Consider the following 57671-nt stretch of genomic DNA (forward strand, 5'->3'; position numbering starts at 1 on the left):
GCAAGGGCATTTGCCAATGCCATGGAAAAGGGGCGGGCAATAGTGGCCAGAAGTTCGATATGCGCCGCATCATATCGCTTTCTGCCATGGGCAAAAAATGTCAGTGCCCCCAGCATGGTTACTTCTTTGGTTGCGAGAGGCACCATAAGTGTGGAGCTTTCTTCATGCTTTGCAAGGGGAGCTATCTTTCTATAGATCTCATCTGTATTCATTAATATCGGTTCGGAAAAATTCCTTGATTTGACAATCGGCCAGAGATCCGCAGGGATTGGAATCAATTTGTCATAATATTCTCTTTTATCGGCAGAGGCTTGGGCTATGCATCGTATGGCCCGACGATTTTCGTCACGAGTAGCGAGTTTGAATGCATCCAGCGGGATATGGCGCCGCAAATACTCAAAGGTATTATTAACAGCCAGATCAATGTGAATGCTGCTGCAAACCTTTGTCGTTACGTCCCTGAAAAATACATTCCTGTCGACCATATGTTCTAACCCCCACCTTTTTAGCTCGAATCATCAATAGCGAACAAGTGATCGATGACCAAGCGATAATAAAACGTATTTGCTGGTTGTTTAATTTGTGATCGATTGCCGGGGGCTTAGCACCAATTGCCTAAAACCTATCGGTGACGTGCCAATACCGGAAAGATAATCCGCAGTTTCCAGCCCTCCTTATATTATTAAAATATAACAATAAAATCAACGTATACATGCCGAAATCCGTACTCGAGAGCTATCGAGCAATCAAGCGGCTGATGTTTAACCATATTTGACCAATAGCACTATTTTAATCATATGCCTCAAGCATATTTTACCTATGTGACCATTTTGGCGTCTGCGTAGAGTGATGTGTGATGTAATTGTCTGTTTAAATTGATTTTGTTTTGTTGGCACTGTTTTGGCAAACATCGATGCTCTTGAGTTGTCTCTGTACATAATAGATACGTAACAAATTATAGTTTATATCATATGCATCGCGTAATTAAATATTTAATCATTTAAAATAGTAATAGTTAAAATGATAATTATATTTTGAAAGGAGGGTGTTGTAAACGCTGTACAAGTATTTGTACGCTGTAAACTACTTTGTATAAACATAGTTAGTAGTTTAAAAATTAAGGGGGAAGAGAAGTTATGGGAAAAAATGAAAATATGTATATATCCCGTCGTGGTTTTTTGAAGTCCGGTGGGCTTGCCTTAGGAACGGCGGTTCTTGCCGGAAACACCGCTGCACTTACCGGCTGTTCAGGGAGCACTAGCGGCACTGCCGGCACAAACGGTAACTCAGCCGCCTCGCAGAGCTACTCGGTCTACGAGACCGACATCCTGATCATTGGCGGGGGAATCGGAGCGCTGTCCGCCGGCTTTGAGGCAACCAAGAGCGGCAGGAAGGTTACCATGGTTGACAAGGGACCATTCCGGGCGAGCGGTGCCACCGGCATGAACTGGGACGTCCAATACGGCTTTATGCCGGCCAACGCCGACGGATCCTTGAACCCGGTGCTATACCAGCACGATTCGGTCCTTCAAAACATCGTCAACAAGAAGGCACAACAGAACGCCATGCTTTCGGACCCGAACAGGTCTATCTTCCAGTATTACATGAACAAGGGCGGCGAATGCTTCCCTCACCGCAACGCGGACGGTTCAGATGTCATGGCGGTGGATACGCCGTACTTCAAGATGGGCGCGGGCGGTTTCCCCCGTCACGCCCAGGACGAGATTTCCAAGTCGCCGCTGATGACGGTTCACGACCGTACCATGATCACTGATGTGCTCATGAGCAACGGGCAGTGCATCGGCGCAGTCGGTGTCGCCCTCCCCACCGGCAAATTCGTCGTTTACCGTGCCAATGCGGTCATACTTTCCGCAGGCGGGTGTGGCTGGTTCAATGGCTGGGTTACCGTTGCAGCCAAAAGCATGAACGTTCCGGACAACACCTCCGACGTCGAAATGGCCGCCTACCGCCGCGGGGCGAGGGTGGGAGACGCCGAATACGGCAGCTACGAACTCCACTCCATCCAACCGACCGGCATTGCCTATGGATTCAATGCCGGTATCGGCGCCGAACCGGACGCGTCCGCCTACATCGTCGACGCGAAAAGGGTGCCGTTTCTCATGGCTGACCCGACGGTAGATAAGAGCCGTGTGTTTTGGGACCGTAACTATTTCAAAAAACTTTTGGCCACGCACATGATGGACCCGAGCAACCTTGGTCCCAATGGCGGCCTCTATCTAGATCTCAGCAGTCCCGCGGCTGTCGCAGGACTGCGCATCTCCTACGCACGTTCGATATCCCTGTGGAAGGAAAACTTCGGCATCGACGTCACGAAAGAGCTTGTCGAGTTCAACTTTGAGATGGGCGAGCATGGGGGGGCGCCGGTCATCGATGATACTATGATGACCGATATCCCCGGGCTCTTCTGCAGTCGTGGCGCCGGTGTGTATGGTACGGAGGGCGGAGTCAATGAGTACACAAATCGCCGGATGGGCTCCTACACTCTCCGGAGTGCTTTGAAGTATCTTGAAACCGTTAAGGCCCCGACCACAATAGACTTTACCCAAGCCGAGAACGAGATCGCTCGACTGGTCGAAATCCGCACACGCAGGGTCGCCGGAGGCCTACGACCCCATCTGGTGCGCCAGAGGATTCAAAAGGCCTGCGGCACCTGCATGAGCGCTGTGCGTACAACCGCCAATCTCCAGGCCGCGTCGGCCGAACTAGCCAGAATTCGCAAGGAAGATCTGCCCCATCAGGTACTTACCGACACGTCAACGACCTATAGCACCGAGTGGAAGATGGCGATCGAAAACTACAACTTGATCGACATCGCCGAGATGTCGGTCAACGCCACTCTGACGCGCACGGAGAGCCGGGGCGCTCACATCCGTCCCGAATATCCCACCCAGGACGATGTGAACTGGAAGTGCATGCTCACAGCCAAGCTGGTGAACGGCAAGATGACCTTCAGCAAGTACACCCCTCCTGATACGATCTCTTGGGATAGTGTCACGTGGGAAAATGTCTAACTACATAGATCTGAAAGGAAAAATATATGAATATCAAATTCAGCAAATACGACCGGGCGGTGGACGCCGCGCCATCCCTGGTCACCATCGGCGTACCCTACAAAGACAAGATCACGGTCCTTGAAGCCATGCAGTTTGCACACGAGAGCCAGCCGGTCATTTTCGATTACAGTTGCCATGGGCGCGCCTGCGGCCGCTGTGCCGTGATGTACGACGGCAAGCCTGTGCTCGCCTGCATCACCACGATGACCAATGGGCCTCACACCATCGAACCGATGGCCGGCCAGCCGGTTATACGCGACCTCATTGTCGATAAAAGCGAGGCCCATGCGGATCTCACTCAGCGCTATCGCCGCATCCGGGCCCAGCCGCTCACCGATGCTCAAGCCAACAAGATGGACCTGACCAACAACGCCCAAATCAACGCCATTGAATGGTGCTGCCGTTGCCTGGTCTGCACGGCTGGCTGCCCCGCCCACAAAGCCGATCCTTCGAGTTTTGTCGGCCCCGCGGCGTTACTCGCTATCGCTTATCGGCATTACGACCCCTACGACGAAGGGAACCGCATAGTGGATGCGGTCCAGGCCGGGCTCTGGAACTGCATCATGTGCGGCCAGTGCGACAATCTCTGCCCCCAGAAGGAGATCAAACGCGTCACCCAGATCTGGAAAGAGCTCCGCTCCGCTGCCACGGCCGCAGGTTATCCCAACCCCAACGTCTGACGTACACGATGCTTTGCGGCCGAATGGCTGGATGAGTCGCCCCCGTGCAGGCACGGGGGCGACCAACGCCTTTGGCCTTTGACAGAAGACCGTTTGGTGAACCGGTAGTACGGATTCTTCCGGCGTGAGGAGAGAAAACGCAATGCAGACATTACCACTAATTGGCAAGGAGGGGCGTCTTGAATAGACATGACACGATGGGAACACGCCGCGGGTTTCGCAGCGGCGTGGGCCAGTGCGCAGGAATCATTATGGCCCTTGTGCCGCTTCTGGCAGCGGCACCGGTCCAGTCGGAGGGCCTCGCCGTCTCCGGCGAATCCACCACCATCCTGCGCGCCAGGGAGAGTATGGACAAGAAAGACCTCTACCCGGCTTACGAGTACCTGCGCCTCTCGGCGACGAACCTGGACAAGGAGGGGAGGCTCTCCTTCTATTTCGGCGGTTGGGGCCGCATCGACCTGGGTGACCGGAGCACGGACAAATACCGGGACGGCGACCTCCAGTACGGCTATCTCAGCTATCGCGCCCCCAAGAACAACCTGGTGGTCAACCTGGGGCGCCAGTTCGTGGCCGAAGGAGTGGCCTCGGAGCGGGTGGACGGGGCGTACCTGCGCTCCGACTTCACGGCAGGGTTCGGGGCCGCCGCCTTTATCGGCGCCCCCGTGGTCACCGAGACGAACAGCAAAGGTGGCGACCTGATCTACGGCGGCCGCATCACCCATACCCTGGCCAAATACTACACCCTGGGAGTGAGCGCCCTCAAGGCGAGCCAAAGCGGCGAGCGGTATCGGGAAGAGGAGGGGGTCGACGTCTGGCTCCATCCACTGAAACAGATCGACGCGGTGGGCCGTTCCTCCTACAACTCCATCACCGACGGCTGGATGGAGCACGACTACCGCATCACCTACAATCCCCAGGACAACCTGAGCATCAATGCAAGCTATTCGGACATCAACTATAAGGACTACTTCTTTCACATGACCACCAACGTGTTCAGCCTGATCAGCCCTGCCAACCCCGGCGGGGTGATGGACCCCCGGGAGAAGGTGCAGAGCCTGGGGGGCGGCATCGCCTATACCCCCATCAAAGCACTGACCATTGGGGCCGACTACAAGAACTACGACTATAAAATCGCCGGTGACGGCAACTACTACGGCGGCAAGGCGACGCTCTTGCTGCCCGGCGCCGTAGTGACCGGTTTTGCCATCCACCGTATGGACGGCACCACGGACAAGCTGCGCTACAATGAATACCGCGTCTTTGCCGCGAAGAAATTTCAACGGTTCGACATTACTGCCGATTTCTTCGACGTGAACTACGACAGCCGCATCAACGGGATCAAGAACTCCTACACCGTTGTCGGGGCCGCTTCCTGCGACATCACCCCCAGCCTGAAGATCGGGGCCGATGTGGACTACTCCAAGAACCCGGATTACGACAACGAGGTGGCGGGTCTGGTCAAGCTGACCTATACGTTCGACATCCGGCGCGGCACCGAAGGGAGGGCGAAGTGAAAAGATATAGTATGATACCGATGGTAGTGCTGATCGTAAGTACTCTGTATGCCTGCGCCAATACGGCCAGCATCGTCAAGACCCACCCGGAGAAGGTAACAGGAATGCCTGATTGCCGCGAATGCCATACCGACACCTGGCAGGCGTTCAACCACAAGGCTGCGGACTTCTTCCCCAAACACCGCTTTTACGCCCAGGAACAGCGTCTGGCCTGCGCCGCCTGCCATGAGGAATCGTTCTGCTCCGACTGCCATGCCCATAAGGAAGAGATCAAGCCGAGCGACAAGTTCGCCGACTCTCCCGAGCGGACCCTGCCGCACCGAGGCGACTACCTGAGCCAGCACAAGATCGACGGCCGGATCAACCCGGCGTCCTGCGTCAAGTGCCATGGCAGACAAAACAACGAGAGGTGCGCCACATGTCATCGATAAGACCTTTTATCCTGGGACTATGGCTGCCGGCCCTCGTTGCGTTCGGGCTTGCCGGCTGCGGGGACAGCAATTCCCAGAGCACCTTCTCCGCCGACAGCCACGGGGCACATGTTGTCGCCACCTGGTTGCCGGGGGGCCACAGCGCGGCGGCCACAACCAATATAAGCGCCTGCGCCGAGTGCCACGGCAGCGATTACGCCGGCGGCATCTCCAAGGTGGCCTGCACCCAGTGCCACATGGGAGACCAACAGCACGTCCATCCGCTTTTCTGGGGTGATTATACCTATTCCCACCATGCGGTCTATGTCGCGGAAAGCGGGATCGCCGCCTGCACCAACATCTACTGCCACGGCAAGAGCCTGACCGGCGTCACCGGTAGCGGTCCCTCCTGCTCTAGTTGCCATCTGGGCGGACCGATGCAGATACACCCCGCCAGCATCGCCGTGTGGAAAAACGTCACCAGCAGCAACCAAAGCTCCCATGGGGTCTATGTGCTCACCAACGGCATCACTACCTGCGCCAATGTAGTCTGCCATGGGGCAAACCTGGAAGGCGTGTCGGGGAGTGGCATGAGTTGCCAGTCCTGCCACACTCTGAACTGGCAGTAACAGTAATGAATAAGCAAAGCGCCGCAAACGCTTCAACACACAAAGGATGTGCGGAGGTAACGTGAATGTCTGTTTTCCGGTACTGCAGAATTTGGGATTGGCGAGCCGGGTGTATGGTCACTTCTCGTGTGCGCCGGAGTATGTGGTGGTGGATATGATTACCTGCGAGGTAACTACGATCAACAACTGTGGTCAGCTTCTTCAGTATGGAACCTGCGATCCGATAGATGGGCTTGACGGCCATAAGGTGGATGCACTGGTGGTCGGCGAAATTGGCGGTGCAGTGCTGTGCAAACTCAGCCGTGTCGGTATCCGGGTATTTCAGGCCCGGGAAGGGACCGTTGGCGAGAACCTTGTGTTCTTGGAAGCGAACAGCTTGCCGGAACACCTACCGGTCCAGAATCGGCATGGTCACAGCCATGGCTGCCCCCATTAACCATGCTGCGGCCTCACCCCCCCCATTACGCTGTGAGCATTATAACTTTCAACACGGAAGGAGGTAGCCACATGTTTGGTTTTGGTGTCCCTGAATTACTCATAATTGCATTTATGGTGATTTTGATTTTTGGTGTGGGAAAACTGCCGGAAGTCGGAGGGTCTTTCGGCAAGGCAATCAACAACTTCAGAAAAGCTGCTGCCGACAAGGATCAAATCGAGATCAACCCCAAAGCGGAGAGCTGACTATCGAACGGGGTATCGGTTTTCACATCCGCTGCCGTACGCAGGGGAGGGGCACACGCCCCTCGTTCTGTGTGGTGAGAAGCCCGTGGAGTGAGCCCTCCTTCCTCCATGGGCTTCTTCTGTCCATCGGACCGCATTTGGCAGAGGAGCCCGCATGCCGCCAATCCGCTACGCAAGACCATACAGAAGAGACAACGTCTGTCGGCAGATCTATAGGACGATATATGGAAGTTCAAAATTGCAATCAGCTCAATCGGCAGCTCAAGGGCGTGTGCAATGATTCACCCCCGCTGAAAAGTGGCCGCAAACTCGCCTGTGACAGCCGCTACCGCAATATCATCAGGCAATTGGACGGCATGTTTGAACAACTTCTGCACCAGCCCGATAAGGATCTGAAAGCAGACTTTGATCGGTTGCTGGACAGCGTGATGGAACACATTGGTAGCGAAAATTGTTACATGGGCATGGTGAACTTTCCCCAAGCGGTGCAGCACTGTCTCCACCACCAGTTTATCTGCACCAAAATGGCCGAATTGCATCACCGTTTCAGCAGGCGTTTGGCGGTGTTGCCCGAAGAGTTGGGCTATATCCGCCTGCTCTGGATGGAACACATCCATGTCCACGACCGGGTCTTCGAAGACTTCCTGGCTTCATGAATGATGCCGGCGTACCTATAATCATGACAACTAATGATGAAATCAGAGGCCTGCACCGGCCAGATACATGCTGTTTCGTGGAAGCGCCATTTCCGGAATGTTATTGCTACGCCATATCGAGCAAAACAATTTCCAACATAGTAACCTTCTGCGGTGATGATTTCGAGTCCTGCTCCATATATAGCCAAAGGATCGCATGTGTCTGCTGTACCGGAACATCGTCGGACACAACGGGATGATATGTTTGGCATGTCGCGCACGGCAGGGCGCCAGCCCATGAAACCGTGCATCAGAACCTGCCAATCCGGCATTTATGGAACCGGAAGGAAAAGGCTTATGAATCGGTTTCCCTTTCGCGCCGCTGTTGAAGAAAACACCCTCCGCACTATTATGCCTTGTCGATAAGATTCGGTTGGCTGCCACAGATAACGCCCCTTGAGTCCCCTGAATTCGGGAAAGTTATAATGAATCCGTTACGGCAGCTCTTCTCCTGCGGCAGTAGCCGAAAAGTGTGCCTTCATTGCGGCCCCTGGTTTGGGGGAAGGCGGAGAGCATATCTTCTGGGAGATATCTTTCGTATCTGTGGATGCCGATTAATGTCTTGTTGCGGCGCTGGACTATATTTGCTACTCTATAGCATTTGTTGAAAGGGGATGGAGTGCGATGAAATTCACCAAAATGCAGGGCGCCGGCAATGATTACGTCTATGTGAACTGCTTCGAGGAGACGGTTGCCCATCCTCAGCAGGCGGCCATACAGGTTTCCAACCGCAATTTCGGCATCGGCTCGGACGGGCTCATCCTGATCATGCCCTCGGACAAGGCCGATGTGCGTATGCGGATGTTCAATTCCGACGGTTCCGAGTCCGAGATGTGCGGCAACGGTATCCGTTGCGTGGCAAAATACGCCTATGATCACGGCATCGTTTCGAAGACCGAGATCACCGCCGAGACCGGGGCCGGCATCCTGACCCTGCGACTGGTGCCGGGGGACGACGGCACGATAGAAAAGGTCCGTGTCAATATGGGACCGCCGCGGCTGACCAGGGGCGAGATCCCCATGACCGGCGACGCCGCCGCCAAGGTGATCGCGGAACCGCTCACGGTCCTCGATCGCAGCTTCCAGATCACCTGCGCCTCCATGGGCAACCCCCATTGCGTGATCTTCGTGGACGATGTGGAGAACTTCCCGGTTTCTACCTATGGGCCGTTGATCGAAAACCACGAACTGTTCCCGCGCCGCACCAACGTCGAATTCGTCCAGATATTCTCGCGCAGCGAGGTGCGCCAGCGGACCTGGGAACGGGGCGCCGGAGAGACCTTGGCCTGCGGCACCGGTTCCAGCGCCGTGACCGCGGCATGCGTACTGAACGGCCTGACCGAGAGGAAGATCCTCAATCACCTCCTGGGGGGCGACCTGGAGATGGAGTGGGCCGAGGACGGCAACATCTACATGACCGGCCCGGCGGTAGAGGTTTTCAACGGCGAGATCAAGCTGTAGGGCGTCCCACAAAAACTTCCTTCTCTCCCCGCTTGCCCAAAGGGGAAGGTGATATACACTTATGCCACGTGCTCTTACCATCATAAATGTCCTGCTTGGAATTGTCATCATTGCCCTTTTGGCGGCGATCACGGCCGACGGTCTGGGGCGGCGGCTCACTTCCGCCTTTGTTTCCAAGGGCGTGGGAACCGGCAAAATGACACCTGCGGCCGCGCCGCTCCCCAAGATCGAGGACCTGGCGTTTTATGCCCCGATTCTGGTCAACGGCCTGTTCGGCAAGGCCACCCAGGGGCAGCTCACCCCGCTGGTGAACGCCCCTGCTGCGGCCCAGGCGGCCGCACCGGTGACCGCGCCGGCCGAACTGCTGCTGCTCGGCACGGCGACGGGCTCGTTCCGCGAAACCTTTGCCTTGGTGCGCAACACCGCCAAGCAGGAGGAACGCGTGTTCCGCCTGGGGGACATGGTTTTCGACGCCGGACGCCTGGCCCAAGTGACCAAGGAGCGGGCCTTTATCGTGATTAACGGTAAAAAGGTGGAGATTTTGACCCCCATGAGTCCCCCTCCGGCCGCTCCGGCTCAACCGGGCACTCCCCAGGGAGGCGTGTCGGTCGCCAATATCGGCGGGGGAAATTTCGTGATCGACCAGCGGGCGCTTAACGCCGCCCTGGACAACCCGGCCCAGGCCATGAGCGATGCCCGCCTGCTCCCCAGCCAGAAGGACGGTAAGGTGGAGGGGTTCCGGGCCTCGGAGGTAAAGCCTAACGGTCTGTTCGCCCTGGTTGGCGTCAAGAACGGGGACGTGCTTCTGCGGCTCAACGATTTTCCCATGGACTCGCCGGACAAGGCTCTGCAGTCGTTCATCGCCCTCAAGGGGCAGAGCAAACTCAAACTCGACCTTATCCGGGATGGACAGCCGGCGACATTCAACTACGATATACGGTGAATGGCCCCTCTTCCGGTTCATGCCTGAAAAGGAAAACCGTTTCTGCCGGTCATCAACGATTCCGCTGTTACGAAACAACGTGGAGGCACGCTTGAAACAGTACCTGATACGCACATTCTGCACCCTGCTTCTGGCAGGAATAGTATTCGCTTCGCCGGCTTTTGCCGCCCACGGGGTGGTGTTGAACTTCAACGACGTGGACATCTCCACCATGGTGAAGTTCATCAGCGACCTGACCGGGAAGAACTTCGTGATGGATGATCGGGTCAAGGGTAAGATCTCGGTCTATTCCCCCTCCAAGCTCTCCAATGAAGAGGCCTACAATGTCTTTACCTCGGTGCTGGAACTGAAAGGTTTCACGGTGGTGCAGAGCGGCAAGGTATTAAAGGTCGTCCCCTCGGCGAACGCCAAGACCTCCGGCTTTCCCCTGTTGCCATCGGGCAAGAGGCCGCCGGTCAACGACAGCTACATCGCCCAGGTGATCAAGCTGGAAAACATCTCGGCCCAGGAGGCGATCCCCTTCCTGCAGCCGCTAGTCTCCAAGGATGGCAACATCTCGGCCTTTGGTTCCAGCAACCTGCTGGTGCTGGACGGGGCCATCAACCTGCGCAAGATCCAGGATATTCTGAAGATAATCGACACTGAAAAGACCCGTGAGGGGATCGAGATCATCTACCTGAAAAACGCCGCCGCCGAGAGCGCCGCCAAGACTATCCAGCAATGGCTCTCCGGCAGCGAGAACAAATCCACCGGCCAGCCGGGCGCGGCCACGGCTGCGCCCTCCAGCGGTCAGGCAAGCGTAATGGCCGACCAGCGGCTGAACGCCCTCCTGGTATTCGGCGGCGACGGCGTCAAACAGGCGGTGCGGGAGATGGTGGCCAAGCTGGACGTCCCGTCGCCCGAAGCCAGCAACAAGGTCAACGTCTACTACCTGGAGAACACCGACGCCACCGAGATGGCCAAGGTGCTGGACGGCGTCATCAAGGGGATGAGCAGCGCCGCCGCGACCACTGCAGGACAGGCGGCCGGCACGACGGCGGCGCCCCAGACGTCACCCTTCGACAGCGGCAAGGTTACCATCACCGCGGACAAGGCCTCCAACTCCCTGGTGATCATGGCGTCTCCCGCCGATTACAATAACCTGGTCCAGGTGATCAAGAAGCTGGACCGCCGCAGCAAGCAGGTCTTCGTGCAGGTGTTGATCGCCGAGGTCTCGCTCTCCAAATCGCGGCAAGTAGGCGTGCAGCTCGGCACCCTGGGGGTCAGCAGCATCAGCAGGTATTTTGGCGTCGCCGGATACTACGACCCCTTCAGCGTTCTCTCCACCATTGAAACCGCCACGTCGTCGATTTCGTCCACCAGCGGATTATCCAATTTATCCACGCCGGCGAACATCGGGGCCGTGCTCCAGGCTCTTGACTCCAACGGCCTGGTGAACGTGCTCTCCACGCCCAATATCCTGACCTCGGACAACAAGGAGGCGGAGATCGTCGTGGGTCAGAACGTGCCGTTCCAGGGGTCGTCCACCGTTTCCTCCGGCGTCACGACCACCTCCATCGAACGCAAGGACGTGGGCATCACCCTGAAGATCAAGCCCCAGATCAGCGAGGGAGACTACATCCGCATGGACCTCTCCCAGGAGATCTCCGCCATCGGCTCCACGGTCACGGTCGGCAGCGGCTCCACGGACCGCATCACCACCAAGCGCTCGGCCAAGACCAATGTCGTCGTCAAGGACAATGAGATGATCGTGATCGGCGGCCTGATCCAGGACCAGGATGACGAAACCATAAGCAAGGTCCCGTTTTTTGGCGATATCCCCGGCCTGGGGTGGCTGTTCAAGACCAAGAGCAAGAGCAAGACCAAGACCAACCTGATGATCCTTTTGACTCCCCATATCGTCAAGGACAACTCCGACCTTACCGCGGTCTCCGACACCCAACGTGCAAAATTCGGCGATGCCGCCAAGAAGGTCGAGCCGGTGGATCTGCAGAAGGAGATAAGCGGCAAATGAGTCCGAGCCTGCTCCCGGAAGACCTGGCCACCACCGCCCTGCGGCTTGGTATCGCCTGCCAGCCCGAGATCGCGGTGGCCGAGGTCGATCCTGCCCTGTTGGCCCGGGTGCCGCTGACCTTTGCCCGGGCCCACGCCATCCTGCCCCTGCGGGAACAGGAGGGGCGGATCAGGATCGCCCTCTCCAGCCCCGCGGCCCTCCTGGCCCTGGACGAACTCAGGCTTCTGTTCGGCAAACCGGTGGAGGCGGTCCTGGTGCCGGACGCCACCTTGGGAGACGCCATCAACCACGTCTACGGCAGCCTCTCCGGCACCGCCCAGGAGGTGCTCCAGGAACTGGAGGGGGAAGACCTCTCCACGGTGGCCACCGCGCTCAACGACCCCCAGGACCTGCTGGACCTGGCGGACGAGGCCCCGGTCATCCGGCTGTTGAACTCCATCCTCTCGGAAGCGGTCAAGGAGCGGGTCAGCGACATCCACATCGAACCCTACGAGCGCGACCTGGTGGTGCGCTTCCGCATCGACGGCATCCTCTACGAAAAGCTGACCCCCCCCAAGATCATCCAGGATGCCCTGATATCCCGGGTCAAGATCATGGCCGGCCTCAACATTGCCGAAAAGCGTCTGCCCCAGGACGGCCGCATCCGCGTGCTCGTCGCCGGTCGCGATGTGGACATCCGCGTCTCCATCATCCCCACTTACTACGGGGAACGTGCCGTCCTGCGCCTTCTGGACAAGAAAAAAGGGGTGCTCTCCCTGGAGGACATCGGCCTGGGGGACGAAGGGGTGCGCACCATGGAGCGGGTGCTTGCCCGCACCAGCGGCATCGTCCTGGTGACCGGCCCCACCGGCAGCGGCAAATCCACCACCCTCTACGCAGCCTTGAACCGGCTCAACACCAGCGAAAAGAACATCATCACCATCGAAGACCCGATCGAATACCAGATCAAGGGCATCGGCCAGATCCAGGTCAACGCCAAGATCGACCTGACCTTTGCCGCCGGCCTGCGCTCCATCCTGCGCCAGGACCCGGACATCATCATGGTCGGCGAGATCCGCGACGCCGAAACGGCCGAGATCGCCATCCAGGCCAGCCTCACCGGCCACCTGGTGCTCTCCACTCTGCACACCAACGACGCCCCCACGGCCGTAACGCGTCTAGTGGACATGGGCATCGAACCGTTCATGATCGCCTCGTCCCTGACCGCGGTCATGGCCCAGCGCCTGGTGCGAGTGATCTGCCCCCACTGCCGCGAGGAATACCGGCCGGTGGAACAGTATGCCGGCATCACCCTGCCGGAGAGGCTCTACCGGGGGCGCGGCTGCGACAAATGCTTCGGCCTGGGCACCATGGGACGTAGCGCCATCTATGAGATCATGCCGGTGGACCAGGAGATCTGTTCCATGATCATCAAACGCGCCCATGCCGGGGAGATCAAGGAATACGCCGTATCCCGCGGCATGAAGACCCTGCGGGACGACGGCATGGCCCGGGCGGCGGCAGGCGTCACCACCATCGAAGAAGTACTGCGCGTCACCCAGGAAGACTATGCCGACGTTCCGGTATAAGGCATACACCGGCGCCGGGGCCACCGTCTCCGGCTCTATCGAGGCCGACTCCGAACGTCATGCCCTGGCCGACCTCAAGGGCAAAGGGCTCTTGCCGCGGGAGGTCAGCGAGGAGACGGCCGGGAGCGGCGCGAACCGGGCCTTCTCCTTCAAGCGGGGCATCACTACCGCCGAACTGTCCCTGTTCACCCGACGCTTGGCCACCCTGGTGGCCTCCTCCGTCCCCCTGTTCGAGGCCATGGGGTCGCTGCACGAGCAGGAGGAAAACGGCCCTCTCAAACAGGTGCTGGCGCGGGTGCGGGACCGGATCGCCGAAGGCGCCGCCCTGTCCCGTGCCCTGGCGGCCGAGCCCAAGATCTTCGGCGAGAGCTTCGTCAGCATGGTGTCTGCCGGCGAGGCCAGCGGCGCCCTCGATGCCGTCCTGGACCGGCTGGCCGACTTTCTGGAGGAACAGGAACAGGTAAAGAGCCGGGTCGTTTCCGCCCTGGCCTACCCGATCCTGATGGTGCTGGTGGGGAGCGGGGTCATGCTCTTCCTCCTGACCGTGGTCATCCCCAAGATCGTGGTCATCTTCGAGGAGAGCAAGGCCGCCCTGCCGCTGATCACGGTGATCCTGATCAAACTGTCCCATTTCCTGCGGGGGTGGTGGTGGATCCCGGCCGGCCTGATCATGGGCTCCGTGCCGCTCTACCGCTCCGCCATGCGGCGGGACAACCTGCGCATGAAGCGTGACCAACTGCTGCTCCGAGTGCCGGTAGCCGGCGGCATGCTGCAGCACCTGCTCCTGTCGCGCTTTGCCCGGGTTCTGGGACTGTTGCTCTCCAGCGGCGTGCCCATCATCCGGGCCCTGGAGATCACCTCCGAGGTGCTGGTCAACCGGGTCTACCGCGCCTTTCTCCGCGAGGTGATGGAGGAGGTCTCCCAGGGGGGGAGCCTGTCGGGGAGCCTGAAGAAGAGCCGCCTGTTCCCCCCCATGCTGGTTCATCTTGTCGGCGTGGGCGAACGGGGCGGGACCCTGGAGGAGATGCTGCTCAAGGCCGGCACCGCCTACGAGCGGGAGTTCAGCACGCGGCTGACCCGCCTTATGGGGTTGATGGAACCGCTGTTGGTCCTCGGCATGGGCCTGGCCGTCGGCGTCGTGGTTATGGCCGTTCTGTTGCCCATATTCGAGATGAACCAGCTAATCAAGTAGCTGGTTGTTGAAAAACAGCCAGCTCGCCGCCCTCCTCGAAAGCCCTTTCGTGCGGCGTAGCGCCCGGCCTTCGCAGCCAAAGCTGCTTCGGCGGAGTAGGGCTGCTACGCCTCCTCGGGGCTCTCTCCGGGTGCGACGATCTGACTATTTTTGAACAACCTGGGTTTTCAACAACCCTAGATTAGAGGTGCCGTTATGGACTTTACCAAGATGCTGCACAAATTCACGGTCGTTCCGTCGCTGACCGACGAGTTGGTTGCGCTCCAGCGGGTCGCCTACAACATCTGGTGGTGCTGGGAACCGGACGCCATCAACCTCTTCCGCCGCCTGGACACCGAATTGTGGGAAGCCACGCGTCACAACCCGGTTGAGATGCTGGGCATCCTCCAGCAGACCACCCTGGAGAGCCTGAAGAACGATGAAGGCTTCATGGCCCATCTCGCGATGGTGGACGAGAAGCTTTCCGACTACCTGGCGGAGAAAACCTGGTTCCAGAAGACCTGCAACGGCAGTTCCCAGATGAAGGCGGCCTATTTTTCCATGGAGTTCGGGCTGCATGAGTCGTTGCCGGTCTATTCCGGCGGCCTGGGCATCCTGGCCGGCGACCACCTCAAATCGGCCTCCGACCTGGGGCTGCCCCTGGTGGGCGTGGGGCTGCTCTACCGCCAGGGCTATTTCCGCCAGTATCTCAACAACGAGGGATGGCAGCAGGAGTACTACCCGGAGAACGACTTCTACAACCTGCCGCTGACCCTGGAGCGGGACGCACAGGGAACCCCGCTCAGCATAGAGCTGGACTTCGGCCCCCGCAGGTTCAAGGTGCACATCTGGCGGGTGCAGGTCGGCCGGGTGCCGCTCTACCTGCTGGACACCAATCTGGAGGAGAACAGCCCCGACGACCGCCTGATCACGGCCCAGCTCTACGGCGGCGATCAGGAGATGCGCATCCTGCAGGAGATCCTGCTGGGGATCGGCGGCATTCGCGCCCTGCGCGCCCTGGGGATCATCCCCAACGTGTGCCACATGAACGAAGGGCATGCCGCCTTCCTGGCCCTGGAACGCATCCTGCTCCTGATGGAGAAACGGGGCGTCCGGTTCAACGAGGCCCTGGAGATCGTCAGAGCCGGCAACGTCTTCACCACCCATACCCCGGTGGAGGCGGGCATCGACCATTTCCCCGCCGAGCTGCTGGATCGCTATTTCGGCAAATACTACCGCTCCCTCGGCCTGAGTCGCGACGATTTCCTCGGCCTGGGGCGCCAGAACCCGAAGAACCCCCAGGAGACCTTCTGCATGGCGGTACTGGCCCTCAAGCTGGCCGGCCACGCCAACGGCGTGAGCGAACTGCACGGCGAGGTCTCGCGCAAGATGTGGAAGAACACCTGGCCGGAACTGCCCGAGGAGCAATTGCCGCTCACCTCCATCACCAACGGCGTCCATACCCGCACCTGGATGTCTAACCACATGGCCAGCCTGCTGGTGCGCTACCTGGGGACCCGCTGGCTGGACGACCCGACCGACCACAACGTCTGGCGCCGTGTTTCAAAGATCCCGGACGCCGAACTGTGGCGCACCCGCCAGAGCTGCCGCGAAAAGCTGGTGGATTTTGCCCGCAAGCGTCTCAAGGAACAGCTGGTCAAGGTGGGGGCCACGGTCAAGGAGATCGCCACGGCCGAGGAGGTCCTGGACCCGGAGGTGCTGACCATCGGGTTTGCCCGCCGTTTTGCCACCTATAAACGCGGCACGCTGCTGATGCGTGACCTGGACCGCCTGGCGCGCATCCTCAACAATACGGAGATGCCGGTGCAGATCATCTTCGCCGGCAAGGCCCACCCCCAGGATCAGGAGGGGAAGGAACTGATCCGCCAGATCAATCAGATCTCCGACCTGGAACGTTTCCGCCACCGGATCGTCTTCATCGAGGACTACGATATGGCGGTGGCCCGCCACCTGGTGCAGGGGGTGGATGTGTGGCTCAACACCCCACGGAGACCCCTGGAGGCCAGCGGCACCAGCGGCATGAAGGTGGCCTTCAACGGCGGCCTCAACATGAGCATCCTCGACGGCTGGTGGTGCGAGGGGTACCAGGGCAACAACGGCTGGGCCATCGGCAAGGGCGAGGTCTACGAGGATACGGAGTACCAGAACCAAGTGGAGAGCCGGGCCATCTACGATCTGCTGGAAAAGGAGATCGTTCCCCATTTCTACGACCGGGGCAGCGACGGCATCCCCCGCTCCTGGATCGCCACCATGAAGGCCTCCATGCAGAGCCTCTGTCCGGTATTTTCCACTGACCGTATGGTGCAGGAATACGCCGGCCGCTCCTATACCCCTTCCTATCAGCAGTGGAAACAACTGGTGGACGACAACCTGGCCCTGGCCCTGGACCTGGCACGGTGGAAGGAGCGCACCTTCAAGGTCTGGCCGCTGGTGCGCATCGAGGATGCCTCGGCCCAGGTCGCAGACGCGGTGGCGGTGGGCAGTCTCGTGCCGGTGTCCGCCAAGGTGTTCCTGGGGGATCTTCCGGTGGAGGATGTGGCGGTGGAGGGGTATTTCGGCGTACTGGATTCAACCGGAAACATCCAGGGAGGGGAAACGGTCCCCCTGGAGAGTGTAACGCCGGCCGGCAACGGCCTCTACCTGTTCAGCGGCACCATCGAATGCCGCTTTTGCGGTCGGCACGGTTTCATGCTGCGGGTCATGCCCCGGCACAAGGTGTTGGGGAATGTGTACGAACCGGGGTATCTGCTCTGGGGATGACGAGCAGCCCCCTGCCCGTTTATTTGATTATTAACGTAACATAGGAACGACATGGACTATCTGGTCATACAGGTCGAATCGCAACGTGTTCTGGCGGCCCGCTTCGGGGTTGGGGGCACGTCCCTCTCCTTTTCGGGGGCCGCCGAATTTGAAATAACCGAGGAACAGCCGCTCTCCGCCGTCGCCGGCCGGATCGCAGCCGGTATCGACGGCGCGCCGCGCGTCGTGCTCTGCCTCTCCACGACACTGTTCGCCCAGCGGACACTGGAGTTGCCGCTGGATAACCTGCGCAAGGTGCGTGAGGTGCTGCCGGGGCAAATGCAGGGCGAGATCGCCCTGCCGGTGGAAGAGGTCGTGTTCGATGCCCTCCCGCTCGGAAACGGGCGCTACCTGGCCCTGTGGGCGCGCAAGGCCGATCTCGGCCACGCCATCGACACCTTCCGGGAGGCCGGCTGCGAACCGCAGGTGGTCACATCCGCCCCCTTCGCCTGGAACTTCCTGCCGGAATGCCCCGCCGACGCCGCGGTGTGCGACGGCACCGCCCTGGCGATCATGAGTGAAGACCGGGTGACCTTCGCCCGCGCCCTTGACGCCGCCGAACCGCACCAGGGGATCACCGCCACCCTGGCGGCCCTGGAACTGGGGGAGGCACCGTTTCCTCCCCGGCTGGTCCTCTTCGGCGAACGAGCGGCCGAACTCGCGGCCAGTGGCGACCTTGCCCTGCCAACGGAGCGGCTGGAGATGCCCCATGCTCTGGCCCCCCTGTTCAAAACCGATCAGGCATTCCAGCACCTGGCCGGGCTCCTGGCCGTGGCCCGGGCCTGCCAAGCCGGCGTGCTCCCCGACTTCCGCCGTTTGGAGCTGGCCTGGACGGCCGGTGACGCCGCCCTGCGGAAAAAACTCATTGTAACCGCCTCCCTTTTGGCCGCGGCGGTCATTTTGCTGTTCGTCTCCCAGGGGCTCAAGTACCGGGCCGTGAAGGCCGACCTGACCTCCCTGGACAAATCCATCGCCGCCATCTACCGGGGAATCTTCCCCGGCCGCCCCAAGGCCGTGGATGAAGTGGCCGAGGTCAAGGGGGAGATCAGAAAGCTGGCCGGCCCAGCGGAGGGAAGCTCCTCCCTCGACGTATTCAAGAAACTGGCCGAAGCCAAGGGTACCACCATCAACGGCCTCTACGAGGCCGAGCTTGAGGGGGGGAACCTGCGGGTAAAGGGGGATGCCCGGTCGGCCCAGGCGGTCAACGAATTCAAGGCGGCCCTGGCGCCGTTCATGGCGACCGTGGAATTGGGTGAGGTCAAAAGCCGCCCCGACGGCTCCGTGACCTTCACCTTGGTCGGCACGCTCAAGGAGGCCAGGAAATGATGAACCTGCTGGCAGAACTCCAAGACTTCTGGCGCGACCTGGACCGCCGCACCCGGCTCACGGCCGGGTACTGCCTGATCGCCCTCCTGGCCGTCTTCCTTTTGTGGTCGGCCCTGGCCGGCCGGACCGCGGCCCTGGAACAGAAACGCCATGCGCGGGAGACGGTGCTCAAAGAACTGCTGCCGCTCAGTGTGGCCTACCGCACGGCCAAGCAATCCTCCGACCAGCTAGCCGGGCGCATGGCATCGGTCCGTCCCGACGATTCCGTCGCCAAGGTCATCGACGAGATCGGCATCAAGGGCAAAGGGGTCAAGATCGCCCCGATCAAGGGGGAAGAGCGGGGCGGCATGCTGGAAGATGCCGCCGACGTGAGGATCGACGCTGTGACCACCAATGAGGCCATCAACCTGATCTACCGCCTGGAAAAGGGGGGACGGCCGGTACTGGTGAAAAAGGCCAACCTGCGGGTCCGTTTCGACGACCCCTCCCGCCTCGACCTGGCCCTGATCGTCGCCCTGCTGAAACCGGCCCCCGGACAGCGCAAATGATACCACGGCAACGCCTGCTGCGGGTGGGCGGCCTGCTGGCGGCGGGTATAGCCCTCTTTCTGGCATGCACCTACCTCTTCCTGCCCACGCAACAGGTGAACGAACTGATCGGCCGCCTGCTGGCCGATCAGGGACTTACCCTGACTCCCGGAGCGCACAAAACCCCGCTCCCCGGCCTGGCGTGGCGCCAGCCGGTCCTCTCCTCCGACCAGGGGGCGCTCGCGCGCCTCGACCGGTTGACCGTCCGGCTCCGGCTGCTGCCGCTGGTAACGAGGCACGCCGTGGTCGGCGTAACCGCGGCCCTGGGGGCGGGACACCTGGACCTGGGATACGGCATCAACGGCTCGGACGCCCTGGAACTCGCCGCCGACGGCATACAGCTGTCGGACATCCCGTTTTTCAAGACCGTCCTGGGCGCCACGGCCGGGGGAAGTCTCTGGAGCGAGGGGCGGCTTACCCGCAAATCGGGCAGGGTGTCCGGCGACCTGAAGTTGGAGGTAAAACAGCTGGCATTCACCGGGGTCAAACTGGGGGTCTTTCCGCTGCCCGACGCTGCCAACCTGCGTTGCCAGGGAATGGTGCGGGTCACGAATGGCCAGGCGCGACTGGAGAGCTTCACCCTGCAGGGGGACGGCCTCTACATGCGCCTGTCGGGGGAACTCCCGGGTGGCGCCAATGCCGCGACGCTGCCGCTCAACCTGACCCTTGAGATCATGCCCAAGCCGGAGTTCATGGACAAACAGAAGCTGGTGTTCCTGCTGCTGGCCAAGTTCACGGCCTCGCCCGGCGTGTACAGGGTGCCGATCAGGGGAACCCTGCTCAAGCCGGTCATCATGTAGGCACGACGCCATATTTGAGCGCTACCTGCGTTGGCTCGTCGAAAGCTCCTCGACATAGTTTACACTATGCCTCCGTCGCTTTCTCCTCGCCGCCTTGGTATCATCTCAAATCTGACGCGTGAGAGAATGAAACAGGTGAAAGCAACATGCGAATTGGACTGATGGGGGGCACCTTCAACCCGGTGCACCTTGCCCATCTTCACATAGCGGAGGAGGCGCGGGAGGCCTGCGCCCTCGACCGGGTGGTCTTTATCCCGACCGGTGACCCGCCCCACAAACCGTTGGCGGGGGAGGTACCCTTTGCCCAGCGTAGCCGCATGGTCGCTCTGGCGATCAGCGGCAATCCTTTTTTCGAGCTGTCGCTGGTCGAGGGTGAACGGGCCGGGAAATCCTATTCCATCGACACGATCCGCGTTTTCCGGGAGCGGTTTCCCCAGGATGAGCTCTCCTTTATCATCGGCAGCGATTCGTTCCTGGAGATCGGGCAGTGGTATCGTTTCCGGGAGATCTTCGCCTCCTGCAACCTGATCGTGGTGGAGCGGCCGGGCAAGCGCATCAGCGACCCGGTGGAAGCCCTTCCTGTTGCCATACGGGCAGAGTTCAGCTATACTTCCGGCGCGCGCAGGCTGGACCATACTGCCGGCACCAGCGTCCAATTCCTTTCCGGCTGCCCGCTGGATATTTCGTCCAGCGAAATCCGCGAGTTGGCAGCGGCGGGACGTTCCATCGCCGATTTGGTGCCGCCGCAGGTGGCGGCCTACATTACAGAACAGGGGATCTACAACACATGCCGGTCACAAAAACGACAGTAGCAGAGAAACCGGTGCTTTCCTCCCAGGAGCGGGCATTGAAATGCGCCGAACTGGCCTATGACAAGAAGGCCTTCGACATCCGGGCTCTGGAAATTTCAAAGGTCTCCTCCATCGCCGACTACCTGGTGATCATCTCCGGCAACTCGGACAAGCAGAACCAGGCTATTGCCGACGGTATCCGGACCGGCCTGAAGCAGTACGGCAAGATTCAGGATATCGAGGGGGAGAACGAGGGGAAGTGGATCGTCATGGATTACGGCGACGTGATCGTGCATATCTTCAGCGACCAGCTCCGCCATTACTACAAGCTGGACGAGCTCTGGCACATGGCGCCGGAACTGGACCTGCCGGAAGAGATCAGAAGCGCCCGCAAGGAAGACGATTTTTGACAGGTTGTTGAAAAACAGCCATCTCGCCGTCGTCCTCGAAAGCCGCCTTGTGACTTCGGCCTTTGGCCTCACCCTTCGGGCGCCTTCGCGGTCCAATTTCACAAGTGAAATTGTGCGGCGTAGCGCCCGGCCTTCGCAGCCAAAGCTGCTTCGGCGGAGTAGGCCTGCTACGCCTCCGCGGGGCTTTTCTGCGGTTACGACGATCTGACTATTTTTGAACAACCTGGGTTTTCAACAGCCCGTTAGGCTTACGGAACCCTGAATACGTGACGCCTTCAGGGGAACGGTAGAGGCAATGAAACTCCGCGTCGTATGGGTGGGAAAGAGCAAGGAAGAGTGGGTCAAGGAGGCGCTGGCGGACTATGCCGGGCGCATCCGCCGCTACTGCCCGCTGGATTTGTGCGAGGTGCGGGACGAAAAGGGGGCCGGGGCCGAAGAGATGCGGCGGCGCGAGTGCGAGCGGCTGGAAAAACAGATTCCCCCCGGCGCCACTCTGGTCTTGCTGGACGAGCGGGGCGGGCAGATGGATTCCCCCGGATTGGCCGCTTTCATCGGGACACAGCGGGATGCCGGTATCGGCGAGCTGGTTTTTGCCGTGGGCGGGGCCTACGGTTTTTCCGAAGAATTCCGCAGCCGGGGACGGCTGCTCTCCCTGTCGAAGATGACCTTTACGCACCAGATGGTGCGGGTGTTTTTGCTGGAACAGCTCTACCGGGCGTTCAGCATTCTGAATAACGAACCGTATCATCATTGAACCTAAAGGCAGTTATTCACCACAAAGGCACAAAGAGCACAAAGGGTTCATAGCGTTAGGGGCGAAAGGCATTCACCCGAATGGTGAGTCCAGCCAATTATGAAATTGTCATGTAACTAACTGAAACCATTCTTTGTGTCTTTGTGGTGAACTGCTTTTTATAGGTTGAAGCGAGACAACCGTGGACGCTTCCCGAATTCGGGCATACCTGTATCTGGCGTTGTTTATTCCAATCACCTTTCTCTTTGCCGCCAGCGCGCTTCTCGGCACCCTGCTGGACGGCAGCGGGAGGGTCTATGCCGTTCACGCCCGGCTCTGGGCGCGGCTGGCCCTTGCCATGGCCGGCGTCAGGGTGACGGTGAACGGCAGCGAGCACCTCCCGGCCGGGCCGGTCATATTCATGAGCAACCACCAGAGCAATTTCGACATCCTGGCGCTCCTGGCGGCCATGCCGCGCCAGATTTACTGGATCGCCAAGAAAGAGCTCTTCGATATCCCGGTCTTCGGCCCCTCCATGCGGCGCGGCGGCTACATCCCCCTGGACCGGGGCGACGGCCGCAAGGCGCTGAAGAGTATGGACAACGCCGCAGCGATCATCAGGGAGGGCAAGAGCGTGGTCATGTTCCCCGAGGGGACCCGCTCCCTGACCCGGGAACTGCTGCCGTTCAAGCGCGGCGGCTTCATCCTGGCGCGCAAGGCCGGCGTGCCGGTGGTCCCGGTCACGATCAACGGCAGCGGCAGGATCAACCCCGCAGGCCTGATTAGACTTTCGAGCGGTGCAATCGACATCGTGCTGCACCCGCCGCTGGTTCTGCCGCCGGACATTTCAAAAAGTGAAGCCGAAACAGCGCTCATGGAGCGAACCCGTTCCACCATCGTTTCGGCCCTGGAGCATTAAATGGAAATCGGTTATCAGTATCTCGCGCTGGTCGTTGCCGGTCTCGCCGCCGTTATCTGGGGGCTGCCCGCGGCCCATCGCCTGCAAAAGCCGTACGACATCGCCGCCGCGCTGGCGGTCCTGGCCGGCGTCATCCTGACGGCGGTCGGCATCCTGTTGACCATAATCCCCTCATTTTTCAGGTGAATTAATGGACGAACGAATCAAAAAAATCGCTGTGAACTCCGCCATCATCATCGTGCTCACCCTGCTGTTGTTCCTCGCCGGGACCTGGTGGCGGCTGGAGGCCCAGTTCCAGGCGGGTGAAACGGCCTTCACCAAGGGGGATTTCACCGGGGCGCTGGCAGGATACGAGTCGGCCATCCATATGTATATACCCTCCCATCCGACCATTGAAAAGGCGGCCCAAAAGCTCTGGCTCCTGGGAGAAATCGCGGAGCGGCAGGGGGATGTCAACCGTGCCCTGATCGCCTATCGCGCCCTGCGGAGCGCCTTTTACGCCGACCGCTGGCTGGTGCAGCCCGGCACAGAGTGGATCGGGCGCTGCGATCAAAAAATCGCCATGCTGGTGCCGTTACAGCGGGAGCGGTAACTTCGCTCAAGTTCCATTCTCGGTGCGCCCCGTAGCTGGAGGCTGCACCGAACTATCGGCCCGTTGCGGCAGAAAGAAACGTCTATGGATACCCCAGAACCAACAAATAGCGCACTTCAGATCATCCCCCTCGGGGGACTGGGCGAGATCGGCCTGAACATGATGGCCTACCAGCACGGCGACGATATCATCATCGCCGACTGCGGCCTCATGTTTCCCGAGCCGGAGATGCTCGGCATCGACTATGTCATCCCCGACATCGCCTGGCTGCGGGAGCGCAGCGACCAGGTGCGCGCCATCTGCCTGACCCACGGCCACGAGGACCACATCGGCGCCCTCCCCTTCGTGTTGCAGGAGTTGAACGTGCCGGTGTACGGCACGGCCCTGACCCTCGGGTTTGTCAACGAAAAGCTCAAGGAGTACAAGCTGGACGGGGTGGTCGAACTGGTCACGGTCAAGCCCCGGGACACGGTCGAGTTGGGCTGCTTCCGGGTGGAATTCCTGCGGGTGGCCCATTCCGTCGTGGACGGGTGCGCCCTGGCCATCACGAGCCCGGAAGGCGTGGTGATCCACACCGGCGACTTCAAGATCGACCAGACCCCGGTGGACGGGCAGCTGACCGACCTGGCCCGGCTTTCCGCCTACGGCGACCAGGGGGTGCTGGCCCTGCTTTCCGATTCCACCAACGTGGAGCGGGAGGGGTACACCATCTCCGAGAAGTACGTGGGCGAGGCCTTTGCCGATATCTTCCCCAAATGCAAAGGCCGCATCATCGTGGCGGCCTTTTCCAGCAACATCCACCGCGTGCAGCAGGTGGCCGACGTGGCCATCGCCTGCGGACGCAAGGTCCTGCTGAACGGCCGCTCCATGATCGCCAACGTGCGCATCGCCCGCGAACTCGGCTACCTGAACATCCCCGACGACATGCTCCTTGACGTGCGCGAACTGCCCTACCTGCCGCCCGAGCAGGTCTGCATGGTCACCACCGGCAGCCAGGGGGAGCCGATGTCGGCCCTGACCCGCATCGCCCTGGACGACCACAAGCAGATCAAACTGGAGCGCGGCGACACGGTCATCCTCTCCTCGCGCTTCATACCGGGCAACGAGCGGACCATCTCGGAGTTGATCAACCACCTGTACCGCCGCGGGGCCGAGGTCTTCCACGAGAAGGTCTCCGAGGTCCATGTCTCGGGCCACGCCAGCCAGGAAGAGCTCAAGCTGATGATGAACGTCGTCCGTCCGCGTTTCTTCCTGCCGGTGCACGGCGAATACCGCCACCTGGTCAAGCACATCCAGCTCGCCCAGAAGGTCGGCATCCCCGAAGGGCGCTGTATCCTGGCCGTCAACGGCGACGTGGTTTCCTTTTACGCCGATACGGCGGCGATCACTGAAAAGGTGGAGTCGGGGCGGGTCTTCGTGGACGGCAAGGGGGTCGGCGACGTGGGGAGCGTGGTGCTCAAGGATCGCAAACACCTCTCCGAGGACGGCATGGTGGTGGTGATCATCGGCCTCAACCAGTCCAGCGGCGCCCTGATCCACGGGCCGGACATCGTCTCCCGTGGGTTCGTGTTCGAGGACGAGAGCCAGGAGTATCTGGAGACCGCCCGCGGCATCGTGGTCGATGCGCTGGACGAGCTGAACGACGAGATGCGCCGCGATTCGGAGGCAGTGAAGACCGCCGTGCGCCAGGCGTTGCGGCGTTTCTTCAAGAAGACCATCGAGCGCAGGCCGGTGATTTTGCCGGTGATCATGGAGATGTAGCGGGGCAGCTATCGCCTCCACATATTCGCAACCAAAGCAAGGGCCTACAGAGTTGATCTGTAGGCCCTTTTTGTTATTGGTCCGAACAACATTTTTTGTATCAAAGTGATACAAACGGCGGCATCCGAACAGGTTTCGGGTGCCATTTTTCGTGTGAAAACAGTGAGATATACGATTGCACTTTGTGTGTTAATTTTATTAACATACTGAAATTGCGTTGAAATGTGTGTTTGCATGGAGTAGAAGGGGATGGGTGGTGACGAATGGGCGGCTTTGCACCCCGTCAGCACTCCCCCTTACTGTCCCCGGAATTCTGAGATAAAAACAAAGAAGATATATTACGTAAAGCTTTTATGGTGTCTCAATGATCGAGTTTGTTGTCAATTTTATAAGTATCAATGCGGCCACACTAATCTCTCTGCTTGCATTGGGAATAAGTGTTAAATCTTATTCTGTTTCGCATCGAACTATTAAGCTCAGTGAAAAAACTGCTGAGAACGCTAAAAAACTAAAAGCATTTGAACAACGCGCTGAAATACTTGAAATACATGATAAGAAAAATGCTAAATTAGGTACTCTACAACTGATATATGCAGAACAATTCTCAGTTTTAACGAACAACCCATATCTTCCCAAAAAACATCCGAAGGAATTAGAACGGATACGAAACAATATTGAGTGTAATCGCAACGCTAGCTCATCTGAGGTAAGAAAATTTCTAGAGGCATTAGACGAGAGTTCGGATACAGCAGATAACACTAAATTGTTAGCTGATGCAAAAAGGTTCCTGATTGCAATTGAAGAAGAAATAGTTAAAGAAGATCGTTGGCTCAAAACGCTGAAGGAAGAATTAAAAACATTTCCCCACCCCGGTAGTAAGATTCGCTCTTAATAACTCTCTGGGAATTATAGGGGCATCCATAATAATGGAATGTACATCCCAACCACGCCGTTGGACTCCTATCGGGCAAAAAATGCCGCTCGAATGGGTCAACGTTGGTACTTGTTGAACAAAGAAAGGAAAGGACATCTGAGATGCTCCCATCATTATTAGACTCTCCGATAGGAATTCCGGGGACAGTATATTAAATTGAGAGTTAAGTATGCTGTCCCCAAAATTACAGAATTCGTCATAGTTCTTTGCTATTTATGGCCAGAAATACAATAATTATAAGAAAATAATCACTGCTGCACAATCACTAGTTGAACTGAGAAAAAATGAACAAACAATTCCCTGAATATAAATCGCTGATCCGCACCGTTTGTTTCATATTGATACTTTTATCATCTATTGCATTAACTGGATGCGGCGGTTGTGGTGGGTTCAAATTATGGGGAGGTGAATACTGCGATAATCTCTTTACACCCAACTGGTATAACAGACATGCCAAGTTTGTCAGATTTATGAACGCTGAAGTTGGCAAGCCGTTTCCAACATTATTCACGATGTGTAGTTCGAGGTATGAGCATTCTGAAATGATAGATAATGATCATATAAAGTATGTCTATTCGCATAGATCGGGTTGCACCTACTACTGCGTTGTGGATTCGAAAGGCATAGTTGTGAACACATCGTTTGAGGGTACAAAAGAAACATGCTGGCTACCGTTAAACTGATAGCTGTCTGAGCTCAATACGCCACTGGAGCCAACTCGCTAACGTCTCTTAGCTCAGCGGCAACGCCATAACCCTGGGAGATTGCCTGGGGAGGCTACCTTTGATATTTAAACATTCTAAATGTTGTTTATAAGTTGAACCTGCGCCCGGAAATGTTCCAAAATAATTTGTATTTGGGCAGCAAATAACGTATGTTTATCATTAGGTGATAAATGTCAAAAAAACCGGATTCATATATAGAAGAGAGGGATACCGGACTCGACACACTTTTGTCCCTGCACGGGACCACCTTTGAATTTGGTGATGATGGTTATTGGGTTAAATTTGAGGCATGGCTGGTGGCGCCAAATAAACATAGGCCCCACGGCATCAACTATAGTCTGACTTTACATGATAGATACAATAAAAGAGTAATAGGATTTGACAACGCTCATGCTCCCCAGCGCAAGCCAAAGGGATACATTGGCCGAAAGGTCGAATGGGATCATGAACACAAGACTGAAACCGTTCAGGAATATGATTTCAAAACTCCTGCACAATTGCTCGTGGATTTTTGGAATGTCGTTGAAAAAGTAACATCTAAGTAAGAGGTATTATTATGGGAAAAGCAGTCAGGGTGGGAATCATCTCTAAAGATGATTTTATAGCGAAAACAATTGCAATCGCAAAGGGTGATTACAAACCGGCCATTGATGAGCCTAAAATGTGGTTCGAATCGATCAAGTCATTTGCACAGCTTCTGGGGGATGAAAATCAGGAGCTATTGCAGATTATTGATGAAGTAAAACCGGATAATATGAAGCAGTTGGTAGAGATGACCGGGCGAAAGGCGAGTAATCTTTCCCGAACGTTGCATTCGTTGGAGGCTCGTGGGATTATCAAGCTTGAAAAGAACGGCAATGAGGTAAAGCCCGTGGCCTTGGCAACAAGCTTTATCGTTGAAATAAACAAACCGAAACGAAAGATTGCTCCGGTTATGGCCCGAGCAAAAAACAACCTGAGTGCTATAAAGGGGGCTGCTAGGCGGCAGGTTTGACATTTACACCAATTCCTTACAGACCCTTTTGGCCTCCCCCACCCCCTAGATTTGAAACCGTTATTATCCGCTCCGCTTGACACTCCGTCGCCCTCCGCGCTACACTCAACTGTGTAAAATATTTACTCAACTCGGGTCGCCGACAAGCACGGGATGCGCCGCTCCGTAGCGCGCATGCCAACCCGGCTTCAGGAGTGCATATGCCCACCGATACCAGACTGGACGCACTGCGTGCCAAGATCGCCACCTACGGCAAGGAAAACCAGGGTGAGTTGTTGTACGCCCTCTCCGAGGGGGCCCGCCTCTTGTCGGGGAGCGAGCGGGTACGCATCTACCTGGAGGACCTGACCCGGGGGGCGCTCTCCTGCGTCTATGCCACCGGCGACCAGGCGGCGACCATCCGGGATGTGCATTTCCCGATCATCTCCACCGAAACCGTGGTTTCCAGCGTCTTCGTCAGCCAGTATCCCGTGGATTTCAGGAGCGCCGCCGCCCCGCCCCTCTCGGCCGACCGCCTCTTTGCCGAGACCTTTGCCTTTCGCGCCGCCTGGATCATGCCGGTGGTGAGCCTGGGCAAGTCCATCGGCGTGCTCTGCGTCGACAGCGAGGCGGGCGGAGAGATCCTGAGTGCCCAGGACAAGTCCCTCCTGGCCGATTTTGCCGGTTTCGCGGCCGACCGGCTGGACCAGGCCCGCATCTACCACCAGCAGGTGCAGTTGGCCCGCCGTCTGGAGGAGTTCAAGGCCCGGGAGGCTGCGGGCATGATGGTGCAGTCCGCGGTACGGCTGATCGAGAAGCTCTCCCTGGCGTCGGTGCTCGTGCCGGGGCAGCAGCCGGGAGCAACGGTGGGCGAACTGGAGATCCTGGCCAGCTATTCGGAGGACGCCCAACTCAAGGCGCTCTACGACCAGCAGGGCGCCATCGATCTGCACAAAGGCAAATCACTGATCTCCCTGTATGTGAACGATCAGGCGGTGATCGACGACGAGCGCCTGCTCAAGCCGATCTTCATCGCCGACCTGACCCAGCACCGGCTGCAAAAGCGGGAGCTGACCGAGTCCATGGCCCTGCGTTCGCTGTACGTGGTGCCGCGTTTCGAGCCCAAGAGCCGTCGCATCATCTGCCTGGTAAACTACTTTTCCCACGACCTGCACCGTTTCAGCGATTTCGAGATGGGGCTGTTGCAAACCCATGCCGAGATGGTGGAACGGGTCATCAGCGAGGTGGGGGGGGAACACCTGGAGATCCGGGTCCTGTCCGAGATCACCGACCTGTTGAACGAGAGCACCGAGAGCCTCCAGCCGTTTTTGACCAAGGTGCTCTCCAAGGCCACCGAGCTGATCGGCGCGGATACCGGCAGCATTGCCGTGGTCAGCGAGCGGGACGGGGTCAAGTGGCTGGTGGTGGAGGACGAGGCCGGGAACATCATCGGCGCCAAGAACAAGGAGTGGCTCAAGAAGTACATCCCCCCGTTTCTGATCGGAGGCCCGGAGTTGCCGCCCGAGGAGCGCAGCCTCACCGGCTACGTGGCCTTCACCAAGCAGCCCAAGATCATAGCAAAGGTCGAGGAGGAACAGCAGGCCGATGGCTTCCACCGTTCCATGAGTGATCTCCTGAAGAGCGAGATCGCCGTGCCGGTCATCTGCGACGACGAGGTGATCGCGGTGATCTGCCTCAACTCCCTGTACTACGATCATTTCCGCGAAGAACACCGCCGCATCCTGCAGATCATCGGCTCCCTGACCGCCCGGCACGTCTCGGACCTGCAGCGCATCGAACGCCTCCAGGGGGAGGTGAACCGGCTGACCAGCGACGTGGCCTACAAGGACCCGCACGTCTCCTCCTACCGCCTGGGCAACATGATCGGCAACAGCTCCGCGTCCCAGGCCGTGGTGGAGTTCATCAGCACCGTCTCGCCGCCGCTCTTCAACCGGATCGTCTTCTGGAACCGCAACATCCTCCAGGAGGCCACCATCGGGCTCCCGTCGATCCTGGTGACCGGGCCCACCGGTTCGGGCAAGGAGTTCTTCTTCAACAACCTCTACAACAATCTGAACGGCCTCTACCGCCAGCAGATCAATCCAGGGGGCGAATTGCCGGTCAAGAAGACCAACATCGCCGCCTATGCCGGCGACCTGACCTATTCCGAGCTGTTCGGCCACAAGAAGGGGGCCTTTACCGGCGCCTACACCGACCGGCGCGGCATCCTGGAGGAGACCATCGGCGGCATCGTCTTTTTGGACGAGATCGGCGACGCCGACCCCAAGACCCAGGTGCAGTTGCTCCGCTTCCTGGACAACGGCGGGTTCGTGCGCCTGGGGGAGAACACGGAACGCTACAGCCGCGTGCTCGTGGTGGCCGCCACCAACAAGAACCTGCAGGAAGAGATCGCCGCTGGCCGCTTCCGCGAGGACCTGTACCACCGCCTGGCCGAGCTCTCCATCCGCCTCCCCTCCCTCAACGAGCGGCGCGAGGATATCCCCGACCTGTCGGTGCACTTCCTGGGCAAGCTGTACCGCACCTACCGGGGCGAAAGTGAACCCTCGGACAAGCCCCCCGTCCTCACCAAGGGGGCCAAGGAGATCCTCACGCGGCACACCTACAAGGGGAACATCCGCGAACTGCGCAGCATCCTGCTCAGGACGCTCTTTTTCCGGCGCACGAACGTCATCTCCGGCGACGCTATCGCCCAGGCCATTGCCGGCATGGGTGAGGGCGATACCGGTGCCCGGCCGCTCCCGCCGGCCCGCGACCTGGACAAGCGGCTGGCGGATGATATCCTGGAACGGATCGCCGCGGGGGGCGATTTCTGGGGCGAGGTCTACGAGCCGTTCACCCGCAGCGACATCCCGCGGGAGACGGTGCGGCTGGTGATCGAGAAGGCACGCGCCACGGCGGGCAAGACCCTGCCGGCCGTGGCGCGCCACCTCAAGGCGGTGGGGGGCGGAGATGCGGAGGAGGAGCGGCTGCGGCTGTACAAGTTCAAGAATTTTCTCTACAAGACGGTGAAGCTCGGCTGAGGAATTTTCAACAGAAAAGGAACGAAGGCCGGGCGCGATTGCTGCCCGGCCTTTTGTGGAAGTAGGGGAGGTGAGGCCGGGTCAGACGGTTTCCTTGAGGCGCTTCTGCCGTAAATTCAACCTGTTGAGCGCATGAACGTAGGCCTTGGCCGAGGCCTCGATGATATCGGTGGAGGAACCTTTGCCCACCACGACGTTGTTCCCTTCGGCCACACGCACGGTGACCTCGCCCTGGGCGTCGGTGCCGCTGGTGATGGCGCCCACGTTGTATTGCACCAGTTTGGCCTTGGTCTTAGTCAGTTTCTTGATGGCCTTGAGGGTGGCATCGACAGGACCGTCGCCCAGTTCGGCGGTGCGCACCGGCTCGCCGTCGATCTCCAGCTGCACCGTGGCGGTGGCCACGGCAAAGGAGCCGCAGGTGACGGTGATGTGGCCCAGCCGGTACTTCACGTCCTCGCGGGACTCTTCCATCACGATGGCGTCCAGGTCTTCGTCGAAGACCTCCTTCTTCAGGTCCGCCAAGGCCTTGAAGCGCTCAAAGGCCCGGTTGAGCTTGTCGTCGTCCAGTTCGTGCCCCAACTCCTCCAGGCGCTGCTTGAAGGCGTGGCGGCCGGAGTGTTTGCCCAGCACCAGGGCGCTGGCGGAAAGCCCCACCGATTCCGGCGTCATGATCTCGTAGGTGGACTTGTCCATCATCATGCCGTGCTGGTGGATGCCCGCCTCGTGGGCAAAGGCGTTGGCCCCCACGATCGCCTTGTTGGGCTGGACCCCGATCCCGGTGATGTTGGTGAGGAGCCGGCTGGCCGGGGTGAGCTGTTCGGTCGCCACGTTGGTGGTAAAGGGGAGGATGTCGTGACGCGTGCGCAGCGCCATGATGAATTCCTCCAGGGAACAGTTGCCGGCCCGTTCGCCGATGCCGTTGATAGTGCATTCCACCTGGCGGGCGCCCGCCTGCACGGCGGCGATGGAGTTGGCCACGGACAGCCCCAGGTCGTTGTGGCAGTGGACCGAGATGATGGCGCGGTCGATGTTCCGCACATGCTCCTTCAGGTAGGTGATGATGTTGAAATACTCGAAGGGGATGGTGTAGCCGACCGTATCCGGGATATTGACCGTGGTGGCGCCGGCGTCGATGACCGCCTCGACCACCTCGGCCAGAAACGGCAGCCGCGTCCGGGTGGCGTCCTCGCAGGAAAACTCCACGTTGGGGGTATAGGAGGCGGCCCGCTTGACCGCCTTGATGGCCGCCGCCAGCACCTTGGCCGGCTCCATTTTCAGCTTGTACTGCATGTGGATGTCGGAGGTGGCGATAAAGGTGTGGATGCGCCCTTTGTCACCGGCGTATTTCAGCGCCTCCCAGGCCCGGTCGATATCCTTGTCGCCGGCGCGGCACAGACCGGCGATCTGGGGTCCCTTGATCTGCTGGGCCACCAGCTTGACCGCCTCGAAATCGCCTTCGGAAGCAATGGGGAAGCCGGCCTCGATCACGTCCACGTTCATCTTCTGGAGCTGTTTTGCCACCCGCAGTTTTTCTTCGATATTCATGCTGTTGCCGGGGGCCTGTTCGCCGTCCCGCAGCGTGGTGTCAAAAACCCTGATGAGTTGCCGGTCGTCCTGCTTCTGTTTTTTCGTCGGTGCCTTTGCCATGTCTCGCTACGCTCCTTTCCTGGTTGTACACAACGCCGTTCGTTCGTCGAAAGCCCTGGGGCAAGTATATCCCCTTTTCGGCGCTTTCGCTCTGCCGGGGGTAGAATTCCGGCGTCGTGGTATGGTGATCAAAAATAAAAAAAGCCTCCGCCCCAAACAGGGGCGAAGGCTTTATAAGCACATTCGCGGTACCACCCTTTTCACCCGACACGATGATCTGTATCAGGCCTCGATTCACCCTTCACGCGGGAGGACGGCTTCGGCTAGCCAGAGGTTCACCGAAACGGCTCTGAGGCGAGTTCATCGATCACGCTTACCGGTTCGCACCAACCACCGGCTCTCTGGGAAGCCTGAAACGACTACTACTCCTCTTCGTTGCCTTTTGGATATGGGTCATCATAAGAGGAACAAAACGGCAAAGTCAAGATGTTTTATTTTTGGTGGGTTGGCACTACCTCAATCTGCCGCACCGGGGTGACAGCCCCGAAGACGGCACATGGATGTCCCGATTTCAGCCCATGAAAAGGTGCAAGCGTTGAGCGCTTGATGGTGAAAAAGCAATTTGCTATCATAAAGCATGGAGGTTACTACCATGCGTAAATTAATCTCTGGAATGAAAATTACTGTTGATGGGAAGTTCGAGGGGCCTCAGGGCTATGCGGAGTGGGTAGAAGCATGGTCGGATGACTACGGCGTGATGCCTGAAGTAGATGCGTGCTTGCTGGGGGGAGGTATGTACCCCGGCTACGAGCAGTATTGGACCGGGATACAGAATGAGCCGGACAAGCCTGCATGGATCACTGGCAACCCGCCGACACCTGCTGAGCTTGAATGGGCACGCTTCATTGCGCAGACCCCGCATTATGTGCTATCGCGCACCCTGACTTCGGCGCTCTGGCCAAACACGAGCTTCATTCGGGGACTGGAGGAAATCGCTGCTCTCAAGCAACGGTCTGGCAAGGACATTTATCTCATTGGGGGTGCTCGAACAACGGCGAGCCTTATCGATGCCGGACTCGTGGATGAACTCCGGCTTATTATTTATCCGCTGATCGCCGGTGAGGGGAAGGGGCTCTTTGCGACGACGGAACGTTGTCGTGGGCTTGAACTTCGGAAGGTTCAGCAGCTTCAATGCGGGCGCGTGAGCCTGATCTACGGAATCGACTAACCGAAAAGACCAGATGCTGCCGCTGCATCGGGGAATATACCGGGTTTGGTGCGGATTGCACAACAAAGCCCCTCTGGATCGGAGGGGCTTTGTTGGTTTGAAGAGCCCGGTTGGGTGGTGAAGAGGCCGGGGTGGGGTGATCCCCCAAACAAAAAACGCCCCACCGGTTTCCCGGCAGGGCGTCACGATACATAGGGCAAGGGGCGCTTATTCCCCCAGGTAGGCTTTCCTGACCTCGGGGTTGCGTGCCAGCTCCCCGGCGTCGCCGGACAGGACCACCTCACCGGTTTCCAGCACATAGGCGCGGTGGGCGATGGACAGGGCCATGGAGGCGTTCTGCTCTACCAGCATGATGGTGGTGCCGGATTTGTTGATCTCCACCACGATCTCGAAGATCTTCTCCACCAGCATGGGGGCTAGCCCCATGGAGGGCTCGTCCAGGAGCAGCAGGCGCGGGTTGGACATGAGCGCCCGCCCCATGGCCAGCATCTGCTGTTCGCCACCGGAGAGGGTGCGGGCCGGTTGCTTGCGGCGTTCGGCCAGGCGGGGGAACAGGGTGAAGGCGCGCTCGATCCCCTGGGCGACCTCCTGCTTGCCGGAGAGGATGAAGCCGCCCATCTCCAGGTTTTCCTGTACGCTCATGCGGGCGAAGACGCGGCGCCCTTCCGGGACCTGGCAGATCCCCTTGCGCACGATCAGGTGCGGGGCCATGTGGGTGATCTCCGTGCCTTCAAAGGCGATGACGCCGCCCATGGAGGGGACGATGCCGGAGATGGTGTTGAGTATGGTGGTCTTGCCGGCGCCGTTGGCGCCGATGAGGGCGACGATCTCCCCCTGTTCCACGCGGCAGGAGACGTCGTGCAGGGCGCGGATGGCGCCGTAGTTGACGGAAAGGTTCTCGACCGACAGCATCAGTTCGTGGCTCCTTTCCCCAGGTAGGCCTCGATGACGGCCGGGTTGGCCCGGACCTCCTCGGGACGGCCGTCGGCGATCTTGACGCCGTAATCCAGGACCGCGATGCGGTCCGAGAGCCCCATGACGAATTTCATGTCGTGCTCCACCAGAAAGACGGTCACCCCGGAGGCGCGGATGTTGCGCACCATCGTCAGGAGGGTCTGCTTCTCCTGGGGGTTCATGCCGGCTGCCGGCTCGTCCAGCAGGATCAGGGCCGGTTCGATGGCCAGGGCCCGGGCGATCTCCAGGCGGCGCTGTTCGCCGTAGGGGAGGTTGCAGGCCAGTTCGTAGGCCTTGTGGGCCAGGTCCACCTGGGAGAGGCAGCGTATGGCCAGTTCCAGGAGCCGCCCCTCTTCCCGGCGCACCGGGGGGAGCAGTTTGAGCAGCGCGCCGGTCAGGTTCCAGCTTCCCCTGGTATGGGCGCCGATCAGGACGTTTTCCAGGACGGTGAGTTCGTTGAACAGGCGGATGTTCTGGAAGGTGCGGCCGATGCCTCCGCCTGCGATGATGTGGGGTTGCAGTCCGGCGATGCTTTTGCCCTTGAAGCTGATGCCCCCCTCCGTGGGGGGGTAGATGCCGGTGATGAGGTTGAAGATGGTGCTCTTGCCGGCGCCGTTGGGGCCGATCAGGGCCATGATCTCCCCCTCTTCCACATCCAGGTTGACGCCGTTTACCGCAACCAGGCCACCGAAACGGATGGTGGCGTTATCAAGTTTGAGCAGCGCCATCAGTGTTTCTCCTCCAAGGTGCGAACCGCGCCGCGCGGCCTCACCCCCAGCTTGCGCAGCACCAGGTCGGTGAAGTTGATGCCCCCCAGGAGCCCGTTGGGGCGGAAGACCATCAAGAAGACCATGAGGGCGCCGTAGACCATCATGCGGTACTGGGACATGAACCGCAGGAATTCGGGGGCCGCGGAGAGGATGGAAGCGCCGAAGACCGCGCCCGGGATGCTTCCCAGGCCGCCCAGGACGATCATGCTGAGCATGTCCACGGACTTGAGAAAGCCGAAGTCGGACGGGTTGATGTACCCCAGGAAATGGGCGTAGAGGCAGCCGCCGGTCCCGGCCATGAAGGCGCTGACCGCAAAGGCCTGGACCTTGTAGCGGGCGATGTTGATACCCATGGATTCCGCCGCGATCTCGTCGTCCCGGATCGCCTTGAGGGCCCTGCCGAAGCGGGAATTCTGGATGAAGGTCGAGGCGATGATGGTCAAAATGGCGACGATCAGTACGATCACCGGCATGGGCAACGCGGATTGTGGGGGTGGGACGGTCAGGCCCAGGGCCTTGTTGGTGATCTCCAGGTTGAGGAAGACCACCTTGACGATCTCGGCAAAACCCAGGGTGCAGATGGCCAGGTAGTCGCCGGTCAGCCGCAGGATCGGCCAGCCGATCAGGGCGGCCACGGCGGCGGTGAAGAGGCCGCTCAGGATGAGGGTAAGGTAGAACGGGGTGCCGACCTTGAGGGTCAGGAGCGCGCCCGCGAAGGCGCCGACGCTCATGAAGGCGGCATGCCCCAGTGACAACTGGCCGGTCAGTCCGGTGATGATGTTGAGACCCAGCGCCAGGATGATCCCGATGCCGATGTTGACCAGAATCTGCAGGAAATAGGGGTCGATGGAATTGACAAAGCCTTGCAGCATGTTCAGACCTTCTTCAGGATCTTGCGGCCCAGGAGCCCGGTGGGCCGGACCAGCAGCACCAATACGAGAATGGCGAAGGCGATGGCGTCGCGGTAGGAGGAGTAGCCGATGGCCACCCCGAATACCTCGGTCACGCCCAGGAGGAGGCCGCCCAGCATGGCCCCCGGTATGGAGCCGATACCTCCCAGGACGGCGGCGGCAAAGGCTTTCAGGCCGGCCATCAGGCCCATGTTGAAGGAAACGGCGTTAAAGAGCATCCCCACCAGCACGCCGCCGGCGGCGGCCAGGGCCGAACCGAGGGCAAAGGTGAAGGAGATGACGAAGTTGACGTTGACCCCCATGAGGGCCGCGGTGTTGTAGTCTTCGGAGGTGGCCCGCATGGCCTTGCCGACCTTGGTCTTCTGAACGATGAACTCCAGGCTGATCATCAGCACCGCCGACACGCCGATGATCAGGAGTTGCAGGGTCGAAATGTCCGCGTCTCCGATGCTGATCTGGTGCGAGGGAAATGCCTGATCGGGAAAGCCCTTGGCGTTGGCGCCGAAGACCATCAGGGCCAGGGAGGAGAGGAAGGTGGAGACGCCGATGGCGGAGATGAACGCCGAGAGCCGGGACGACTTGCGCAGGGGGCGGTAGGCGATGAACTCGATGACGACCCCCATGATCATGCAGAAGATCATGGCGCAGGCCATGGCCAGGAAGATATTGAGCTTGAAGACGCCCACCATGAGGAGGCCGACGAACGCCCCGGCCATGAAGATCTCGCCGTGGGCGAAATTGATCAGGGCAATGATGCCGTACACCATGGTGTAACCCAGGGCGATCAGGGCGTAGGTGGAGCCCAGGGCAATGCCGTTGATGAGTTGTTGCAGGAACATGCAGGATATCCCGTGATTATGCGTAAAAGTGTATGAAAACAGGTGCCTTTTACAAAGAAAAAAAGCATTGTTTTTTATCACGGTAAACAGTACGCCTGCAAGCGAATTGTGCGATCTGTTACATTTTGTTTAATTTAAAGGAAAAATTGTGTGATATACACACGAATACTCTCTTCGGCAGGATCACCTCTCTCCATCGGAAAAGGACAGCATGCATACAAGCGAACGTCAGACCATGCGCGGGTACTGCGCCCTGGCTGCTGCGGCCTCCATCTGGGGCGGCATGTACGTGGTCAGCAAATATACCCTCGATTTCATCCCCCCCTTCACCCTGCTCTGGCTGCGGTACGTCACCGCCTTTATCACACTCTACCCGCTGGCCGCGCGTCAAAAGACCGTCCCACTGACCCGCAGTGACCATCGCGCCTTTATCGCCGTAGGCTTTGTGGGCTACTTCGTCTCGGTCGGCCTGCAGTTCATCGGGACGCGCCTCTCCTCGGCCCACAACGGGGCGATCCTCACCTCCGCCAGCCCGGTCTTTATCCTGCTCTTTGCCTGGCTCATGCTGGGGGAACGCCTGATCCCCCGCAAGCTGTTTTCGGTGCTGCTGGCGAGCATCGGGGTCATCATCGTTGTGGGGTGGGACACTACCGCCACCGGCAGCCGGGTACTGGCCGGCAATCTGGCCCTGATCGGCGCCGCCGTCACCTGGGCGCTCCTGTCGGTCCTGGCCCGGAAATTCTCGGCCAGCCTGTCCCCTCTGGTCATCACCACCGGGGCCATTTTCTGGGCCACTTTGATGACGACCCCGGCGATGGTCATCGAATGGCGCTTCCTGCCGGTCAGCGGGTTGGGTAATCCCGTGCTCTGGGGGGCGGTGCTCTACCTGGGGGTTGTTTCCACTGCAGGGGCCTTCTATCTCTGGAACAAGGGGATGAGTCTGGTGGAGGCCGGCTCCGGTTCGGTCTTCTTCTTTCTGCAGCCGGTGGTGGGGGCGCTCCTGGGGTGGCTGGTGCTGGGGGAACATCTGTCGCTGTCGTTCTTTGTCGGAGGCGGGGTGATTCTGCTGGCGGTGCTGATCGTTTCCTATCGCCGGGCTTGACCCCTCTTCGGCGCTTTCAACGCACTGCGGGGGAAACGGCAGACCGTTTCCCCCGCAAGCGAGTCATGGTTAGCAAGCTTATACCTGCACCACTTCCTTGACGCCGGGGACCTGCTCCTTCACGGCCCGCTCGATGCCCATCTTGAGGGTCATGGTGGACATGGGGCAACTGCCGCAGGCACCCTTCAGACGAACCTTGACGACGCCATCGTCGGTCACCTCCACCAGTTCCACATCGCCGCCATCGGCCTGCAGGCCGGGCCGCACCATTTCAAGTACCTTTTCGACTTCTGCTTTCATCGCTGTTCTCCTTTTTGGTATGTGTAATGACACAAAGTCGTGAAAACCGAGTCACCAGGGAGGCATGATGGAGGGGCCTTCATTCTGCACATCCCTGTAAAACCGTTTATCAGCCCTGTGTTCCCCTGCTCAAGTGGTATCAACGTAACGGCAACCCCGGTTCGGTCAGGTGTTCCGGCTTCATGACCGCTTCCAGTTCCGTTTCCAGCATCAGGCCGCGTTCCAGCACGATCTGCCGGATGGACTTGCCGGTCGCCACCGATTCCTTGGCCACGTCGGCCGCGGCGTTGTAACCGATGTACGGCGCCAGCACCGTCACCAGCCCCAAAGATTCCTCCAGATAGCGGCGGCAGCGTTCCGCATTGGCCTGTATTCCCAGTATGCACGATTCGGTGAATTTGCGCACGCCGTTTGTGAGCAGTTCCATGGCGAACAGCACATTGTAGGCGATCAGCGGCATCATCACGTTCAACTCCAACTGTCCGGCCTGGGCCGCCAACATGACCGCCTGGTCGCACCCGATCACCTGGAAGCAGACCATGTTGATCATCTCGGCCATGGAGGGGTTGATCTTCCCCGGCATGATCGAGGAACCGGGCTGGACCGCCGGCAGACGGATCTCGTCCAGGCCGGTGCGCGGCCCGGAGGCGAGGAGGCGCAGGTCGTTGGCGATGCGGCCGATGGCGACCGCCGTCCCCCGCAGGGCCGCAGAGAGTGCCAGGAAGGGGTCCATGTTCTGCATGGCCTCGAACAGGTTGCCGCTGGCAATGACCGGAAAACCGGTTGCAGCGGCCAACTCCTCCACCATGCGTTTGCGGTAGTCCGGTTCGGCATTCAGGCCGGTGCCCACGGCGGTGCCGCCGATGCCCACTGCCAAAAGCGCCGGAAGGCATCCCTCCAACCCCTCGCGGCTCCGACGCACGGCCTCGGCATAGGCGCCGAACTCCTGTCCCAGGCGGATCGGTACCGCATCCTGCAGGTGGGTGCGCCCCGATTTGAGGATCGGGTCAAACTCCCGGGCCTTGTCGGCCAAGGCCTTCTCCAAACCCTCCAGGACCTCCAACAGCGGATCGAGCATTTTGAGCGCTGCCAGGCGGATGGCGGTGGGGATCACGTCGTTGGTGGACTGGGCCATGTTGACATGGTCGTTGGGGTGCAGGGTGGAGAAGTCTCCCCGCTCCCTGCCCAGAAGCTCCAGGGCCCGGTTGGCCAGGACCTCGTTGATGTTCATGTTGTGGGAGGTGCCGGCCCCCGCCTGGAAGGGATCGACCACGAACTGCGCGTCGAATTTGCCGGCCAACGCCTCGTCGGCTGCCGCCACGATGGCATCGCCGATCTCGGCAGGGAGCCTGCCGCCGGCCATGTTGGCCTTGGCCGCCGCCCTCTTGATGGCCACCGTGGCCCACACAAAGGCGGGATGGGGCTTCAGGCCGGAGATGGGGAAGTTGCGTACCGCCCGTGCCGTCTGGGCACCGTAATACGCCTCGGCGGGGATTTCCATCTCGCCGAGGGTATCTTTTTCCTTGCGTGTGGTCATAGGTGCACCCCCTTTCACGATCTCATCATCTCCTGCTTATTCTACCACGCCGGAGACAGGGGAGCGCATGATAACTTCCCATGAAGCCGCTTGCGGCCAGGCCTGGGAAATAGTTCAGGCGATCACGATCCTGGCAAACCTGCGCTTGCCGATCTGGACGATGTACTCGCCGGCGCTGGCCAGCTCCAGGTTAGTGTCGCTGACCTTTTCGCCGTTCAGCTTGACCCCTCCCTGGTCGATGGAACGCCTCCCCTCGCCGTTGGACTTGGTCAGGCCGGCCTCTGTCATGGCACGGGCCAGGAGTACCGGGCCGTCGGCCAGGGGGTAGCCGACCTGGGGCATCTCGTCCGGGATCTCGTTCTCCTTGAAACGTTTGACGAAATTTTCCTCCGCGGCCTCGCCGGCCCCGGCACCGTGGAAACGGGAGACGATCTCGCGTCCCAAGGCCTTCTTGGCCGCCATGGGGTGGACGGAATGATCCTCCAGCCCGGCCTTCAGTCGTTCCAGTTCGGCCAGCGGCATGTCGGAGAGCAGTTCGTAGTAGCGCAGCATCAGGTCGTCGGAGATGGACATGACCTTGCCGAAGATCTCGTCGGGGGCCTCGCTGATGCCGATGTAGTTGCCCAGGGACTTGGACATCTTGTTGACCCCGTCCAGCCCTTCCAGGAGCGGCATGGTCAGGATGCACTGGGGCGGCTGGCCCCACTCCCGCTGCAGTTCGCGCCCCATGAGCAGGTTGAACTTCTGGTCGGTGCCGCCCAGCTCCACGTCCGAGTGGAGCGCCACCGAATCGTACCCTTGGATCAGGGGGTAGAGGAACTCGTGGATGCTGATCGGCTGCTGGCTGGTGAAGCGCTTGTTGAAGTCGTCCCGCTCCAGCATGCGGGCCACGGTGTATTTGGAGGCCAGGCCGATCATGCCGCCGGCGTCCAGTTTGTTGAGCCACTCGGAGTTGAAAACCACCTTGGTCTTGGCCGGGTCGAGGATCTTGAAGACCTGCTCCTTGTAGGTTTCGGCGTTCCTGAGCACATCTTCGCGGGTCAGAACCTTGCGGGTCACGGATTTGCCGGTGGGGTCGCCGATCATGCCGGTGAAGTCGCCGATGAGGAAGTTGACCTCATGCCCCAGTTGCTGGAACTGGCGCAGCTTCTGGATCAACACGGTATGGCCCAGGTGCAGGTCCGGGGCGGTCGGGTCGAAGCCGGCCTTGATCTTCAGGGGAACCCCGGTTTTGAGGGACTTCTCCAGCTTTTCTTCCAGTTCCTTTTCAACAAGGATTTCCACGGCGCCGCGCTTAATGACGGCCATCTGCTCTGCTACGGACATATCTCTGACTCCCGGTATGGATAGAATTCTAGAATCTTTAGAATCTGCCACAGAGACACAGAGACACGGAGGAACATAGAGAAAAAACAAAAGAAATAAAATTTGGTACAAGCCCTGAGTTCGTGATCTTAATGCTTTTCTCTGTGTCTCCGTGTCTCTGTGGCGGACTTTTTGTTTGCATCAGTAGTACTCGGGCCGGCGATCGTTGAAGCAGGGTATCTGAGCCCGCCAGTCCGCCATGGCCTGCATGTCCAGGTCGGCTACGATTTCGCTCTCACCGTCGCCCGCCTCGGCCAGCACCTCACCCTTGGGATCAATGACCATGCTCATGCCGAAGAGCTCCAGCTTGCCGATGGGGCCGCAGGCGTTGCAGGCCACCACGAAGAGCTGGTTTTCGATGGCCCGGGCGCGGAGTAGCGTGCGCCAGTGTTCCTCCCGGGGGCGGGGCCACTGGGCCGGAATGCAGATCACTTGGGCCCCTTCCACGGCCAGCCGGCGGGAAAGCTCGGGGAACCGCAGGTCGTAGCAGATGATCACGCCGACCTTGCCTACGGAGGTCTCGGCCACCAGCCAGCGGTTGCCGCCGGAAAAGGCGCGATCCTCCCCCAAAAGGGAGAAGAGGTGGATCTTGCGGTAGACCCCGGCCAGGGTGCCGTTGTCGGCCAGGAATACGGTGTTGAACACCTTGTCCCCGTTGGGTTCGGGCATGCTGCCGACGATCACCAGTTTCAGATCCCGCGACAGGGCCAACAACTCCTCGACGATCCCGGCGGTACGCTGGGCCAGTTCGTTGAGGCTCTTGTAGGCGAAGCCGCTGGACCACATCTCCGGCAGCACAACCAGGTTGGCACCCTGTGCGGCGGCGCGTCGCAGGGCCTCCCGGACATGGGCCAGGTTGGCGTCCACTGCACCCTGCCTGACGTTGAACTGGATAGCGGCTGCCCGTAGCGAACTCATTGGTTTCACCTCACCGCGTCAGCTGGGAATTCAGGTAGGCATTGATGATGTCCGTGTAGATCTCCCGGGGTTTGCTGGTGCCGTCGCTGAGGGCGACCATGCCTTCCCGTTCCATCATCTCGATGATGCGCGCAGCCCGGTTGTAGCCGATGCGCAGACGGCGTTGGACCATGGAGATGCTGGCCTGTTTGGTCTCGGCCACCAGCCGCAGAGCATCCTCCCAGCGCTCGTCCTGTTCCTCTTCCTCCCCGTCGCTCCCCTTCTCGTCCGTATCCTTCATCTCCAGGATCGATTTCTCGTAGACCGGTTTGCCCTGCTTCTTGAGGAAATCCACCACCCGCTGGACCTCGGCGTCGGAGACAAAGGCGCCGTGGATGCGTTGCAGCTTGGAGGTGCCGGGCGGCATGTAGAGCATGTCGCCGGCCCCCAGGAGGCTCTCGGCTCCGTTGCAGTCCAGGATGGTGCGCGAATCGACCTTGGACGACACCTGGAAGGAGATGCGCGACGGCAGGTTGGCCTTGATCAGGCCGGTGATGACGTCCACCGACGGGCGCTGGGTCGCCAGGATCAGGTGAATGCCCGAGGCGCGGGCCTTCTGGGCCAGGCGGGCGATGTGCTCCTCCACCTCGCGGCCGGCCACCATCATCAGGTCGGCCAACTCGTCCACGATGACCACGATGTAAGGGAGATGGCTGTGTTCCAACTCCTCCTCGGCGTCCACGGCAAAAGGAATCGGATCGACAACCGCCTCACCCTCCTCGACGATCTCTTCCAGATCTTCGATGATCTCGGCCTCGGGGATGGCGCTCAACTCTTCCTGCTCCAAGGCCTCCCCGGCCAGCTTCTTGTTGTAGGACTCGATGTTGCGCACGCCCTTGTTGGCCATCAGTTTGTAGCGGCGCTCCATCTCGTTGACCGCCCATTTCAGGGCCAGAGAGGCCTTCTTGGGCTCGGTCACCACCGGCAGCAGCAGGTGGGGGATGCCCTCGTACATGGAAAATTCCAGCATCTTGGGATCGACCATGATCATGCGCACATCCTGAGGCGTGGCGGTGTAGAGCAGGGAGAGGATCATGGTGTTGATGGAGACCGACTTGCCCGATCCGGTGGAGCCGGCCACCAGCAGATGCGGCGCCTTGCCCAGGTCCGTGACCACCGGGATGCCGGCGATGTCCTTGCCCAAGGCCAGGGGGAGCTTCATCTTGTTGTGGTGAAACTCCTCGCAGTTGAAGATTTCCCGCAGGAAGACCATGTCCCGGTCGCGGTTGGGGACCTCGATCCCCACCACCCCCTTGCCGGGAATGGGGGCCACGATCCGGATCGACATGGCCTGCAACGCCATGGTAAGGTCATCGGCCAGTCCGGCGATCCGGCTGATCTTGATGCCGGGGGCGGGGGAAAACTCGTACATGGTGATGACCGGACCGGGGCAGATCTCCACCACCTCGCCGTCGATGCCGTAGTCCTTGAGTTTCTTTTCCAAAAGCCGGGCGTTCATGGTCAGGGCGTCCCGATCCAGCTTCTTCTCGGTGACCGGAGGATTGTCCAGCAGGGAGAAGGGGGGGGTAAGGAAGTCGCCGTCGGCCTTGATGAACTCGAAGGATTCCTGGACCGAGGCGCTCTTTTCGGCTTCCTTTTTCCTGGCCTTCTCTTTTTTGAACACATTGGCCTGGACCGGCGGCGGAGTTGCCGGTTTGATGACCGGCCCGGCCGCTGCCGCGGCAACCGGCATCCCCTCCTGCTTGGCCTTTTCCCGCTGGCGCTCCTTGAGCCCGTGGGCGCGGCGTTCCTGCCAGGCGAGCCATTTGTGCTTGAGGGTTTCCAGCCACCACCCGGCAAAGAGGATGAAGGAGAAGCGCGACAGGATCATGATCGAGGCCGCCAGGAGCGGCAGCAGCAGGAGCATGGAGCCGGTTACGCCGACCGTTGCCCGGAGCTGGCGGGCGGCGATCACCCCCACGGCGCCGCCGGTGGGCACCTGCTGACCCAGGAACATGGTCTTGTCCCGGAAGAAGGCGAACAGGACGGAAAGGGTGAACATCAATCCGAAAAACGCCAAAAGCTTGTAGGAACGCAGGCGGATCTCTTTGAAGCGGAACAGGGTGTAGGCCATGTACAGGAGGGCCAGGGGGACCAGGTAGGAGGCCAGGCCGAAGCAGATGAAGAACAGGTCGGCCACCTGGGCGCCCAGACGCCCCCCCAGGTTATGGACGGTACCCTCGTTGGAGTAGCTGTTGAAGGAGACATCGCCGGCGTTGAAGGTCACAAACGCCAGCAGGATGAAGACGCCGACCGTGGTGAGCGCCATCCCCTGTAGTTCTTTGGTAAGTTTTTCTTTTCTTTGCTCTGCCATGGGGTCTATAGACTCTAAATTCGCAATCCGGTAGTGATGAAATCGGGTCATATTACCTGCAATCCGGGGGGAGAGGCAAAGGAAAAAATGGAGCCGGCCCGCAAAAGGAGTTTATTTGACCTTTGTCATGTAAGATTCCGGGATAAGGGGGCATGATGACAATCATGGAAGCGCTTACAAAGCAGCAGAAAAAGGATATCAGGCTGATCGGCAGGTTTGTGGAGGTCTACTGCACCGGCAAGCATGGGGCCGGCGGACATTCGCGGTTTTGCCTTCCGGAAGGGGTGGGAGAGCACACCCTGTGCGCAGAATGCGCCGAATTTATGGCCTATGCCGTCGCCCGGCGGCTGAAATGCCCCCTGGAGGCGGAGAAGCCGACCTGTAAACGGTGCCGGATTCATTGTTACAACGAGGCAAACCGGGCAAAGGTGAAGGAGATCATGGCCTATTCCGGGAAGAAACTGCTGTTGCGAGGGCGGCTTGATTACCTCTGGCATTATTTCTTCTGAAATCGAGAGTCATAACCTGCCACAGAGACACAGAGGAACACAGAGATAAAGGCCGAATCAAAAAAATACGAACATTCTGAAAAAAGGAGAAAAACATGTTGAGAAAGATCGTAAAGATAGATCAGGAAAAATGTGACGGCTGCGGGTTGTGCGTCCCCTCCTGCGCCGAAGGGGCCATAAAGATCGTTGACGGCAAGGCGCGCCTTTCGGCGGACAACCTGTGCGACGGCCTGGGTGCCTGCCTGGGCGAGTGCCCGCGTGACGCCATTACCGTTGAAGAACGGGAGGCCGACGGATTCGATGAAGCGGCCGTTGAGCAGCACCTGGCAACCCACGGGAAACCTGCGCCGCATCATCACGCCGCACCGGCACCGGCTCCTCACCACGGCGGCGGGTGCCCCGGCTCCCGCGCCATGAGCTTCGCCCGTCCGCAGGAGGCGGCCGCTTCAGAACCCACCGGCAGCCGCCAGAGCCAACTGGCCCAGTGGCCGGTGCAACTGCACCTGGTCTCCACCAGCGCCCCCTATTTTCAGGACGCCGACCTGCTGATCACGGCCGACTGCGTGCCGGTGGCCTATGCCGGCTACCACGAGGATTTCCTCAAGGGGCGCGCCGTTGTCATGGGCTGCCCCAAACTGGACGACAACCAGTTCTACCAGCAGAAGCTGACCGAACTCTTTATCCGTTCCGATATCAAGAGCGTCACGGTGCTGAAGATGGAGGTGCCCTGCTGCGGGGGGATCGCCGTAGCTGCCCGGCAGGCCATCGCCGCCAGCGGCAAGCAGATACCCTACAAAGAGGTTACCATCGGCATTCAGGGGCAGATCAAGGAATAGGATTCCGTTGCGGGGGTGTTCCAATAAGGCTTTTATTGCTGGCAGACGTTGCGAGTTTGAGTTAGTATACAAAGTTTGCATTATTGGAATTAAGTAATAAAATGCCCTGGAGCACCCCCGTGAGGCAACGGTCCGCACTTACCATCACTCAGTTCAAGACACGCGTCAGGTTTATCGTCGGGCTGCTGCTGGTGGTTGTTATCGCTATCTCGGCCTGGCACATGGTTTCCGAACGCCACGCCATCGTCAATGCTGCCGAAAAACAGTCCGAGGGGTATGCCCGCGCCCTCGGAGAACATGCCGGCAGCGCCTTTGCCGAGGCGGACCGCGCCTTGCAGGATATCGCCAGCGAGATCGATCAGCGCGGGGGGGTGGAGCGGGTCGATCAACGCACCCTGTTCCACCTCATCAGGCGCCAGGGAGGCGACACCCCCCAGATCGGCGCGATCTTCATCGTCAACCGCAACGGGGTCATGGCGGTCAATTCCCTGGAGTTCCCTTCCCGGCAGATCAACGTTGCCGACCGCGACTATTTTCTTTCCGGCAGGGGCAATCCCCACGCCGGGCTCTTTTTCAGCAGACCGCTCGTGAGCCGGCTGAGCAATTGCTGGCGTTTCACCATGACACGGCCGCTCGTTGCGGCGGACGGCAGCTTCTCCGGGCTGGTGGCGGCGGCTTTCGAGATCGATTACTTCCATCGCTTTTATACCTCGACGAGCCTCGGGCCGCGCGGCAAGGTGCTTCTGATCCGAACCGACGGGGCACCGCTGGTGAACGAGCCGTTTGCCGAAAATGCCTATACGACCGATTTCCGACAGTCCGCTCTCTTCCGGCGCTACCTTCCCCATGCCCCGGCAGGAACCTTTCGCGGCTCTCAGAGTCCCCAGGATACCATCCCCCGCATTATTTCATACTATCGGATTTCCCGCTTTCCCGTCGTGGCTGTTGTCTCCCTGCACCAGGGCGACTTCCTGGATTCCTGGCGGCAGAAAGCCGTTTTTCAGGCAACCATCCTGGCCGGCCTCAGCCTCACCATCCTCCTGCTGATGCACCTGTTGCTGAATTACCTCGACCGGCTGCAGGGGACGCAGAACTCCCTGCGGGAGGAACAGGAACAGGTCCGGCTCAAGGCGGCGCAAATCGATGCCGCCAACGACGCGATCCTGTTGACGGATAGCGAGGGGCATCTGCTGCACGTCAACACTACCCTGTGCCACATGACCGGCTTTACCCAGGACGAACTGCTGCGCAAGAACCTCCGTGACCTACAGACCCCGGAATTTGTGGCCTGTACTGATGTCCACACCGCCACGACCCTGGAACGCGGCGAAGCGATCTTCGAGTCGGCCTACCTTGTCAAAGGTGGAGCGGTCCTGCCGGTGGAAATCCATGCCCGGGCCATGACGGATGATGGGAAGGGCCTGATCCTCAGCATCGTCAGGGATATCAGTGAGCGCAAGCGCAACGAACTGCGCGAGCATACCAGGCTGCGCATCCTGGAAGAGATGGCGACCGGCGCCGGTCTGGCGGACCTCCTGCTCCATATTGTCGGTTTTGTGGAGCAGGAGTGCAGAGGCGCACTCTGCTCCATACTCCTGCTGGATGAGGATGAACAACACCTCCGCCGTGGCGTCGCCCCGAGCCTCCCCGATTTCTATAACCAGGCCGTTGACGGGCAACGGCCCGGTCAGTGGTTGCTGTCCAGCGGGGCGGATGGCCGCCGATACCGGCGGATGATCGTGGATGATCTGGCGGCACACCCCTCGTGGAGAGACTTCATCCCCGCCCGGGAAGCGGGCCTGCGCGCCTGTTGGGCGGAACCGGTGTTTTCGTCGGAGGATGAGTTGCTCGGTACCGTTGCCATGTACTACCGGGAGCCACGGACACCGGATCAATTCGAGATCCGGATGATCGAGACCGCCGCACATCTCGCCAGCATCGCCATCGGACGCTTCAAGATCGAGGAACGGCGGAACCATCTTGAGGTGCAACTGCACCATGTGCAGAAGATCGAGGCCATCGGGCAGTTGGCCGGCGGGATCGCCCATGACTTCAACAACCTCCTGACCCCCATACTCGTCTATGCCGAAATGATGCAGAACAAACTGGCCAAGGACGACCCCCTGAGGGGCAAGACCCAGGGGATTATCTTGGCGGCCTGCAAGGCGCGGGATCTGACCCAGCAGCTTCTCAGCTTCGGGCGCAAGCAGATGCTCACGATCCAGCCGGTGGACCTGAACGGGATCGTCCGCATGTTCCAGGATATCCTGCGCCGCACCATTCGGGAGAGTGTCTCCATCGATATCCGTCTGGCGCCGGGAAAGGTCGTCATCCTGGCGGATCGCGGCCAGATCGAGCAGGTCCTGCTCAATCTGGCGGTCAATGCCCAGGATGCGATTACGGGGAACGGCACCATCATCGTCGAAACCGGCCATGTGGTGCTGGACAACGAGTACGCCCGCCTGCATCCCGGCATGCGGCCCGGTCCCTATGCCTTGCTGGCCTTCAGCGACAATGGCTGCGGCATGGATGACAAAACCCTGGTGCACATCTTCGAGCCGTTTTTCACCACCAAGCAGATGGGGCATGGGACAGGGCTCGGCCTGGCTACGGTCTACGGCATCATCAAGCAGCACGAAGGGTATATCACCGTGAGAAGCGGCAGTGGGGAAGGGACGACCTTCTGCCTCTATCTGCCGCTCGGCCACCATGAAACGGCCATAAAGGAGCTGGAGCCCGTTGCACCGACGGTGGCGCCCGGTACGCCACGCGGCGGGAGCATCATGGTTGTGGAGGACAACGACATGGTCCGGGAGATGGCGGTGGAGTTGCTGGAGTCATCGGGCTATCGCGTGCTTGTGGCGGACCATCCCGCCGCGGCCCGGGAACTTGCCCGGCAGAACAGGTCCATCATCGACCTGCTGGTAACCGATGTGGTCATGCCGGAGATGAACGGCAGGGATCTGTACGGCTGTTTGCATGAATCCCTACCCAAGCTCAGGGTGTTGTATATTTCCGGTTACGCCAATGAGCTCTTTGTCCACGACGGGATGCTCGAAGAGGGAATTGATTTTCTCCAGAAGCCGTTCACGGCGGAACGTTTTCTGGAACGGGTCAGGCAGGCGTTGGCGTGATGGAGCCGCTGTTCAAGGAAGGAGCGGCCCGTCGGCGTAAACGCCTGCGGGCCGTTCCTGTTTCAGGGGGGGCACGCAGATGAACCGCCGTCCTTTCATGGGGAGGGAGGCTTCCCATGAAGATATCCCGGGGTATCCCCCTCCGCCATGGGGCCGGTGTGGTATACTTACCGGTAACGATATCCCACCTGCCGGGAGCAAGACCATGAACCCACGAATCGAGATCATACGGGGAGACCTCACGCATATGGCCGTGGACGCCATTGTCAATGCCGCCAACAACACCCTGCTGGGAGGCGGCGGGGTGGACGGCGCCATCCATCGGGCGGCCGGGCCGGGACTGGTGGCGGAATGCGCCGGCCTGGGGGGATGCGAGACCGGGGATGCCAAGATTACCAGAGGCTACCGGTTGGCTGCGCGCCATGTCATCCATACCGTTGGCCCTGTCTGGCGCGGCGGCGCCCAGGGGGAACCGGATCTTCTGCGAAGCGCCTATAGGCGCTGTTTTGAAGTGGCCGCAAAGAGCGGGCTGGCGAGCATCGCGTTTCCGGCCATCAGTTGCGGAGTGTACGGCTACCCCATGAAGGCTGCGGCCCTGATCGCGCTGGCGGCGGCAAAGGAGGCCGCGGAGTGCGATCCCGCGCTGGAACGGGTCGTCTTCGTCGTGTATAACGACGAGGCGCTTCAGGTCTATCGGCATGCGGCCGCGGCCCTGAAACTGGAAACGGATTGAGGGGGGAGCGCTACTGGGGAGGTTCCTTGTCTTCCGAGATGCTGGTCCGCCAGTTGAAGGCGTCCAGTTGGGCGGTCAGCAGGGTTGCGATGGGGATGTCGCAGGTTTCGGTCAGGTTGGTGACTTCGCCGAAGTTGGTCTGTTCCAGGGTCTCGGCCAGGGCCAGAAGGGCACCCAACTTCCCCTCGCGGTTGATAAGCGCCGCGGAGATTTCGTCGTTCAACTGCAATTCGCGCACTACCCCCTCCACGGAGGTCTCGAAAAGCACATCGACCAGTGACAGGATGCCGAGCATGAAGGCCGCCTCCACCTGCTCGCTGCCCCGGGGCAGGTGGTAACGTTCCATGACCAGGTACTCCAGCAGGCGTCCCCGAACGGCGGCCATCTCCAGCAGGGGGTTGTCGACCCCGCGGCTGTCGGCGCTGGCAAAGATGGCCAGTTGGACCCAGCGGCGCAGCTTGCCGAGCCCGAGCAGCATGATGGCGTGCCGCAGACTCTTGATCTTCTCCCGCAGCCCCAGATGCACCGAGTTTACCAGTTTCAGCAGGTTGTACGACAATTCCGGGTGGTCCCTGAATACCTCCTCGATCTTGCCGAAATCCGTTTCGCTCTTAAGGTGGCCGAGCAGCCGCAGCATAGCCATCTTGGAAGGTTCGAGCCCTTTGCGCTTGAGCACCACCGGCCGTTCGAAGAAGTAACCCTGGAAGAGCTCGAAGCCCAGCTCGAGGCAGTCCTGGAACTGCTCCTGGGTTTCTATCCGTTCCGCCAGGAGCGTGAGGGGAAACTGGCGGAGCGCGGCGACGGCCTCGTGCAGGATGGCGGGATCGGTCTCCAGGAGGTCGATCTTGACGATGTCCACGAAGCTATACAGATCGTGGTGATCCGGGGAATAAATGTGATCGTCCAGGGCGATGCGGAAATTCTTGGCCTTGAGTTCGCTGCAGCGCTCCTTGACCGCGCCGGTCAGTGCCACCGACTCGAGCAGCTCCAGGATGGTTTGCTTGGGAGGCAGGACTTCGACCATGTCCGAGAAGAGCACATCGTGGGTGACGTTGATGAAGCCATCCTTGTCCCCCAGCACATTGCGGAAGCCGAAGTTGGCCATGGCGCTGGATATGACGCTCATGCTGGCCTGGTCCTGGCTTTCGAATTCGCTGTAATTTTTCTCGGTCGAACGGAAGAGGAGCTCGTATCCCACGATCTCCTGACGGATGTTCAGGATCGGCTGGCGTCCCAGAAAAAATTTTGTAAGCGATGGTCCGTTCATGGCTGGCTCTACCCGCGCCCGAAGCGCAATTCTCCCCATGTTTGCCGATTGTCCCGCCGGTCGGGCGGACGAAAGGATGGTAAACTTTACCATCGTATTGCCAGGAATGCGAATGTAAATTTGCAGGGCTCCCCCGGCGAATATGCCCGCGGACCACGCGCGTCACTTGCCGATGACGCCTCTGTTGTGCTACAACAATGCCATGCTTCAACTCATAAATATCTCCAAAGACTTTGCCGGCAACCCGCTCTTTACCGCCATTTCCTGGCACCTGAAAAAGGGTGAGCGGGTCGCCCTGGTAGGCGAGAACGGCGCCGGCAAATCCACCCTGATGAAGATCATTGCAGGACTCAGCGAGCCCACCTCGGGCGAGATCCAGCTTGCCCGGGGCGCAAAGGCCGCCTATCTGCCCCAGGACGGCATCGTCACCAGCGGGCGCACCCTGTTCCATGAAGCGCGGACGGCGCTTGCCGAACTGCTGGCCATGGAGGATGAGTTGCACCGCCTGGGGCAGGAATTGGAGCGGCTCCCCCATGATGCCGCCGAACATCCCGCGGCCCTCCAGCGTTATGGAGATCTCCAGGAACAGTTCCGCCACCGGGGCGGCTACACCATGGAGGCTGAGATCGGGACGGTGCTGAAGGGGTTGGGGTTTTCCCAGTCGGACTGGCAGCGGGACTGCGGCGAGTTCTCCGGCGGCTGGCAGATGCGCATCGCGTTGGCCCGTTTGCTCCTGCAGAAGCCGGACGTGCTGCTCCTGGACGAGCCGACCAACCACCTGGATATCGAGGCCCGCAACTGGCTGGAGGAGTACCTCTGTTCCTATCCCGGTTCGGTGGTCCTGGTCTCCCATGACCGTTTCTTCATGGACCGGGTCTGTAGCCGGATCAGTGAGGTCTGGAACCATACCATCGCCGACTACCATTGCAGCTACTCTACCTACCTCGTGCAGCGGGATGAACGGGTCACGGCCCTGCGGGAGGCCAAGCGCCGTCAGGACGAGGAGATCGAGAAGTCCGAGGACTTTATCCGCCGTTTCCGTTATCAGGCCAACAAGGCCTCGCTGGTGCAGTCGCGCATCAAGCAGTTGGACAAGATCGAACGGATCGTGCTGCCGCCGGAGCGGAAAAAGATCCGTTTCCACTTCCCCCCCGCCCCCAAAAGCGGCAAGACCGTCATGGAACTGAGGGGCCTGACCAAGGCCTACGGCGACCATGCGGTCCTCAACCAGGTGGACCTCGTTATCGAAAAAGGGGAGCGGGTCGCACTGGTGGGGCATAACGGGGCCGGCAAGTCAACCCTCATGTCGGTCCTGGCCGGCGCCGAATTCCAAGGGGGGGAACGGACCCTTGGGCACAACCTCGTCATGGATTACTTTGCCCAGGACCAGGTCAGTGTTCTGGACGCCACGCGCACCGCCTACGATGAGCTCTATGCCGACGCCCCCTATGATATGGTCCCCCGGTTGCGGGACATCCTGGGCGCCTTTCTCTTCTCGGGGGACGACATCCACAAGAAGGTCGGCGTTCTCTCCGGCGGCGAGCGCAACCGCCTGGCCCTGGCCAAGATGCTGCTGCGCCCGTCCAACCTGCTGCTGATGGACGAACCGACCAACCACCTGGACCTGTTCAGCAAGGAGGTGCTGCTGGACGCCCTGCGCTCCTTCGACGGTACGGTAGTGTTCGTCTCCCACGACCGCTATTTCGTCAATGGTCTGGCCACCCGCATCGTGGAGGTCGATGGCGGCACCCTGGTCAATTACTACGGCGATTACGAGTATTATCGGGAGAAAAAGGAGCGGTCCGAGCCGCCGGCCGCCGCATCTCCCAACGTCGTGCGGGCCGCCGTCGCTGCGCCGGGGGTGTCCGACGACTCAGGTGCAGCCGCACCGCTGCCGCTCCCCGAGATGACCAGGGAAGAACGCAAGAAGGGGCGCGAGGAGGAAAAACAGCGCAAGCGGGAGGAGCAGGGGCGCCAGAAACAGTTGGCCGCCGTGGAGTCGGAGATTACCCGCACCGAGGCCGAGATCGCCCGCCTGGAGGTGGAGATGAATGGGCCCGGCTTCTTCGACGACCCCCAGCGGGGCGCGGAGGCGGGCGAACGTCATGTTGCCCTGAACGTCCGGTTGGAGGAGCTGTATGGGGAATGGGAGGGGCTGTCGGGGTAGGCTGCCGGCCGATAGGACCATGGCTATGCCGCCTTGTTGTCTCCAGCCAGCTCCTTTATTCTGCCTAAAAGCGATGGGCCACCCCTTTACAACCTACCGGATAACTGCAAGGCAGTTCAGGCAGTTAAGCCTGGCGAAACCGGATTTATCCTCTATGGCATTTATTTAGTAAAACGCTTTTGCATTTTGATAATCCCTGTGGTATTTAGTACAGATAAATTTTTTATGTTATTGCATGGGGAAGCAGGACAGCAAAATTCAACGGTGTTTACCTGTAGCCACAGGGTTGAAAGCGGGCCCGAAAAAGGTTGCCGAGGTTTTCACCCAGAACCCAGCCATTGCCCTAACCAGCCTGATCATGGCCGTTTGCCCGCCCTTCTTCCGCCGCAATTCCCATCGATATACTGCGCTAACACCGTCAGTATAATCAATCATGCTACCTATCTTGACCAAGATCTTTCCGGTTTTATTAGGTATGAAACTTACTTAAACATGAGGAGGAAGTGGTATGGGTTACGAGGTAAAGAACGAGCAGTTGCGGAAGTGGGTCGAAGAAGTTGCGGCGTTGTGCGAACCCGATGCGATACATTGGTGTGACGGCTCCGATGAGGAGTACGACAACCTTTGTAACCTGCTGGTGAAGAGCGGAACCTTTCGGAAGTTGAACGAGGCGAAACGTCCCAACAGTTACCTGGCCTGGTCCGACCCCAGCGATGTGGCCCGCGTCGAGGACCGCACCTTCATTTGCAGCCTTTCCAAACAGGATGCCGGACCAACCAACAACTGGATGCCTCCCAAGGAGATGAAGGAAACCCTGCACAAGCTCTTCAAGGGCTGCATGAAGGGGCGTACCATGTACATCATCCCCTTCAGCATGGGACCGCTCGGCTCCAACATCGCCAAGATCGGGGTGGAGATCTCGGATTCTCCCTACGTTGCCGTCAACATGCGGATCATGACCCGCATGGGCAAGGCTGTTCTGGATGTGCTCGGCGACGGCGAATTCGTCCCCTGTCTCCACTCGGTGGGTGCTCCGCTGCAGCCGGGCAAAAAGGACGTGATCTGGCCGTGCAACAAGGAAAAGTACATCGTCCACTTCCCGGAAGAACGTTCCATCTGGTCGTTCGGCAGCGGTTATGGCGGGAACGCCCTGCTCGGCAAGAAATGTCTGGCCTTGCGGATCGCCTCCAAGATCGCCAAGGACGAAGGGTGGCTGGCCGAGCATATGCTCATCCTGGGGATCGAATCGCCTAAAGGCGAGAAAACCTATCTGGGGGCGGCTTTCCCCAGCGCCTGCGGCAAGACCAACCTGGCCATGCTGGTGCCGCCCGCATCCTTTAAGGAGAGCGGCTGGAAAATCTCCACCGTGGGCGACGACATCGCCTGGATCAAGCCCGGCCCCGACGGGCAGCTGTATGCCATCAACCCCGAAGCGGGTTTTTTCGGCGTGGCCCCCGGCACCAACGTCAAAACCAACCCCAACGCCATGGCGTCCTGCTCCCGCAACACCATCTTTACCAACGTCGCTTTGACGCCGGACGGCGATGTCTGGTGGGAAGGGATGAGCGATGAGCCGCCCGCAGAGTTGACCGACTGGCAGGGCAACGCCTGGACCCCCGGTTGCGGCAGGAATGCCGCCCACCCCAACTCCCGTTTCACCGCGCCTGCGGGGCAGTGCCCTTCCATCGATCCCGAATGGGAAAACCCCAAAGGGGTGCCGATCAAGGCCTTTGTATTCGGCGGCCGCCGCAACAACGTCATCCCCCTGGTGTACCAGGCATTCAACTGGAGCTACGGCGTTTACCTGGCCGCGACCATGGGTTCCGAGACCACGGCCGCTGCGGTGGGCAAGGTCGGCAACGTGCGCCGCGACCCGTTCGCCATGCTCCCCTTCTGCGGGTACCATATGGCCGATTATTTCAATCACTGGCTCCAGGTTGGACGCACCAACCCCAACCCGCCGCGCATCTTCAGCGTCAACTGGTTCCGCAAAGACGCCAACGGCAAGTTCCTCTGGCCCGGTTATGGCGAAAACATGCGGGTGCTGAAATGGATCGTTGACCGGGCCAATGGGCGGGGGTCGTCCACCGAAAGCCCCCTGGGCTGGATGCCGCGCTACGAGGATCTGGACTGGACCGGGTTGGACAACGTCACCCGCGAGCAATATTCCGAGTTGACGTCCATTGACCGGGATGTGTGGAAGGAAGAGGTTCTTTCCCATGAGGAGTTGTTCGTCAAGATGTACGACCGCCTCCCCAAGGAATTCCTCCATATCCGTGAACTGATCCTCTCCAGCCTGTGGCGTTCCCCGGAACATTGGGAGCAGATCGGCGAGGTCAATCCCGAAGGGTGGAATGAATAAGGGCCGCTACAGCCACTGAACCCCGGCCCGTGCCGGGGTTATCAAACTTAAGAAAGCTGGGTAAGACGCCGCAGGGGTATGGTTTCTCGCCCAGCTTTTTTTTAAAACCGCTCCGCAGGGAATAACCGCCATATATCACACGGGAGGTGCGACGATGAAATTCAACGATGTCACCCGCGGTACAGGGCTTGAGGAACACGGCATCACCAATGCGAACCTGATCTTCTGGACCCCTCCCACGGCGGTCCTCTACGAACAGATCATCAAGCGCGGCGAAGGGCTCGTCTCCCACCTGGGAGCCATTGCCGTCAAAACCGGCCATTACACCGGACGGGCCGCCAATGAAAAATTCATCGTCGATGAACCGGCCTCCCGCGACAACATCGCCTGGGGCAAGGTCAACAAGCCGTTTGATCCGGCCAAGTTCGACGCCCTCTATAACCGCATGCTGGCCTATATGCACGGCAAGGACCTGTTCGTGCAGGACTGCTTTGCCGGTGCCGACCGGGAGCACCGCCTCCCGATCCGGGTCATTACCGAGAAGGCCTGGCAGTCGCTCTTCGCCCGCAACATGTTCGTGCGCGCCACCCAGGAGGAACTGGCAACCATCCGCCCCGAGTTCACCGTCGTCAACATGCCGAACTTCCACGCCGTTCCGACGGTGGACGGCACGAACTCGGAGACCTTCATCATCGTCAACTTTGCCAGAAAGCTGATCATCATCGGCGGCACCAGTTACGCCGGTGAAAACAAGAAGTCGGTCTTCACCATCCTCAATTACCTCCTGCCGATAGAAAAGAAGATCCTTTCCATGCATTGCTCGGCCAATGTGGGGCCAGCGGGGGACACGGCCATATTCTTCGGCCTCTCCGGGACCGGCAAGACCACGCTTTCGGCCGATCCTCACCGTTCGCTGGTCGGCGACGACGAGCACGGCTGGGATGACAAGGGGGTTTTCAACTTCGAGGGGGGGTGTTACGCAAAAATCATCAGACTTTCCAAGGAGGCCGAACCGGAGATCTACGAAACGACCCGCAGATTCGGCACCATTCTGGAAAACGTCGCCATCGACACCCAGAGCCGCAGGGTAGACCTGGACGACGATTCGTTCACCGAAAATACCCGGGCATCCTATCCCCTGACCCACATACCCAACATCGTGCTCTCGGGCACGGCCGGACATCCCAGTAACATCATCATGCTGACCTGCGACGCCTACGGCGTGCTGCCGCCCATTGCGCGGCTCACCAAGGAGCAGGCCATGTATCACTTCCTCTCCGGTTACACCGCCAAGGTCGCCGGCACCGAAGCGGGGGTCAAGGAGCCCTCGGCCACCTTTTCCACCTGCTTTGGCGGCCCGTTCATGCCTCTTGACCCGGCGGTGTATGGTGAACTGCTCCGGGAAAAGATCGCCCGGCACACGGTTTCCTGCTGGCTGGTCAATACCGGTTGGAGCGGCGGCCCCTACGGCGTCGGCTCGCGCATGAAGATCGCCTATTCGCGCGCCTTGGTCAACGCCGCCCTCGATGGCACCCTGATCGCCGGGA

The 57671-nt window shown here is 59.9% G+C and carries 49 protein-coding genes and 1 other annotated feature (2 of these 50 only partly in view); of the genes, 37 read left to right on the forward strand and 12 right to left on the reverse strand.

Annotated elements, in window-relative coordinates:
- On the reverse strand, window positions 1-485 hold the beginning of the coding sequence (locus ET418_RS13455; RefSeq protein WP_149308343.1) for a sigma 54-interacting transcriptional regulator. The gene continues 1036 nt to the left of window position 1, outside the view; 485 of the gene's 1521 nt are visible here — the first part of the coding sequence; it begins with the start codon at window positions 483-485; its stop codon lies beyond the left edge, outside the window.
- Window positions 486-1154: 669 nt separating this feature from the next.
- Between ET418_RS13455 and ET418_RS13460 the strand changes: the two genes are divergently transcribed.
- The 28 genes from ET418_RS13460 to ET418_RS13595 all read left to right on the forward strand — a co-directional run bounded on the left by ET418_RS13460 (window position 1155) and on the right by ET418_RS13595 (window position 31252).
- The gene (locus ET418_RS13460; RefSeq protein WP_188055564.1) at window positions 1155-3032 is read left to right on the forward strand and encodes an FAD-dependent oxidoreductase; all 1878 of its coding nucleotides are present in this window, start codon (window positions 1155-1157) and stop codon (window positions 3030-3032) included.
- Window positions 3033-3058: 26 nt separating this feature from the next.
- The gene (locus ET418_RS13465; protein WP_149308347.1) at window positions 3059-3754 is read left to right on the forward strand and encodes a 2Fe-2S iron-sulfur cluster-binding protein; all 696 of its coding nucleotides are present in this window, start codon (window positions 3059-3061) and stop codon (window positions 3752-3754) included.
- A gap of 179 nt (window positions 3755-3933) precedes the next feature.
- The gene (locus ET418_RS13470; RefSeq protein WP_246153074.1) at window positions 3934-5268 is read left to right on the forward strand and encodes a hypothetical protein; all 1335 of its coding nucleotides are present in this window, start codon (window positions 3934-3936) and stop codon (window positions 5266-5268) included.
- Window positions 5269-5279: 11 nt separating this feature from the next.
- A complete protein-coding gene (locus tag ET418_RS13475; RefSeq protein WP_246153076.1) occupies window positions 5280-5699 on the forward strand; it encodes a cytochrome C in 420 nt (139 codons plus the stop codon).
- A complete protein-coding gene (locus tag ET418_RS13480; protein WP_149308351.1) occupies window positions 5687-6307 on the forward strand; it encodes a hypothetical protein in 621 nt (206 codons plus the stop codon). Before ET418_RS13475 ends, ET418_RS13480 begins: the two co-directional genes overlap by 13 nt.
- A gap of 61 nt (window positions 6308-6368) precedes the next feature.
- The gene (locus ET418_RS13485; RefSeq protein ID WP_149308353.1) at window positions 6369-6743 is read left to right on the forward strand and encodes a NifB/NifX family molybdenum-iron cluster-binding protein; all 375 of its coding nucleotides are present in this window, start codon (window positions 6369-6371) and stop codon (window positions 6741-6743) included.
- Window positions 6744-6814: 71 nt separating this feature from the next.
- Complete coding sequence (locus tag ET418_RS13490) at window positions 6815-6988, forward strand: twin-arginine translocase TatA/TatE family subunit (protein ID WP_149308355.1); 174 nt, start codon at window positions 6815-6817, stop codon at window positions 6986-6988.
- 224 nt (window positions 6989-7212) lie between these two features.
- The gene (locus ET418_RS13495) at window positions 7213-7644 is read left to right on the forward strand and encodes a hypothetical protein (RefSeq protein WP_149308357.1); all 432 of its coding nucleotides are present in this window, start codon (window positions 7213-7215) and stop codon (window positions 7642-7644) included.
- A gap of 663 nt (window positions 7645-8307) precedes the next feature.
- Entirely contained in the window at window positions 8308-9144 is an 837-nt protein-coding gene (dapF, locus tag ET418_RS13500) for a diaminopimelate epimerase (protein ID WP_149308359.1), read from the forward strand.
- A gap of 61 nt (window positions 9145-9205) precedes the next feature.
- The gene (gspC, locus tag ET418_RS13505) at window positions 9206-10087 is read left to right on the forward strand and encodes a type II secretion system protein GspC (RefSeq protein ID WP_149308361.1); all 882 of its coding nucleotides are present in this window, start codon (window positions 9206-9208) and stop codon (window positions 10085-10087) included.
- 91 nt (window positions 10088-10178) lie between these two features.
- Window positions 10179-12101: a type II secretion system secretin GspD gene (gene gspD, locus ET418_RS13510; RefSeq protein WP_246153077.1), complete on the forward strand. Its 1923-nt coding sequence runs from the start codon at window positions 10179-10181 to the stop codon at window positions 12099-12101.
- Complete coding sequence (gene gspE / locus ET418_RS13515) at window positions 12098-13669, forward strand: type II secretion system ATPase GspE (protein WP_149308365.1); 1572 nt, start codon at window positions 12098-12100, stop codon at window positions 13667-13669. The genes gspD and gspE overlap by 4 nt, the downstream gene beginning before the upstream one ends.
- Window positions 13650-14861: a type II secretion system inner membrane protein GspF gene (gene gspF, locus ET418_RS13520; protein WP_149308367.1), complete on the forward strand. Its 1212-nt coding sequence runs from the start codon at window positions 13650-13652 to the stop codon at window positions 14859-14861. The genes gspE and gspF overlap by 20 nt, the downstream gene beginning before the upstream one ends.
- 195 nt (window positions 14862-15056) lie before the next feature.
- A complete protein-coding gene (locus ET418_RS13525) occupies window positions 15057-17621 on the forward strand; it encodes a glycosyltransferase family 1 protein (protein ID WP_149308369.1) in 2565 nt (854 codons plus the stop codon).
- 51 nt (window positions 17622-17672) lie between these two features.
- Window positions 17673-18986: a type II secretion system protein GspL gene (gspL, locus tag ET418_RS13530; RefSeq protein WP_149308371.1), complete on the forward strand. Its 1314-nt coding sequence runs from the start codon at window positions 17673-17675 to the stop codon at window positions 18984-18986.
- A complete protein-coding gene (locus ET418_RS13535) occupies window positions 18983-19534 on the forward strand; it encodes a general secretion pathway protein GspM (protein WP_246153079.1) in 552 nt (183 codons plus the stop codon). The genes gspL and ET418_RS13535 overlap by 4 nt, the downstream gene beginning before the upstream one ends.
- The gene (gene gspN / locus ET418_RS13540) at window positions 19531-20373 is read left to right on the forward strand and encodes a type II secretion system protein GspN (RefSeq protein ID WP_149308373.1); all 843 of its coding nucleotides are present in this window, start codon (window positions 19531-19533) and stop codon (window positions 20371-20373) included. Before ET418_RS13535 ends, gspN begins: the two co-directional genes overlap by 4 nt.
- 146 nt (window positions 20374-20519) lie before the next feature.
- Complete coding sequence (gene nadD / locus ET418_RS13545; protein WP_149308375.1) at window positions 20520-21185, forward strand: nicotinate-nucleotide adenylyltransferase; 666 nt, start codon at window positions 20520-20522, stop codon at window positions 21183-21185.
- Window positions 21161-21574 (forward strand): ribosome silencing factor, encoded by a 414-nt coding sequence (gene rsfS, locus ET418_RS13550; protein WP_149308377.1) that lies wholly within the window; start codon window positions 21161-21163, stop codon window positions 21572-21574. The genes nadD and rsfS overlap by 25 nt, the downstream gene beginning before the upstream one ends.
- Before the next feature lie 295 nt (window positions 21575-21869).
- Complete coding sequence (locus ET418_RS13555; RefSeq protein ID WP_149308379.1) at window positions 21870-22328, forward strand: 23S rRNA (pseudouridine(1915)-N(3))-methyltransferase RlmH; 459 nt, start codon at window positions 21870-21872, stop codon at window positions 22326-22328.
- Between the two features lie 181 nt (window positions 22329-22509).
- A complete protein-coding gene (locus tag ET418_RS13560; RefSeq protein WP_149308381.1) occupies window positions 22510-23226 on the forward strand; it encodes a lysophospholipid acyltransferase family protein in 717 nt (238 codons plus the stop codon).
- Window positions 23227-23412, forward strand: a complete 186-nt coding sequence (locus ET418_RS13565; RefSeq protein ID WP_149308383.1) for a hypothetical protein — start codon at window positions 23227-23229, stop codon at window positions 23410-23412.
- A gap of 4 nt (window positions 23413-23416) precedes the next feature.
- A complete protein-coding gene (locus tag ET418_RS13570) occupies window positions 23417-23818 on the forward strand; it encodes a tetratricopeptide repeat protein (RefSeq protein ID WP_149308385.1) in 402 nt (133 codons plus the stop codon).
- 84 nt (window positions 23819-23902) lie between these two features.
- Window positions 23903-25579, forward strand: a complete 1677-nt coding sequence (locus ET418_RS13575; protein WP_149308387.1) for a ribonuclease J — start codon at window positions 23903-23905, stop codon at window positions 25577-25579.
- A 364-nt stretch (window positions 25580-25943) separates the two neighbouring features.
- A complete protein-coding gene (locus ET418_RS13580; protein ID WP_149308389.1) occupies window positions 25944-26471 on the forward strand; it encodes a BAR domain-containing protein in 528 nt (175 codons plus the stop codon).
- A 937-nt stretch (window positions 26472-27408) separates the two neighbouring features.
- Window positions 27409-27783 carry a toxin-antitoxin system TumE family protein gene (locus ET418_RS13585; protein WP_149308391.1) on the forward strand — a complete coding sequence of 125 codons (375 nt, stop codon included), beginning with the start codon at window positions 27409-27411 and terminating at the stop codon, window positions 27781-27783.
- Between the two features lie 11 nt (window positions 27784-27794).
- Window positions 27795-28232, forward strand: coding sequence for an HVO_A0114 family putative DNA-binding protein (locus ET418_RS13590; protein ID WP_188055566.1), 438 nt, complete (start codon window positions 27795-27797; stop codon window positions 28230-28232).
- Window positions 28233-28432: 200 nt separating this feature from the next.
- Window positions 28433-31252 (forward strand): GPMC system transcriptional regulator, encoded by a 2820-nt coding sequence (locus ET418_RS13595; protein WP_149308393.1) that lies wholly within the window; start codon window positions 28433-28435, stop codon window positions 31250-31252.
- A gap of 81 nt (window positions 31253-31333) precedes the next feature.
- Here the strand turns inward: ET418_RS13595 and ET418_RS13600 are convergent, their stop codons facing one another.
- The gene (locus ET418_RS13600; RefSeq protein WP_149308395.1) at window positions 31334-32899 is read right to left on the reverse strand and encodes a 2-isopropylmalate synthase; all 1566 of its coding nucleotides are present in this window, start codon (window positions 32897-32899) and stop codon (window positions 31334-31336) included.
- Window positions 32900-33054: 155 nt separating this feature from the next.
- Window positions 33055-33284: a binding site (T-box leader), on the reverse strand.
- A 207-nt stretch (window positions 33285-33491) separates the two neighbouring features.
- Between ET418_RS13600 and ET418_RS13605 the strand changes: the two genes are divergently transcribed.
- The gene (locus ET418_RS13605; protein WP_149308397.1) at window positions 33492-34067 is read left to right on the forward strand and encodes a dihydrofolate reductase family protein; all 576 of its coding nucleotides are present in this window, start codon (window positions 33492-33494) and stop codon (window positions 34065-34067) included.
- A gap of 207 nt (window positions 34068-34274) precedes the next feature.
- Here the strand turns inward: ET418_RS13605 and ET418_RS13610 are convergent, their stop codons facing one another.
- From ET418_RS13610 to ET418_RS13625, 4 genes are read right to left on the reverse strand one after another with little or no spacing between them, the layout of a single operon-like run.
- On the reverse strand, window positions 34275-34979 hold the full coding sequence (locus ET418_RS13610) for an ABC transporter ATP-binding protein (RefSeq protein ID WP_149308399.1): 705 nt from the start codon (window positions 34977-34979) through the stop codon (window positions 34275-34277).
- Window positions 34979-35749 carry an ABC transporter ATP-binding protein gene (locus tag ET418_RS13615; protein WP_149308401.1) on the reverse strand — a complete coding sequence of 257 codons (771 nt, stop codon included), beginning with the start codon at window positions 35747-35749 and terminating at the stop codon, window positions 34979-34981. The genes ET418_RS13610 and ET418_RS13615 overlap by 1 nt, the downstream gene beginning before the upstream one ends.
- Window positions 35749-36663 (reverse strand): branched-chain amino acid ABC transporter permease, encoded by a 915-nt coding sequence (locus ET418_RS13620; protein WP_149308403.1) that lies wholly within the window; start codon window positions 36661-36663, stop codon window positions 35749-35751. The genes ET418_RS13615 and ET418_RS13620 overlap by 1 nt, the downstream gene beginning before the upstream one ends.
- A 2-nt stretch (window positions 36664-36665) precedes the next feature.
- Window positions 36666-37541: a branched-chain amino acid ABC transporter permease gene (locus ET418_RS13625; protein WP_149308405.1), complete on the reverse strand. Its 876-nt coding sequence runs from the start codon at window positions 37539-37541 to the stop codon at window positions 36666-36668.
- 211 nt (window positions 37542-37752) lie between these two features.
- Here ET418_RS13625 and ET418_RS13630 point away from each other — a divergent pair, with 211 nt between their 5' ends.
- Window positions 37753-38643, forward strand: a complete 891-nt coding sequence (locus ET418_RS13630; protein WP_149308407.1) for a DMT family transporter — start codon at window positions 37753-37755, stop codon at window positions 38641-38643.
- A 78-nt stretch (window positions 38644-38721) separates the two neighbouring features.
- Here the strand turns inward: ET418_RS13630 and ET418_RS13635 are convergent, their stop codons facing one another.
- The 5 genes from ET418_RS13635 to ET418_RS13655 form a co-directional block, all read right to left on the reverse strand.
- Complete coding sequence (locus tag ET418_RS13635; protein WP_149308409.1) at window positions 38722-38943, reverse strand: NifU family protein; 222 nt, start codon at window positions 38941-38943, stop codon at window positions 38722-38724.
- A gap of 139 nt (window positions 38944-39082) precedes the next feature.
- A complete protein-coding gene (locus ET418_RS13640) occupies window positions 39083-40480 on the reverse strand; it encodes an aspartate ammonia-lyase (protein ID WP_149308411.1) in 1398 nt (465 codons plus the stop codon).
- Window positions 40481-40594: 114 nt separating this feature from the next.
- Window positions 40595-41806, reverse strand: coding sequence for a tyrosine--tRNA ligase (gene tyrS, locus ET418_RS13645; RefSeq protein ID WP_149308413.1), 1212 nt, complete (start codon window positions 41804-41806; stop codon window positions 40595-40597).
- 180 nt (window positions 41807-41986) lie between these two features.
- Window positions 41987-42763: a carbon-nitrogen family hydrolase gene (locus tag ET418_RS13650; RefSeq protein ID WP_149308415.1), complete on the reverse strand. Its 777-nt coding sequence runs from the start codon at window positions 42761-42763 to the stop codon at window positions 41987-41989.
- 10 nt (window positions 42764-42773) lie between these two features.
- A complete protein-coding gene (locus tag ET418_RS13655) occupies window positions 42774-45116 on the reverse strand; it encodes a DNA translocase FtsK (protein WP_149308417.1) in 2343 nt (780 codons plus the stop codon).
- A gap of 152 nt (window positions 45117-45268) precedes the next feature.
- On the opposite strand from ET418_RS13655, the gene ET418_RS13660 reads away from it, so the two are divergent.
- The 4 genes from ET418_RS13660 to ET418_RS13675 all read left to right on the forward strand — a co-directional run bounded on the left by ET418_RS13660 (window position 45269) and on the right by ET418_RS13675 (window position 50328).
- Entirely contained in the window at window positions 45269-45625 is a 357-nt protein-coding gene (locus tag ET418_RS13660; protein ID WP_149308419.1) for a nitrous oxide-stimulated promoter family protein, read from the forward strand.
- Window positions 45626-45720: 95 nt separating this feature from the next.
- Window positions 45721-46461, forward strand: coding sequence for an ATP-binding protein (locus ET418_RS13665; protein WP_149308421.1), 741 nt, complete (start codon window positions 45721-45723; stop codon window positions 46459-46461).
- A 119-nt stretch (window positions 46462-46580) separates the two neighbouring features.
- Entirely contained in the window at window positions 46581-49595 is a 3015-nt protein-coding gene (locus ET418_RS13670; RefSeq protein ID WP_246153081.1) for an ATP-binding protein, read from the forward strand.
- A 205-nt stretch (window positions 49596-49800) separates the two neighbouring features.
- Entirely contained in the window at window positions 49801-50328 is a 528-nt protein-coding gene (locus tag ET418_RS13675; protein WP_149308425.1) for an O-acetyl-ADP-ribose deacetylase, read from the forward strand.
- A 10-nt stretch (window positions 50329-50338) separates the two neighbouring features.
- On the opposite strand, the gene ET418_RS13680 is transcribed toward ET418_RS13675, so the two are convergent.
- Window positions 50339-51595, reverse strand: coding sequence for an EAL and HDOD domain-containing protein (locus tag ET418_RS13680; protein ID WP_149308427.1), 1257 nt, complete (start codon window positions 51593-51595; stop codon window positions 50339-50341).
- Window positions 51596-51797: 202 nt separating this feature from the next.
- Here ET418_RS13680 and ET418_RS13685 point away from each other — a divergent pair, with 202 nt between their 5' ends.
- The 3 genes from ET418_RS13685 to ET418_RS13695 all read left to right on the forward strand — a co-directional run.
- On the forward strand, window positions 51798-53762 hold the full coding sequence (locus ET418_RS13685) for an ABC-F family ATP-binding cassette domain-containing protein (RefSeq protein ID WP_149308429.1): 1965 nt from the start codon (window positions 51798-51800) through the stop codon (window positions 53760-53762).
- A 508-nt stretch (window positions 53763-54270) separates the two neighbouring features.
- A complete protein-coding gene (locus tag ET418_RS13690; protein WP_149308431.1) occupies window positions 54271-56124 on the forward strand; it encodes a phosphoenolpyruvate carboxykinase (GTP) in 1854 nt (617 codons plus the stop codon).
- A gap of 154 nt (window positions 56125-56278) precedes the next feature.
- On the forward strand, window positions 56279-57671 hold the 5' portion of the coding sequence (locus ET418_RS13695) for a phosphoenolpyruvate carboxykinase (RefSeq protein ID WP_149308433.1). Its footprint extends 200 nt past the window's final position; the window shows 1393 of its 1593 coding nt (coding positions 1-1393); its start codon is at window positions 56279-56281; the stop codon falls past the right edge of the window.

This window comes from Oryzomonas rubra, from assembly GCF_008369015.1.
Classification (GTDB): Bacteria; Desulfobacterota; Desulfuromonadia; order Geobacterales; family Pseudopelobacteraceae; genus Oryzomonas; species Oryzomonas japonica.

Bases quoted from the DNA above. Each gene is read 5' to 3' on its own strand.
- ET418_RS13460 (WP_188055564.1), top strand. From the start codon at position 1,155: ATGTATATATCCCGTCGTGGTTTTTTGAAGTCCGGTGGGCTTGCCTTA.
- ET418_RS13465 (WP_149308347.1), top strand. From the start codon at position 3,059: ATGAATATCAAATTCAGCAAATACGACCGGGCGGTGGACGCCGCGCCA.
- ET418_RS13475 (WP_246153076.1), top strand. From the start codon at position 5,280: ATGATACCGATGGTAGTGCTGATCGTAAGTACTCTGTATGCCTGCGCC.
- ET418_RS13480 (WP_149308351.1), top strand. From the start codon at position 5,687: ATGTCATCGATAAGACCTTTTATCCTGGGACTATGGCTGCCGGCCCTC.
- ET418_RS13490 (WP_149308355.1), top strand. From the start codon at position 6,815: ATGTTTGGTTTTGGTGTCCCTGAATTACTCATAATTGCATTTATGGTG.
- ET418_RS13495 (WP_149308357.1), top strand. From the start codon at position 7,213: ATGGAAGTTCAAAATTGCAATCAGCTCAATCGGCAGCTCAAGGGCGTG.
- dapF (WP_149308359.1), top strand. From the start codon at position 8,308: ATGAAATTCACCAAAATGCAGGGCGCCGGCAATGATTACGTCTATGTG.
- gspC (WP_149308361.1), top strand. From the start codon at position 9,206: ATGCCACGTGCTCTTACCATCATAAATGTCCTGCTTGGAATTGTCATC.
- gspE (WP_149308365.1), top strand. From the start codon at position 12,098: ATGAGTCCGAGCCTGCTCCCGGAAGACCTGGCCACCACCGCCCTGCGG.
- gspF (WP_149308367.1), top strand. From the start codon at position 13,650: ATGCCGACGTTCCGGTATAAGGCATACACCGGCGCCGGGGCCACCGTC.
- ET418_RS13525 (WP_149308369.1), top strand. From the start codon at position 15,057: ATGGACTTTACCAAGATGCTGCACAAATTCACGGTCGTTCCGTCGCTG.
- gspL (WP_149308371.1), top strand. From the start codon at position 17,673: ATGGACTATCTGGTCATACAGGTCGAATCGCAACGTGTTCTGGCGGCC.
- ET418_RS13535 (WP_246153079.1), top strand. From the start codon at position 18,983: ATGATGAACCTGCTGGCAGAACTCCAAGACTTCTGGCGCGACCTGGAC.
- gspN (WP_149308373.1), top strand. From the start codon at position 19,531: ATGATACCACGGCAACGCCTGCTGCGGGTGGGCGGCCTGCTGGCGGCG.
- nadD (WP_149308375.1), top strand. From the start codon at position 20,520: ATGCGAATTGGACTGATGGGGGGCACCTTCAACCCGGTGCACCTTGCC.
- rsfS (WP_149308377.1), top strand. From the start codon at position 21,161: ATGCCGGTCACAAAAACGACAGTAGCAGAGAAACCGGTGCTTTCCTCC.
- ET418_RS13555 (WP_149308379.1), top strand. From the start codon at position 21,870: ATGAAACTCCGCGTCGTATGGGTGGGAAAGAGCAAGGAAGAGTGGGTC.
- ET418_RS13565 (WP_149308383.1), top strand. From the start codon at position 23,227: ATGGAAATCGGTTATCAGTATCTCGCGCTGGTCGTTGCCGGTCTCGCC.
- ET418_RS13570 (WP_149308385.1), top strand. From the start codon at position 23,417: ATGGACGAACGAATCAAAAAAATCGCTGTGAACTCCGCCATCATCATC.
- ET418_RS13575 (WP_149308387.1), top strand. From the start codon at position 23,903: ATGGATACCCCAGAACCAACAAATAGCGCACTTCAGATCATCCCCCTC.
- ET418_RS13580 (WP_149308389.1), top strand. From the start codon at position 25,944: ATGATCGAGTTTGTTGTCAATTTTATAAGTATCAATGCGGCCACACTA.
- ET418_RS13585 (WP_149308391.1), top strand. From the start codon at position 27,409: ATGTCAAAAAAACCGGATTCATATATAGAAGAGAGGGATACCGGACTC.
- ET418_RS13590 (WP_188055566.1), top strand. From the start codon at position 27,795: ATGGGAAAAGCAGTCAGGGTGGGAATCATCTCTAAAGATGATTTTATA.
- ET418_RS13595 (WP_149308393.1), top strand. From the start codon at position 28,433: ATGCCCACCGATACCAGACTGGACGCACTGCGTGCCAAGATCGCCACC.
- ET418_RS13600 (WP_149308395.1), bottom strand. From the start codon at position 32,899: ATGGCAAAGGCACCGACGAAAAAACAGAAGCAGGACGACCGGCAACTC.
- ET418_RS13605 (WP_149308397.1), top strand. From the start codon at position 33,492: ATGCGTAAATTAATCTCTGGAATGAAAATTACTGTTGATGGGAAGTTC.
- ET418_RS13610 (WP_149308399.1), bottom strand. From the start codon at position 34,979: ATGCTGTCGGTCGAGAACCTTTCCGTCAACTACGGCGCCATCCGCGCC.
- ET418_RS13615 (WP_149308401.1), bottom strand. From the start codon at position 35,749: ATGGCGCTGCTCAAACTTGATAACGCCACCATCCGTTTCGGTGGCCTG.
- ET418_RS13620 (WP_149308403.1), bottom strand. From the start codon at position 36,663: ATGCTGCAAGGCTTTGTCAATTCCATCGACCCCTATTTCCTGCAGATT.
- ET418_RS13625 (WP_149308405.1), bottom strand. From the start codon at position 37,541: ATGTTCCTGCAACAACTCATCAACGGCATTGCCCTGGGCTCCACCTAC.
- ET418_RS13630 (WP_149308407.1), top strand. From the start codon at position 37,753: ATGCATACAAGCGAACGTCAGACCATGCGCGGGTACTGCGCCCTGGCT.
- ET418_RS13635 (WP_149308409.1), bottom strand. From the start codon at position 38,943: ATGAAAGCAGAAGTCGAAAAGGTACTTGAAATGGTGCGGCCCGGCCTG.
- ET418_RS13640 (WP_149308411.1), bottom strand. From the start codon at position 40,480: ATGACCACACGCAAGGAAAAAGATACCCTCGGCGAGATGGAAATCCCC.
- tyrS (WP_149308413.1), bottom strand. From the start codon at position 41,806: ATGTCCGTAGCAGAGCAGATGGCCGTCATTAAGCGCGGCGCCGTGGAA.
- ET418_RS13650 (WP_149308415.1), bottom strand. From the start codon at position 42,763: ATGAGTTCGCTACGGGCAGCCGCTATCCAGTTCAACGTCAGGCAGGGT.
- ET418_RS13655 (WP_149308417.1), bottom strand. From the start codon at position 45,116: ATGGCAGAGCAAAGAAAAGAAAAACTTACCAAAGAACTACAGGGGATG.
- ET418_RS13660 (WP_149308419.1), top strand. From the start codon at position 45,269: ATGATGACAATCATGGAAGCGCTTACAAAGCAGCAGAAAAAGGATATC.
- ET418_RS13665 (WP_149308421.1), top strand. From the start codon at position 45,721: ATGTTGAGAAAGATCGTAAAGATAGATCAGGAAAAATGTGACGGCTGC.
- ET418_RS13675 (WP_149308425.1), top strand. From the start codon at position 49,801: ATGAACCCACGAATCGAGATCATACGGGGAGACCTCACGCATATGGCC.
- ET418_RS13680 (WP_149308427.1), bottom strand. From the start codon at position 51,595: ATGAACGGACCATCGCTTACAAAATTTTTTCTGGGACGCCAGCCGATC.
- ET418_RS13685 (WP_149308429.1), top strand. From the start codon at position 51,798: ATGCTTCAACTCATAAATATCTCCAAAGACTTTGCCGGCAACCCGCTC.
- ET418_RS13690 (WP_149308431.1), top strand. From the start codon at position 54,271: ATGGGTTACGAGGTAAAGAACGAGCAGTTGCGGAAGTGGGTCGAAGAA.